We start from the raw sequence: 56,085 nt of genomic DNA on the forward strand, positions 1-56,085 counted from the left end.
TCACAGCGTTGGAGTCAACTAAACCGTCAGCAGTCCCTCTAGGCGTTTTGGCTTCCCTGGGCAGACGATCCTCACACCTGCCCTAAGCCTCATGCGCTAGTGCAGTGGTGCGTGTAAGTGCAGACCCGAGCCGCCTCACGCGCTCCAGCACCATGTGGGGTGCCCCGTCGAGACTCAAAGCATGGGCAACCACGGTCGTCCCGGTGGCAGTGATCCGATACCTTCGCGGTTCCACATCTCCCGACACGTAGAGCAAATGTGCCTCTGTTACGTTGGCCGTCACTGCATAAGCGAGCGCCTGATAAACATCTGCGTTGGGCGGTGACCCGTTGTTTTGACCCCACACCTTGTATTTTGTGTCGGCCACTGTGACCACGTGTCCTCCGCGCGAGATCACAATGTCCGGTCTCAGATGTACCTCCCCATCGGCGTCCAGGAGCCAGTCGGAAACTTGCAGATCGACGTCGAACCCGGCTGGTCGCAGTGTCGTACGGAGCACCCGTCCGACGAAATCCTCGTACACCTTTGCGACATTTAGCAGGAAAGTCGACCCCGCGCTAGCTCCTTCGCTGTGCGCCCAGGAGGTTGCTTCGAGAATCCAACTCGAGATTCGCAAGGCAGGTTGGTAGTGCGCATTGAGTCGCGATACGGAAGGCAGCGTCAATCGGCGATTCGGTCGCAGATCCGATACCTCCGAGAACAGCCCGAGGAGCGGACCCAGTTTCTCGGTGATCTCGGGTGCGAGCTGTTCATGCCGAATGAGCGCGCGCAGCGCCGCCTTCAAAATTCGGTTCTCGGCGACATCCTCGCTGTAATCGTCAAACGTGAGCTCCACTGGCACGGGGATGCCAGGGCGCGTCTTCAGTTGCCTGGCGATGTCCCAGCGCCCTCGGATGACGGTCCCCGTCTCCTCGAGGGAAACATAACTCTTGAGGAGGCCGCGACTCGTCGCCGCTGTGACTGCGCGCACCAGAGCCCTCGCCAGCGTCGATGGCAGATCCTGATCGGCGTCGAATGAGAAGGCGTCGTTGCTTACATCGGTCTGTAGCCCCGAGTACGACGCCATGAAGATCAAGCTGCGCAACGCTGTCTTTGGTCGCACAAGCAGACGAATATCGTCGATCGCCACGACGCCCACACGGGTCACGTCGGTGATGCGCCACATGCCCGGATCCGATGTCGGAGAAACCCGACAGAACCTCAGCTCCTGCACGCGAGCGGCCTGAGACGCGCTGAGCCGAACGAGAGATTCACCCTTCTCAGTGATGTCCTCGACCCGAGGCTCGAGTACCTCCGCCTTCATATCCCTGGTTGTGTATCGTTATCGTCGCGTACGCTCGCGAGCAGAACATCCAGCCCGTAGTTCAGGTGCACATTCACTCCAGTGCCGATGTGCCGTTCCTCAAGCAACGGCAGGATGCTCTCCTCCCACACCGCACGCAGGTCGGTCTCATTGAGGTCCGTTGCTCGCAGAAGGTGACTCGGACCAATGCGATCCTCCCGATCGCGGATGCTCGCGTTCAATTGTTCGAATAGCGCCGCGACCGGCAGCGTTTGCGGGTACTCGGCCGACCAGCGATCCAAGATTCCGTTGACCGGCTCCACGTCAGGGTGTAGCTCGAAGAACGCGAATCGGCGCCGCATCGCCGAGTCGAGCAGCGCGATTGACCGATCGGCAGTGTTCATCGTTCCGATGATCAGAACGTTGGCAGGTAGCGAGAATGACTTCCCGCCATCATCGCCAGAGCCAGCGTAGAGAACGTCGATTGCGTCGTCGCGATACTCCAGCAGGTAGTAGAGCTCCCCAAAGACCTTGCTTAGGTTCGCCCGATTGATCTCATCGATCATGAGTACGTGCGGCACATCAGGGTTCTTGCGTGCTTCGTCTGCGATCTCGCGAAGAGGTCCGCGCGTGAGAGAGAACGACAGCTGTCCAACGGCGTCCGTCACTGGCCTGTACCCGGCGAAGAAATCCTCGTAGGTATAGGACGGATGGAACTGGATCCGTTTCACGACGCTGCCTGGCTTACCGAGCCTCTCGGCCAGAGCGCGCGCGACGTAAGTCTTGCCTGTTCCCGGCGGGCCATAGAGGATCACCTGACCCCGCCGATGAAGGGCGCTCGTGACTTTGCCGAGCCACGTCGCGTCTAGGTGTGTTGCGTCAGCGAGCTCGGCGAGGTCGACATCGGACAGAACGAAGCCACGCGGATCGAGAGTCGCATCCTCTTCATCGCTCGGCTCGACCAGCAAATCGTCCGTCGGCGCGACTGTGTTATTGCGCCACCGTGACTCGAGCGGGTCGCTGTAGAGGTCAACTGGCTCGCCCGATTTGACCTGAAGCGCAATTAGGATCCTCTGCAGATCGGCATCGGCGTCATCGGAAAACTCGCCTCCGACCTCTCCAATGAAAGTATCGCGGATGCGTTTCCGGTGGTCGAGGGAAACGATGGGACCGAAGAAGCCGGGATGCACGAGATACAGCAGGGCGTACCGCTGAGTGGGGAAGCCACTGTCCTTCCCCATAACAAGCTCCCGCCATTGGCGGGGATCCTCGAGCGCGCTTTGCTGCTCTTCTTCAGTAAGTTCGGTCCATCTGACGAGCACGTCGAGAATGACCGTGATGGCATGGTTGACGTGCGACTGCATTCCCTGACCCGGGTTGAACGCACCTCCGCTGAACGCCCGATCGAACACCTGAGGAATCTCGACTGGGTGCTTCATCGTCTCGAGAACAGACTCCACGCGTTCTCGCTTCTTCGCGTGTCCGATGATCTTCGCGATCGGCAGTAGCTGGAGCGCGATGACCTCGGCCATCAACAGTTTCTGATCATCAGTTGCTTCAGCGAACTGCAGCGACAGGTTTGAACTGAATCCTTTGCCATCGACCTTCTCGGCGGTTGCCCAGAGATTGTGTAGTCCGCGGATGTTCGCGCTTGTCCAGACCTCACGACCGGGCGCGAACGCCGAGAGCCCCTTCCGCAGTCCTTCCTCGACGATCACCTCGGCGGCGGCCAACAGCCGACGCTGCGCAGAACCGTTGCTGACCCATCGCTCGGGCAATGCTCGCTCGATCTCGTTCCGTCGATGCTCACGCTCAACGGCTTTCAGTCGTTGCGCTTCGACGAGTAGGTCGTTGCCGGGGTAGGCATCAACGGCTGCGATACCGCTCGGGGTGATGGCCCATTCGCCCACGAGGGAGGGATTCTTCCGAAGCCATCCCGCTGCAACGAGTTCAGAGCTAGCGAATCGCCAGTTCGTAGAACCGCGAGGCAGGTTCCGTGTATTGATTTCCGACTCGTACGGAGTCAGAGGGACGCGGGCCAGCGATTCCTCCCAGATGTCGGCGATCGGAACGTAGCCGCCATCGGGTGCTCGCTCGGCCAAGATCTCGAGTGCGGTACGAACGCGTTCCGCAGTCCGAAGTTCTTTCTCCATCGTGCTCCTCTGCATCAAGTTCGTTTGTGAGTCTAGGTCGAGATAAACCGGCGTTCCGATTGATCCGCTCCATGCTTGGCCATGAGCAGCGGTCAGCGCGGCCGTCTCGAGGTGCGTCTACTCGGGGGGCTCTGCATCGTCCGACGCGGGCTTCTGCTTCGCCTTGAACAATGACGTGACCCTTCCACGCGCCTTGTCGGCCGCGGCTATGACCGCAGTGCCGGCATCCTTCGCAGCAGTGAGAGCTTGAGCTTCATCGGGGATGCCGTCGCCGTCGAGATCAACCGCTCTGAACTTGTCCGCTGCCTTGCTCGCCGTTCCGGCGAACGCGCCTCCGGCACGCTTCACCGCTGTGAGTGCTCGTGCCTCGTCGGGGATACCGTCGCCGTCCAGATCGACGGCCCGGAACGCTTCAGTAGCGGCGCTCACCTTGCTCCAGACGCCCTCGCCGAAGTCCTTCACGTTGCCGGCAGCCGCCTCCAGCGCTACCGCCGCACGGGACGGTTCGGCGTTGCGCTCCGGCTTCGCGTACTCCTGTAGCCAGTCAGGAAAGGCATCGGGCGTTGTGGGGAATGCGAGACGTGACGCTTTGACGACGTCTCGGCCGAAGGTGAAGCTGCCGACGCCACCGATGACGGCACCGACGCCGAAAGGGATCGCTTTGCCGAGCGTTCCAGCCCCGAACTTTCCACCGATCTTGAGCGCCTCACGCCCGATGACAATCGTCAATGGGGCCAGCGCCGAATCCGGAAGCTGTTCGGTGAGCACTTCCCCCCAGCCCTTCGGCAGTGATTTGCTGACCGCACCGGTTGCGAAACTGCGCGCCTGGCTGACGCCCCCGGCGCCGAATGACGTCAACACCCACTTGCTCACCTCGCTCTGCGACTTCTGCCCGAGTAGCATGCCGAGCACGAGTGGCCGCGCGCGGTCAGGATCGGTCACGGAGATGCCGTGCAGCTCGGCCACGGCGAGCACATACAACGCACTCGTCTCGTAGAAGAACAGAAGGTCGGCGACGCCCAGGCCAAGTGCGATGGGAATTCCGACCCCCGGTATCGCGGCCGATGCTCCGACACCACTGCTCGTGATCGTGACGGTTGCGACGTAGCGGCTGTCGAGTTCCTTGAGCAGATCGGCGGGTGAAGCGTTCGGCTTATCTCGACGTACCGAGCGCAGATACTCGAGCACTACTGGGCGCTGAACTGCGATCGCCTTGAAGATCTGTGCTTGGAACCCTTCGCCTTTAGCCATTTCCTTCGCCTTCTCGGCGACGAGTTCGGGCGGAATCCCCAGCGCTTTCGCGACCTCTGTCTCGGATGCTGCGGGGGTCGACGGTGTCTTCTCGCTCATGGCGTCTCCACTATTCGGTGAACTTGAATATCACGACGGCATCCGGATCGATGCTCGTGGCCATCTTGCTGAAATAGAACTCGGCCTGATCCCGAAGCGCCTCCTGATTGCCTTCGAGATGCTTCTTCTTCAGCTCGGCATTGATGATGGCGTTGAACTGCTCCGACTCGGTCTTCTGCTCGGTGAAGGCACTGAGAATGCCATCGTCGCCGATGACGCGCTCGATGGTCAGCCCGTCTTCGCCGATCCAGATGAACGGCGGCACAATAATGAGAAACTCATGATCTGCAGTCGACTCCACCTTGACGGCGTCCACCCCGAGTTTCACAGTCATGCCGTATTGCATGTACCGCGCTTTCTCAAGGAGGGGAACCTCGCGGAGGAGAGCAGGGGAATGCCCTTGGCTTCGGAAATACCTTGAACGCCGAGTTCGAGCAATACCGTCTGCTCCTTCTTCTTGATCGAGGTATCTACCTGCTCGTTCTTCACAACGCTGTGAGAGCCGACTGCTGAGACCAGCCACGCCGGAGTGAGAATCCCCACAGCGACTCCAGCGATAAGGGCGCCGAGCACCAGGACGATAAGTCCGAAGACCGCAAAATGCGACCACAGTGGGACGGGCTTGCTGAGAAACTTCATCTACTTCTCATCTCGGGCTGAAGTGTGGTCATTTTTGCGTCCATGCGCCTGCATGCGACGCGAAGGCTTCAGTTTTGCGTATGTGGCGCATGGTGGGCGGCAACTGTGGCGACAGCATCACGCGTGTCGCGGCGAGCGACGGACAAGGAGTGGATGGGCCCCACAGCCCCACCCCGTGGGCGAGGCTCCCCAGCACCTCGCCCACGACGGGCGACCTCCCCTTGGTCACCCGCCGGTCCTCATCTCGCTACGGCTGAACGAAGACTTCGTCGGCCAACATCCCGGGACGAACACGGATCAGCGCCGTCTCCCCGTCAGGGACGAGGAACGCCTGTGAACCGGTGGCGGATGCGCCGTTGTAGAGCTCATCCATCCCGAAGCCGTCCGCGAGCGAAACGAAGTTGTCGAAACTGTTGACGACGTTGCGGGCGCTGGTGACAACGTCGACGCTGACCTCGACCGCGAGACCGGATTCATCACCCGTGTACGTGACCGTGTAGTTCACGATCTCGTGGTGCGATCCCGCCGGTGCCGGGTCGTTGAACATGTTGCCCTCGGCCACCGCAGCAGAGCCGTTGGCGGTGTGACTGTTGACGACGACGGTCCAGTCGTCGCTGCTTATCTGCGAGGCGGGCGGGTACGGGTTCTCACGCGTGCCCTGCTCGGCAGCGTCCACCGGCTCTTCCTCCTCTGCCACTGCGACCTCCTCATTCTCGGGCTGGGTGACGGTGGTATCGGAGTCGCCGAACTCGTCAGCGATGGCCTCGTTCGTCACACCGGCCATCACCGCGAAGAAGACGACGAAGCGGACGATTCGCGATCGGGGCGGGGATCTGGAATTGAGGCTCGAGCGGCAGTTAACGGAATCGACGGTGAGCACACCGCTTCGGAGGAGCGTGCACGTCGGCCGTCGGCGTTGCTCACCAGTTCCCGCAGGTAGGGCATCGGCATTCGCGGTGCCACCAACCGCTTTCTGGTTGCTGCACGAATGGCCATTCGCACGCGTCGTGTCTGTTGGTGAGTAGATCACGTTGAATGCAATCGACGACGTGTGCGGTGTAGGGCGGGGCGGAACGGGCGTACACGTCGAGCTTGTCGCGCTCGACGTGGACGTAGGCGCCAGTTACAGCATCTTCGAGGACCAAAGATCCGTCCTCAAAGACCGTGACGTATTCCTCGGCGAAGACGTCGATCTGTATTCGGTACGTCCGGCCCCTGTGCACAGCCACGGAATTCTCCTTCATGGAGTGCCGCGAGCGGCACTTGGACTTGCCCGATTGCCTTTGCCTCGGACCATCTCTCTCCCCCCCCGGCACCCCACTCGATGGAGGAGGGCTGCCGTGCGGCCGGCCAGGTATCTACCACTGCAACTCCTGAACTTGAAAGAACCGTATCGGGAAGCTCCGACACTGGGAGAGCTCTGCCAGAATGCAGACATGAGCGAAGGCCCAGGGGTTTCAGCGCGTCACAAGATCGCCGCGTATTGGTGGTTGGCCAGCGAACTTGTGCGTCGCCACCCTGAGCTCAACGTCGCCGAGACCTATCCAATGGATGGCTTCTACGACTGCGTTTCGGTTGGAGGAAAGTCAGGCGATCGGGACATCCTCATCGAGATGAATCGTGAAGGCTCGATTCACGTGCACCCTGCGCATAGCGGATTTATGGCTGTCGAACAGGTCATCTCCCACGATGACCCGCTCCGGGCCGTGCGAAGCCTTGAGCAGGTCGCTGGACTCGCGAAAGGGGCGAGTGTCTCGAGCGGCTCTCGGATCATCACGCATCGCCTAATTGCTCGCGTGCTCACTCTTGTCGTGAACGATGTCGCCGAATGGGATGTGCGAATGCTCACCCGGAATGGCTTCGGGCATTCGCTATCGCTCTTCGATCGTCATTCGTCGCCGCTCTTCGACGTTGAGACCAACGCAAATGAAAAGGGGCACTTCTCGTCGATCTTCCCAACAGAGGCGCTGTTCCACTCGTTCTTGATCAGTTCAAAAGCCGAAGAAGACGTTGACGGGCGCCTATGGGCGCTCAAGAAGGACGGAATGGTCGTTGCCATCTTCGACACTCGTGGTTACGTCTATACGCGAGAGCAACGAGCATCGGTGAAACCTCTCTATGCCAGGTTAGGGCGTAGCTTGACGCTGACCGCAGTACACGCCTTGGGTGGCATCTTGCCTTAACGCCACCCCCACACCCGCCCATCGCGGAGCAAACTATCCCTATGAGCACCACGCTCAACACGGATTGCGCGATCGTCGGCGGTGGGCCTGCCGGACTCGTGCTGGCGCTCGCGCTTGTGCGCCGAGGCATCCGGGTCGTCGTTCTCGAGAAGCACGCCGACTTCCTGCGTGATTTTCGGGGCGACACCATCCACCCCTCCACACAAGACCTGCTCGTGCAGTTCGGGCTGCTCGACGAGTTCCTCACGAGGCCACACGATGACATGGCTCGCGCCACGTTCAGCTGGTACGGCACCGAACTGACGCTTGCGGACTTCACCCGCCTGCCCACCCGCCGCAAGGTCATGACCTTCATGCCACAGTGGGACTTTCTCGATCTGATCGCAGACGCTGCGTCGCGGCATCCGGGATTCACACTCCTCCGGGAGACCCGCGTCGACGGGCCGATCCGCGACGGCGACCGCATCGTCGGGGTCACCGGGACCGCGCCGGACGGCGAGGTCTCGGTGTACGCACGCCTCGTCGTCGATGCCTCCGGGCGCGACTCCGACATCCGAGCCGCAGCAGGACTCGCCCCCAAGGGTGTCGCCTCGGCGATGGATGTGCTCTGGTTCCGCATCGCCCAAACCGCAGGCGAGCGGTACCCGTTCATCCAGGCCGGCTCCGGACTCATCATCACGATTGACCGGGGCGACTTCTTTCAGATCGCCCACGTGATCCCCGCTGGCACCTGGCGCGGCACGGATGCTGACCTCGCCGCGATGAAAGATCGCATCGCGCGTATCTCGCCGAGCATGGCCTCCTCCGTCAGCAGGGTCGTCACATCTGATGTGCGCCTGCTTCGGGTGCGCCTCGAGCGGCTGCGCCGCTGGTTCACCGACGGGATGCTCTGCATGGGCGACTCCGCACACGCGATGTCGCCGGCGGGCGGGGTCGGTATCAACCTCGCGATTCAGGATGCCGTGGCCACAGCCCGCATCCTCGGACCCGTACTGCGTGAGGGCATCCCGACACCCGCCGACCTACGACGTGTGCAGCGACGCCGCAACTGGCCGACCAGGATCACCCAGTTCGTGCAGCGTCGGATGCAGGGGCCTCTGCTCGCGGAACGCGAGTCAGACGCGCCGCTACCGTTCGTGCTGCGGATGCTGCGCGACCACCCCCGACTCACCCACGTCACCGGCCGTTTTATCGGCCTCGGCGCGCGGCCGGAGAGGCTCTGACCTACTCGCCCCGACAGGGGCCGACTCCCTGAGTCCGTCGGCCCCTACTGTGGTGGCTGCGCCTTACGGCTGAACGAACACCTCGTCAGCCAGCATCCCGGGGCGAACCCGGATCAGCGCGGTCTCGCCGTCAGGCACGAGGAATGCCGCAGATCCGGTGGCGGATGCGCCGGTGTACAGCTCGTCCAATCCGATGGGGTCGGTGAGCAGCACCAGCGCGTCGTAGCTGTTGACGACGTTTCCAGCGCTGGTGACCAAAGCGATTCCGACCTCGGCGGACAGGCCAGACTCATCGCCCGTGTAGGTGACCGTGTAGTTGATGACTTCGTAGTGCGAACCTGCCGGAGCGGCTTCGTTGAACTCGTTCGCACCGCTCACAACGGGGTTGCCATCGGTCGTGTAGCTGTTCACCACGACAGTCCAGTCGTCGGAGCTGATCTGAGACGCCAGCGGGTAGGGGTTCTCGCGCGTGCCCTGATCGGCGGATGCCGCAGATCCTTCTTCGGTCGCGGTCTCAGCGTCTTCATCGGTCGTCTGCGTGACCGTGGTCTCGCCGCTGCTGATCTCATCCAGTGCTTCGCCCGCTGCCGTGAGCACGACGGCGAAGAACACGATGAATCCGACGATCGTTCCGATGATCGACACGATCAGACCGACGATGCCCATCCACTTGCGGTCGCCCTTGAGGAACAGCGACACGATGCTGAGCACGAAGGCGATCGGCAGCAGAATCCAACCGACGACCAGCGCGCCGGGGATGCACGCGAAGATGAAGCCCACAGCGGCGACGATGAGCGCGACCAGCGCGACGACGTTGTTCTTCTTCGGCTCGGCACCCTGCACGCCCGCGGGCGGCATGGGCGGAGGCATCTGCTGCGGCGAAGGCGCTGCGGGAGGGGTGGGAACGGACATGTGATTCTCCTCTTGGAGTGGGCATGGAGCGCCGGCCTGCCCCACGACGGATGCCGCGGAGCGCCAGAATCACAACGATATCGGTGGCAGCAGACATAGCGCGCGAGGCCGCTTTCCACCCTTCGACCTGCCAGTTCGCAGGCTGGCGGGAGGGCTGCACGCTCGCAGCATCAGGCATTTGCGATGATGGGTCTGCCCGGCGGCGATTCGCCGGGCAGAGCGGAGCCTGAAATTGAGCGGTGCACCTGAGCGCGTCTCGCGCGCAGAGCAGAAGAGGCGCACGCGCGACGCCCTGATCTTCGCGGCCCGCGGCCTGTTCGTCGCGCAGGGCTACTCAGCGACGACGGCAGACGCGATCGCGAAAGCCGCGAACGTCTCGCGAGCGACCTTCTATCTCTATTTCCGCTCGAAGGCCGAGATCATCATCGAGCAGATGCGCGCGGTCGAGCCCGAGATCCTCGCCGACTTCCGCAAGCTCGCCGAGATCCCCGCAGAGCAGGATGCGCTGGAAGCCTGGCTCCGCGAGCACGCGGCGACTTGGCGCCGCCACCAGATGGAGTTCAGCGCGATCGTGCAGGCCATGGCCGCCGAACCCGCGGTCGCTGACGAGTGGTTCGAGGAGTACGGACGCATCGTCGCCGAACTGCCAGAGCTCGTCACCCGCCTCATCGAATCGGGGCTCGACGAAGAACGCGCTCAGGCTCGACTGATCGCCGTCGCGATGACGATCGACCGCGCCTTCTACTTCGGCATCATCGGGGATCGGCCGGACTTCCTCGACGCGATCATCGCTGAGATCGCCTCGACACTCGCGTTCGGATTGACGGTGCGCGCATAGCTTTGGGTAGACACGTGTCTATCAAGTGAGCTACTCTCTCGGAGATGCACGGCGCCGACGCCGTGCCCGACAGAGAGTTGAGACGATGACGTCCTCCGACATCGCTCCACCGGCAGTGGCCGGCGGAAAGACCCGCGACACCACCCCCACCGCATTCCTCCCCTGGCGCCGTGCCGGCCTGGCAATGGCCCTCACCTTCTCGTTGCTGCAGCTGCTCAACGAGGTCGGCGCCATGATGGCCATCCCGCTCTACGGCTCGATGAGCAACGATCTCGCTCTGAGTCCAGGCCAGGCCACCTGGGCGCTGATGAGCACGACCATCTTCGGCGCAGCGACGATCGCCCTGCTGTCGAAGGCGGGCGACATCTACGGCCACCGCCGTCTGATGGTGATCTCGGTGCTCGGCATCGCGTTGGGCTTCGTGATCTCGGCCCTCGCGCCGAACTTCATCGTGCTCGTGATCGGCCGCGCCCTCACTGGCACGATGGCCGGTCAAGCGCTGTGCATCGGCATCCTCAACGCCCGACTGTCGGTGGGCGACCGCACCCGTGCGGTCGCGATCATCGCTGGCGGCCAGGCCATCGGCATCTTCGTCGCCTTTGCCTTCGGCGGCATGATCGTCGAGTTCGGCGGCACCTGGCGCGGTGCCTTCTGGATCGGCGGTCTGCTGACCGCCCTGAGCCTGGTCGCCTTCCTCATCTGGGGCAAGGACTCGGATGCTCGTGTGCGCAGCGCCGGCACTCGCCAGCGCATTGAGGTCGGCGGCGTGCTGCTGCTGGGCGTCGGGCTCACCCTGCTCTGCATCGGCATCGCTCAGTCCACGACGTGGGGTTTGGCCTCTCCCGCGACGCTGCTCACCGTGCTCGGTGGCGCTGCGGTGCTGGCCGGATCGTTCTTCGTCGAGTCGAAGGCGAAGAACCCGCTGCTCGACGTGCGCTCGCTGCTCGGACGCAACCTGACCCCCGCCTACCTCGTCTTCCTGACGCTCGGGGTGTGCGGGATGCTGCTCTACAACCTCACCCTCACGCTCCTTCAGGTGCCGGGCGACCCGGTGAGTGTCGGTTTTGGGCTCAGCCCGCTACAGGCCGCCTTCGTCTTCCTGCCGATGACGCTCGCAGGGCTCGTCGCGGCCAAGACTGTGCCGATCATCGTGCGCCGCACCTCTGCAGGCGTCACCCTCGTGATCGGCGGGCTGCTGCTCATGGCTGCCTTCACCGCACTGCGCTTCGGGCACGCCTCGCTCGCAGTGATCGTCGTCGCGATCCTGGTCTTCGGATACGGCTACACCGCGCTGCTGACGACGGCGCTGTCTGTCATCACGGCCGAGGCGCCGAAGGAGACCGCCGCAGGCACAGCGTCGCTGTACGTGTCGATGGCGCTCGCGGCATCCTCGTTGGGTGGGGCGATCTTCGCAGCCCTGCAGGCGACGAACTCGGTGCCGATCGAGGGTGGCGCGCTGCCCACGGCAGGGCTGTTCGACACCGGCTATCTCATTGCTGCTGGCGCGACGCTCGTCGCAATCGTCTGTGGTCTCGTGATCCGTCCGACCACGCTCGCAGACACCGTCGTCACGCACTGAGAATCTCGCCGGTCTGCCACATTCACTAGACACATGTCTAGTGAATGTGGCAGACTCATCTCACGGTCAGGTAGACCGTCACTATCGCTCGAGGAGGAGCACATGACATTCGAGGGCACCGTCGCACTTGTCACCGGGGCTGGCTCCGGGATGGGACTTGCCACTGTTCGCGCGCTGCACGCCGCGGGCGCCACCGTCTACGGACTGGACATCTCGCCGAGCGTCGCCGACGCTCTTGCCGACCTGGACCGTGCCACCGGCCTTGCCGTCGACATCTCTGACAGCGCCGCCGTGCAGGCTGCCTTCGAACGCGTAGAGTCCGAGCAGGGCCGCCTCGACGTCCTCGTCAACGCCGCAGGGGTCAACGCTCCGAACCGTGCAGCGCTCGATGCGCTCAACGACGAGAACCGCAAGATCTTCGATGCGATGAAGGCCGGCCGCAAGCACGACTCCGAGTTCTTCGAGTTCGTCACCGACGAGGACTTCGACCGCGTCATGCGCATCAACCTCTACGGCACCTTCTACACGATGCGTGCAGCGGTGCCGCTCATGAAGCGGGGCGGCGCAGGCTCCATCATCAACTTCTCCTCTGCCGCAGCCCTCATGGGGGTCACGATGCCCGCCTACTACCCGGCCTCCAAGGCCGCAGTGCTCGGTCTCACCCGCGAGGCCGCCGCAGAGCTCGCTCCCTTCGGCATCCGCGTCAACGCGCTGGCTCCCGGCGCGATCGACACCCCGCTTTTCCGCCAGAGCGACGAAGAGTTCGCCGATTTCCTCATCGGCATGCAGCCGATCCGCCGCGCCGCCCAGCCCGAGGAGATCGCCGAGATGGTGCTCTTCCTCGCCGGACCCTCGGCCTCATACCTGACCGGTCAGACGATCTCGCCCTCGGGCGGGCTCGTGATGGTCTGAGCGGAGCATCCGATGACCATTCCCGTCTCGCACACCAGTACCGCTGACGTCGTCACCCGCGACGACATCGACCCGCGCGCAATCGAACGCTTCACCGCCGAGATCACCTCCGACATCGAACACGGCGCCTACGACGGCGTGCACGTGATCCTCGCCCGCGGCGGCGAGAAGGTGCTCGACACCACGATCGGCTGGTCCGAGCGCGCGGCCGGACGTGAGATGCGCTCGGACGACGTGTTCCGCGTGCTCTCGCTGACGAAGGCGTTCACGAACCTCATGGCGCTGCGCGCCATCGGCGAGGGCAAGCTCTCGCTCTCGACCAGGGTCGTCGACCTGATCCCCGAGTTCCTCGGTACCGATCCATTTCGGATGCTGCGCAAAGACCGCATCAACCTCATCCACCTGCTCACGCACCGCTCCGGCCTCACCCCGACGCCGAACCCCGGCCTTGGCCCCGACGGCTTCGGCGTGCTCGCCGACGTCATTCAGGCGCTCGGCGGCGTGGACGTGCTGTTCGAGCCGGGGGAGAATCTCAACTACGCACCGGCCATCAACCACGCCCTGATGGGCGAGATGGTCCGCCGTGCCTATGGTGCGGAGTCGTTCGGCGCACTCGCGCAGGAGCTGATCTTCCGCCCGCTCGGCATGAGCGACACCTCGTTCGGGCTGCCTGAGGCACTCGCTGATCGCGCCGTGCCCCTGAAGGCCTATCTCCCCGAGGGCGGCTTCCTGCAGCCGAGCGACATCGAAGTCCTCAACGACGTGATCACCGCGGATGCCGAGATGCCCTGGGTGGGCTCGGTCTCCACCGCCGATGACGTGCACGCGTTCGCCGAGTGGCTGCGCCGCCGAGGAGAGCACAACGGCGAACACCTCGTCGCGCCCGCGATCCTCGATCAGGCCACCACGCTGCAGACCGGTGAGATGCCCAACGACCTCTACGCCGAGATGGCGAAGGCGCGCGGCTGGGAGATCCCGAAGGGCAACTTCGGCCTCGGATTCTCGCTCTCGGGCACCGGCACCGCGCCGAGCTTCTTCGGGCCCTTCACCTCTCCGCGCACGCACGGCAACTACGGTGCCGGCTCATCGCTGTTCTGGGTCGATCCAGAGCGCGACTTCACCTTCACCTTCCTCTCTGCCGGAGTCATGGAAGAGAGCGAGAACGTCGCCCGCTTCCAGAAGCTGTCGACGATGGCGATCGCCGCCGCCCTCTGACCGGCACCCGAAATCACCCGAGAACGACGGAGTTCGACATGACCGACATCCTCACCGCACCCGTAGCCACGGAACGCCCCGTGGCCGCCACCTTCGACGCCATGAGCGACGACTACTACCGCGACCCCGCCGCGCACTTCGCCGCTGTGCGCGACGAGAATCCGGTGTTCTGGTACGACTGGCTGAACGCCTGGATCGTCACGCGTCGCGACGACGTACTGACCGTCCTCGGCGACTGGACCGAGTTCTCGTCCGCCGGAAACACCGCGACGATCGATGTGCCGGAGCGCTTCCAGCACATCGTGCCGCCGGGCCTTATGGCACAGCTCATCGTCGGCATGGACCCCGACGAGCACACCCTGCACCGCAACATCGCCCTGCGCGGGTTCACGAAGGCGCGCATGGAAGAGCTGCGTCCGCAGATCGAGGAGCGCGCGCACCGCATCCTCGACAAGATCCAGCAGCAGGGCTCGGCGAACATCATGGCCGAGTACTGCCTCGACCTGACGACACAGACGCTGCTCGCGCACCTCGGCCTGGGCTGGGAGTACGACGACCTCATGCGCCGTCTTCGCGGCGACATGGGCCGGGTGCTCTCCTCTGCGCAGGAGGAGATGCCCGCCGACGTCATCGACGAGGTGTGGGAGGGCTTCTCGGGCGCGTTCGCCGAGATGAGCGCCGTGGTCGCCGAGCGCCGTGAGAACCCTGGCACCGACTTCATCAGCGAGATGGCTGTGCAGCGCGGCGCGGATGGCGACTACGCACTGACCGTGCCGCAGATCGCCATCAAGATCTGCGAGTTCGCGATGGCCGGCACCGACAGCACCGCCCAGGCGATGACCAACGCCATTCTCTTCCTCAGCCAGAAGCCGCAGTACATCGACGAGGCCATTGCCGAGCCGTCGCTGTGGGCCAATGTCTTCGAAGAGACCGTGCGCCGTCGCCCCTCGGCGCCGTTCGCCTCCCGCCAGGCCATGCGTGACATGGAGCTCTCGGGTGTGCAGATCGCCAAGGGCGACATGATCTGGGTCGCGCTCGCCAGCGCCAACACCGAGGCGGCGCACCACGACGCGCCCTTCGACTTCGACATCCACCGCGAGAATCCCACCGATCACCTCGCCTTCACGATGGGCCGCCACACCTGTCTCGGTCAGGAGCTCGCCCGCGTGCAGGGTGCGACAGGCCTCAAGGTGCTCTTCGAGCGCCTGCCGTCGTTGCGCCCCGAGCAGGACTTCCCGCTCGAGTTCATCAAGATGGCGCTCCTCCCAGTGCGCACGAGCCTGCCGGTCGTGTGGGATGTCGCCGACATCGAAAAGGCCAAGAAGAATGTCAAGCGCGACATGAGTCTCACGATCGCGAGCAAGACGGATGCCGCCGACAGTGTCGCAGCGCTCACGCTGCGGCATCCGGACGGCGACGTCCTTCCCGAGTGGCTGCCCGGCGCGCACGTCGACGTGGCTGTTCCCGTCGCGGGCGGTGGCGTGGTCGTGCGGCAGTACTCGCTGTCGTCGTCTCCGAACGAGCGCAACCAGTGGCGCCTCGGCATCCTGCGTGAGGTGAACGGCCGCGGAGGATCGCTGGCTGTGCACGACGCACTGGCTGCGGGTGACAGCATCCGGGTCGGATGGCCGCGCAACAACTTCCACTTCCTTCCTTCGAAGCGCTACGTGTTCGTCGCCGGCGGCATCGGCATCACGCCCATGCTGCCGATGATCGCGGCGGCAGAGGCCGCCGGCGCCGAGTGGGAGCTGCACTACGGCGGCCGCTCGCGCAGGTCGATGGCCTTCGTCGACGAGCTCGAATCCTACGGCGACCGGGCGCGCCTGGTTCCGCAGGATGAGTTCGGGCACCTCGATCTGGCGGGGATCTTCGCCGAGGTCGCCGCCGACACGCTGGTCTACGCGTGCGGACCCGAACCGCTGCTCAAGGCACTCGATGGAGCCCTCGCGCACTGGCCCGAGGACACCCTGCACACCGAGCGCTTCGCGCCCAAGAAGATCGAGCGCACCAGCCCCGACACCGAGTTCGAGGTCGAGTTCGCGACGTCGGGTCGAGTTGTGACCGTTCCGGTGGGGGTATCGATTCTGGATGCTGCCGAAAAGGCCGGCCTCACCACGATGTCGTCGTGCCGGGAGGGCACCTGCGGTACGTGCGAGACCCCGATCCTCAGCGGTGAGGCCGATCACCGCGACTCGATCCTCACTCCGAAGGAGCAGCAGCGCGGCGAGTCCATGATGATCTGCGTGTCGCGTGCCATGGGCAACTGCCCGCGGCTCGTGCTCGATGCCTGAGCGGCAGTCATGTACCTCGAGTGGAGCATCAAGCTCAGCCTTCTGCTGTACGTCACGTCATCGCCGGGCGGTGCTGTGCGCGCCGATGGCGTGACGTCGCAGAACGGGCAGTTCCGGTTTCCGCTGGACTCTTGCGCTGAGGGCGAGTACGTGACGACCGGATCGGTCGCGCTGTTCGCCCACCACGGGATGCCGATCACGTCACTCGAATCGCTGCGCGCGTATCGCTCGGCAGATGGCTCCTGGCTGCTCGCGACCTCGCCGGGTGGGCAGGCTGTGGATGCTTTCGCGCTCAGCGCCCCGCGGGAAGAGGGCGGAGACATTGTGTTCGATCAGGTGGCACTGACTCCAGCGGGCGCCGAGCTGTTCGGCGGCTATTACGCGGTGGGGGAAGTGTTCGACCCGATCACGGTGCACCGCTCGGCGTGAGCGGGGTGAGCGCCGGGGAACGCTGACACCGATACGGTCGTACACGTGTCTGGTTCCCCCACCCTCGACCCGGCCCTGCGCCGGGCCCGCGTCGGCGTCGCGCTGCTGTTCCTCACGAACGGGGCACTGTTCGCCAACATCCTGCCGCGCTACCCCGAGATCAAAGCATCCCTCGGTCTGGATGCCGCAGCCTACGGCCTCGCGATCGCAGCGTTTCCCGCTGGTGCGATCATCGCGGGTCTTGCGGCGGCGATGTTCATCCGCCGATTCGGCTCCGCGAAGGTCGCGGTCGCCGGAACCATCATCACCAGCCTCGGCATCCTCGCCGCAGGGCTCTCGCCGCACGTGCTGCTGTTCGCGCTCGGCCTGCTGATCGGGGGCGCAGCGGATGCCATCACTGACGTCGCGCAGAACGCCCACGGTCTGCGCGTGCAGCGCGGCTACGGCCGTTCGATCATCAACTCCTTCCACGCCACCTGGTCGATCGGTGCGGTGCTCGGCGGATCGATGGCGGCCGTCGCGATCGCGACGGGTCTGCCCATCGGCATCCATCTGATCATCTCCGCTGTGATCTTCTGCGTCGTCTCGCTCATCGCCCTGCGACTGTGCCTGCCGGGCCGCGATCGCGAGACCGACGAGGAAGCGATCGCCGGCGGCGAAGAGGTCGGAGGTGCGCTGCAGCGCATCACCGCGAAGACCGTCATCGTCATCACAGCGCTCGTGCTGATCTCGATCGCGGGCGCTCTCGTCGAAGATGCCGGGATGTCGTGGGCGACGCTCTATCTCGGCTCGTCGCTCGGCGCCCCCGCAGCCCTCGCCGCGACCGGATACATCGCCCTTGTCGGCGCGCAGTTCATCGGACGCATCGTCGGCGACTCGCTCACCGACCGCTTCGGTCAGCGTGCGGTCGCGATCTTCGGGGGGCTCATCGCCTCCGTCGGCATGGGGCTCGCTCTCGCGTTCCCCTCGATTCCGGGAACCATCATCGGATTCGCGGCCGCCGGATACGGGGTCGCCACCCTCATTCCGGCCGCCATGCAGGTCGCCGATGACCTGCCCGGTCTCAAACACGGCGCGGGCCTCACGATCGTGTCGTGGTTGCTGCGCCTCGGCTTCCTCTTCTCACCGCCCATCGTCGGACTCGTCGCCGACAACGCTGGATTGCGCGCGGGGCTGCTCGTCGTGCCGATCGCCGGAGTCGTCGCAGTGCTGTTCGCGTGGGCGCTGCAGGGGCGGGTGAAGCCGACCCGGTAACGCGATCGGCGGCCCCGTGCTGGGTAGGCTGACCGCATGCCCACCTCCGCACCACGCGTCATCCATACCGGGCAGGCCCTGGTCGATCTGACCATCGAGATTCCCGACCTGCCCGCGCGCGGACAGAACGTGATGGCCTCCTCCGTTGCACAGTACGCGGGCGGAGCGGTCACCGTGCTGCTCGCCGCCGCTCGTCTCGGCGCAGAGTGCGTGCATGCCGGTTCGCTCGGCGCGGGTCCGCACGGAGATGCGATCCGTGCCGCGCTCGCCGCGGACGGCATCGAGGCATCGGCGCCGGTCGTCACCACTCAAGACACCGGGGTGTGCGTGGTGCTGGTCGAACCGAGTGCGGAGCGCACCTTCGTCACCACGCTCGGTGCCGAGCGTGAGATCACCGTCGATTCCCTCTCGACCGCTGATGTTCGCGCCGGAGATCTGGTGTGCGTCACCGGGTACTCGCTCGCTGTCGAGCAGACCCGAGCCCCGCTGCTGGAGTGGCTGACCTCCCTCCCGGAGGAGGCAGTCGTCGTGCTCGACCCCGGAGCCGCATTCGTCGCTCTCCCCGCCGAGGTGCGCGATGCGATGCTCGCCTGCACGCATATCTGGACGAGCAATGCCGAAGAAGCCACCGATCTTCTGGCCGTGCGTGGTGTGGCTGTCGAAGCATCCGACCGCGAGATCGTCGCGCAGGCGCGCGCCCTCGCGCCGGTGATGCGATCGGATGCTGTCGTGATCGTCCGCGACGGAGCCGAAGGCTGCGCGGTGTACGTTGCCGGCGAGACGACGTATGTGCCGGGCTTTCCGCAGACTCCGATCGACACCAACGGCGCCGGCGATACGCATACCGGTGCGCTGCTCGCCGGCATCGCAGAGGGGGCCGCGTGGGTCGAAGCGTGTCGCAGAGCCAACGCCACGGCGGCGATAAAGGTGACCAGGCGTGGGCCGACGACCGCCCCGACCGCTGCTGAGGTCGAGGAGTTCCTGCGGACGCAGTGACGAGCGCGGGAAACCCGGACTTCCTTAACGACACATAGCGATATATCGTTAACTCCAGGATTTCAGGAGGTCAACATGAACGGTTCATTCCCTGCCGGCGGTTTCGGATCCGGCTCGCCCTTCGGCGGATCGGGCTCGCCCTTCGGCGGCGCAGGCGGCCCGGGGGCCGCGATCTTCGATGCGCTCGATCAGCTCCGCAAATCCTTCGAGCCGCGTCCGGCCGGCTCCACGCGCATGGCGCGCGGCGACGTCCGCGCGGCGGTGCTCTCGCTGCTCGCCGAAGAGCCCATGCACGGCTACCAGATCATCCGCGAGATCGAGGATCGCTCTGGCGGATCGTGGAAGCCGAGCGCGGGCTCGGTCTACCCGACCCTGCAGCTGCTTGCCGACGAGGGGCTCGTCTCTGCGGATGAGCAGAACGGACGCAAGACGTACTCGCTGACCGAAGCGGGTCGCGCCGTGGCTGATGACGAGGCGGATGCTCCGGCACCGTGGAAGTCCAGCGGCCGCACAGGCGAGAGCGTGCACCGGCACACGGCGCTGGCGAAGGCCGGCGTTGATCTGGCCGGCGCGGCTGCGCAGCTCGGCCGAACGGGCAGCTCCGAGCAGCTCGATGCTGCTGTCGAGGTCCTCGACGACGCCCGTCGTAAGCTGTACGCGATCCTTGCCCAGGACTGATCAGCAGAGGGGCGCCATGGCCGTCGAGCAATCCGTGCGGCCCCATCGTGCTCGCTATCGACGCATCCTGAGGTTCGCGTCCGTCCAGCTGGTGCAGCTGTGGTGGTTCGAGCTCGTCCTGCCCCGTGTGGGGTTCGCCGGCATCAGTGAGCGCACCCGCACTGACCGGATGCGCCGACTCGCCGAGCGTTTCCATGTGCTCGCTGTCGACCTCGGCGGACTGATGATCAAGGTCGGCCAGTTTCTCTCCTCACGCATGGATGTGCTGCCTCCGGAGATCACCGAAGAGCTCGCCGGTCTGCAGGACGAGGTACCGCCGGTGCCGTTCGCCGACATCAAGGAGCGCGTCGAATCCGAGCTCGGTGTTCCTCTCGAGCGCGCATACGCGTGGTTCGACGAGGTGCCGCTGGCCGCGGCATCCCTCGGCCAGGCGCATCGCGCACGCCTCTCCGATCGCGACGCCGACGACGCAGGATTCGCCGACGTCGTCGTCAAGGTGCAGCGGCCCGGCATCGACGACATCATCGCCGTCGACCTCGCGGCCCTTCGCAAGGTGGGCGGGTGGTTGCGCCGGATCCGGATGGTGTCAGACCGAGTGGATGCTCCGGCCCTCGTCGAAGAATTCGCGCAGACCAGTCTCGAGGAGATCGACTACCTCCACGAGGCCGCCAATGCGGAGCGGTTCGCGGAGAACTTCGCCGACGACGATCGGGTTGCGGCGCCCGCCGTGGCATGGGAGCGCACCACGAGGCGGCTGCTCACGCTCTCGGATGTCACCGCGATCAAGATCAATGACATCGAGGCGCTGCGCGGCGCCGGCATCGACCCGGTCGAGGTGGCGCAGGCATTCGCTGCGGCCATGTTCGAGCAGGTGTTCACGCACAGCTTCTTCCACGCCGATCCGCACCCGGGCAACATCTTCGTCACACCCATGCCGGGCGGCGACTGGCGCCTCACGTTCATCGATTTCGGGATGATGGGTGAGGTGCCGGAGGGCTTGCGAAGCGGGCTGCGCGGACTCGTCATCGCGGTTGCGTCCCGCGACGGCACGCGTCTCGTCGAGGCAGTGCAGGAGGTCGGTGTGCTGCTGCCGTCCGCCGACACCAAGAGCTTCGAGCGCGCGGTGACTCAGCTGTTCGCGCGTTTCGGCGGGATGGGCTTCGCCGAGCTGAGCACGGTTGACCCGCGGGAGTTCCGGGACTTCGCGCATGAGTTCGGTGACACGATCCGCTCACTGCCGTTCCAGCTCCCAGAGGGCATGCTGCTGCTGTTTCGTGCAGTGTCGCTGACCTCGGGAATGTGCAGTGGCCTCGATCCGAGATTCAATGTCTGGGATGCGGTGGAGCCGTTCGCCGGCCAACTGCTGCGCGATGAGTCAGGCAACACGTTGAAGGGCTTCGCCCAGAGCGCCTGGGACTCGGTCGGTACGGCGGCTCGGCTGCCCGGGCGCATCGACGCCGTCATCACCGACATCGAAGCGGGCAGCGTCTCGTTCGACACCTCGCGGCTCGAGCACCGCATGGACGCGCTCATCCGGATCGGTCTGCGCGTGGTCTCAGGGGTGCTGTTCGCGGGGCTCGCGATCGGTGGAGCGCTACTGCTCGGTCCTGCGCCTCCGCTGGGAATCGTGCTGCTCTCGGTATCGATCGTCCCTCTTGCGCATGCTGTCCTCGCAGGGCTTTTCGGGGGTTCTCCGCGCAACTGAGCGCGGCATCACCGAGAGTCGTAGTCTGGCCCTATGGACCTGCAAGACCTTCTGGATGCCATGAACGCTGGTCAGACGATCACCGGAGATTCGCCCCTGCACGAGGTCATGCATCTCGCCAGTCAGCGGGCGCAGCGCATCACCGGTGAGCTCAACGGCGGCTATCACGAGCCCGCCCGAGTGCGCGAGCTGCTGTCGGAGCTGATCGGCGATCCTGTCGACGAGACAGTGACGCTCTTCCCGCCGTTCACTTCGGACTTCGGGCAGAACATCACACTCGGCAAGCGGATCTTCCTCAATTCTGGTTGCAGGTTCCAGGATCAGGGGGGCATCACTATCGGCGACGACTGCCTCGTCGGCCATAACGTCGTCATCGCCACGCTCAACCACGACCTCGCGCCGAGCCGTCGTGCCGATATGCATCCGGCACCGGTCGTCATCGGTCGAAACGTCTGGATCGGCGCGAATGCGACGATCCTCCCCGGTGTGACGATCGGCGAGGATGCGGTGGTCGGGGCAGCATCCGTCGTCACGAAGGATATGCCTGCCGGCGCGATCGTCGTCGGATCGCCGGCGCGGTTCGTGCGGTCGGTTCTGCACTGATAGTTGGTGGTTCTGCACTGACGATCTGCGGTTCTGCACTCACGACTTGTGGTTTTGCACTGACGATGTGTGGGAGCGCTCCCGTTGGGTTAGTTTCGTTCGTTGGGCGTTCCAGAGAAGTAACCTCCACGACATCAATTCTGGGTTTCTGGGAGGAACAGCCAATGCGGACGACGCTGCAATCGCGCACGTGGAAAAAGGGGATCTCGGGAGTCGGCGCCATCGCGCTCGTGACCGGTGCGCTGGCGGTGAGTGGTGCGACGGCCGCCACCGCAGCAGCGCCCACGTTCAACCCGTTCGAGATCAATCGCGGTTTCACGATCGTGTCGCAGGGCGACGTCGTTCTGGGTAACGGTGAGGTGGAGGGAGCCGTCGCAGCGTTCGGAAGCGTCTCCACCCCGAACCTCAACGGATTCCCGGTCATCCATACGGCGGCAGGCCTGCCGGACTACACGGTTCCTCTTATCGACGGCTCACCCGTGCGCATTCTTGCCGACCGATTCGTCGGCACAGGAGCTCTCGACGTTTCGAATCGCGACGACTCAGGCTCCATTGATTCGGGCTCCGCTGAAGCGAACGCGACGGTCAAGGTCGTCGATACGACGGGGCTCACGGGATCGCACCGCGGAGGCGGTTCGGGCAATGCGGCCGGTGTCGACTTCCTGCGCATCACGAATGCCGAGGGTGGCCTGATCGATCTGAAGTCCGTGCCCTTCGCCGGCTCCGATGTCGCCGACTACGAGACCGACGAGGCGTCGGTGGGAGCGTACTTCTCGGATGTCGCTGCACAGATCGCTCAGGCGGACCAGTGCTTCGCGTCGATGTACGACACCGACCTCGCACTGACGAACCGGGTCGTGGTGGAAGATCAGGGCGGACTCGTCTTCGCAGAAGGCTTCGCCACTGACAAGCCCAATGTCATCGACTACGCCGATGTCGCGGGGAAGACCGTGAAGCTCGATCGAGCTGACGGATACCGGCCGACTGCCGAGGCGCCCCTGGTGATCCGGGTCGCCGGCGATGTCACCACGCTCGGCCAGCTCCGGTTCGAAGGATGGTCGGCGGGCGCGGCCCAGCAGCAGTCGCTCGCCCGGCACATCGTGCTGGATCTCTCTGCAATCACCGGTCCGATCGCGATCGATGGTCTGGAACTAGGCGCGATCTGGGCGCCGCACGCGGACCTGCGCTTCAACTCGGGTGTCACGACGAACGGACAGTGGTTCGCCGCGAACGCATCGACCGCCGGTGGCGGCGAGATCCACCACCACGCCTTCTCCGGAAGCCTGCCCTGTGCGGAAACGCCGACGGAGCCGACCACTCCGACTGAGCCGACCACGCCGACCGAGCCGACCACGCCGACAACGCCGACCACGCCGACAACGCCGACCGAGCCGATAACGCCGATTGAGCCGACAATGCCGACGGAGCCGACGGAGCCGACAACGCCGATTGAGCCGACAACGCCGAGTGCAGGTGCCGGCGCGTCAGCATCCGACAGTTTGGCCACGACGGGTGCGGACGTCTCCGTGCCGCTGATCTCTGGTGCTGTGCTCGCTATGCTTTCCGGCATCGCGCTGCTGTTCGTGCGCCGAGCGCGTCGCGTCTGACGAAGCGTCCGCACAGCGACCGGCGGCCGGAGCGCCGCCGGTCGTGACGACACGCTTTTCTGAAGTCGTTTTCGCATCCGTGCCAGGATGACTGACATGGGTACCCCTGGTGATCAGTCCACATCCTCCGAGGCTCACCGCGACGGGCAGCCGAAGACCGGAAGCGTTCCGCAACGCGCGGTGGCGAAATCCACGGATGCTGCGCGAAAGATCGTGCACGACCTGTCGGTGGCGCCGCCTCGCGGTCTTCACCCGGCGCTGATCCCTGGTGTCTCGGTTGAGTCGACGGGGCGCACCTACCGGACTGATCCGCTCGTCTTCGGCATCGCGATCACGCTGATGCTCGCCTTCATCGCGTGGGGCGTGTTCGCCGGCGACAACCTCGCGGGCACCAGCGCCACCGTGCTCGACTGGGTCCTCGACTACTTCGGTGTCTTCTTCACCGTCATCGCCACCATCGTGCTCTTCTTCATGTTGTTCATCGGGTTCAGCAAGTTCGGGCGCATCCCACTCGGTCGCGATGACGAAGTTCCCGAGTACTCGATGTTCTCGTGGATCTCGATGCTCTTCGCTGCAGGCATGGGCATCGGTCTGGTGTTCTGGGGCGCTGCCGAGCCGCTCACGATGTTCGAGTCGCCGCCTCCGGGAACGGTCGAGGCGAGCACTCTCGACGCCATGCACACCGCGCAGGTGCAGGTGCTCTATCACTGGGGTCCGCAGGCATGGGCCTTCTACGCACTGGTCGGCGGCGCGATCGCATACGGCGCATACCGCCGCGGCCGCACCCCGCTCATCTCATCGATCTTCGCCCCGCTGCTGGGCGAGAACCGCACCACCGGTCCCATCGGTCGAACCATCGATATCTTCGCGATCATCGTGACGCTGTTCGGCACTGCGGCGTCTCTCGGCCTCGGTGCTCTGCAGATCGGTCACGGGATCGAGATCGTCACGGGCATCGGCGAAGTGGGCAACGGCATCCTCGTCGCCGTCATCGCGGTGCTCACCGCGTGCTTCATCGCATCCGCCGTGTCGGGTGTCTCCAAGGGCATTCGCGCGCTTTCGAACATCAACGGGATCGCCGCTCTCGTGCTGGCGATCTTCGTCTTCTTCGTCGGCCCGACGATGCTGATCCTCAACGTGCTGCCGGCAGTGGCGGTGCAGTTCATCGGCGATCTTCCGACGCTGATCGGACGCTCTGCATCGCAGGGCGTCGAGGCCGAGGACTTCCTCGCGGGCTGGACGATCTTCTACTGGGCGTGGTGGATTTCGTGGTCGCCCTTCGTCGGCATGTTCATCGCCAAGATCTCTCGCGGCCGCACGCTTCGCCAGTTCGTATCGGTCGTCATCCTGGTGCCGTCGGTCATCTCGCTGTTCTGGTTCGCGATCTTCGGCACGACGGCGATCGATCAGCAGATGAATGGGGCGGGTCTGGTCACTGATCCACCCGAGCAGGTGCTGTTCGACGTGCTCGGAAACCTACCCTTCCCGATGGTCACCAGCATCGGTCTCATCCTGCTCATCGCCATCTTCTTCATCACCGGCGCCGACTCCTCGTCGCTCGTGATGGGAACCCTCTCGCAGCAGGGTCGACCGGAACCGGCGCGGTGGGTCTCGGCTACCTGGGGAACCCTCGTCGGCGTCATCGCGGCTGTGCTGCTCGTCTCGGGCGCAGAGGGGAGCGGGTTGAAGTCTCTTCAGAACGTCACGATCGTGGCGGCGCTGCCGTTCGCGATCATCATGGCCTTCATGATGATCGCGCTCATGAAGGACCTGCGTCGAGATCCGCTCATTCTCCGCGACCGATACGCGCGCCTGGCGGTGCGGCACAGCGTGCGCACGGGGCTCGAGGAGTACGGCGATGACTTCGCGCTCGTGCCTGTGGAGTACGACCACTCCGAGGACGACATCGCGTGGGTTGCCGAGGACGACGTCGACGAGAGCCTTGCCGAGGTGTACGAGGCGGCGACGGAGGCGGTGGATATCATCCACGACGTCGATGGCGAGGCGGTCGCCGAGGTCGCGGAGATCGCGGAGACCGGTAAGGCCGACGATGAGTCCGAGGGCGGTACGAAAACCTCCTGACGCAGTATCCGCTCAGCCGCACAGAGCCGGACGAACTGAAACTCACCGATGTCACCGAGCGGACCTCGTCCCCAGCGGCCGGGCCGGTATGCACCCCGTGCCGGTCGCTATCGGCCGCAACGTCTGGGGCGGCGCGAACGTGACGATCCTGCCCGGGGTATCGATCAGCGACGATGCTGTGGTCGGTGCTGCATCCGTCGTCACCAGGCATGTGCCCGCAGGCGTGATCGAAATCCGCAAGGCGGGTTGCCGGTGATCCGACGCCCCACCTTGCGCAGTTCGCTCAACCTTGCAGATTCTCCCGCGAGGTCTCCTTGATCGTCAGCAACGTGATTGTGCTGACGATGCCCGCAAAGACGAGCAGCACGCCTGGCGAGACTGGGTTGCCAGTCCACGAGACGAGCGCCGTCGCGAGGTAGGGCATCACGCCGCCGCCGAGAATCGCGGCAATGTTGAAGGCAAGCGACATGCCCGTGTAGCGGACCTTCGTCGGGAACAGCTCCGCGTAGGCGGCGTAGGACGCGCCCTGCACGAACACGAACGGCAACGCGAGGATCGCGAGGGCGAGCCAGGCGATTGGGATGCTCTTGGTGCCCATCATCGTCATCGCAGGGATCACCAGGACCGCGTACCCGACGAAGCCGATGAGGAGCGTGCGCTTGCGCCCGATCTTGTCGGAGAGGCGTCCGCCGAACGGCGTCAGGATCGCGAGCATGACGTTAACGGCGGCGACCATCCAGAACACGATCTGCGGCTCGAAGCCCTGCACCTGCGTGAGGTAGATGTTCATGTAGACCAGGCCCACCCAGAAGCCGACGTTCAGCCCGAACGAGATTCCGAGCATGCGCAGGAGCGACGGCCAGTGGTAACGGAGGACCTCGCGCAGTGGCGACTTCGTCGTCGTGCCGTCCTCCTCGGCCGCCTCGAATGCGGGGGTCTCCTCCATCTTGCCGCGCAGCCACACGGACACGACGATGAGCGGGATCGCGGCGAGGAACGGCACGCGCCAGCCCCACTCCGCCATGGCTGCCGGACCCACAGTGAGCGTCGTGAGGCCTGCGACGGTGGCGGCGAGCGCGCCACCAAGGGCAGCCCCAGCGGGAACGAAGGCGGCAGCCAGGCCGCGCTTCTCGTTGGGCGCGGATTCGGTCACGAACGCTGCGGCACCGGTGATCTCGCCGCCTGCGAAGAAGCCCTGCGCGAGGCGTGCGGCCACGAGCAGGATCGGCGCGAGCGCACCGACGGCGCCGTAGCCGGGGAGGAGCCCGACTGCGGCGGTGGAGACACCCATGCCGATCACGGTGAGCATTAGGATCTTGCGGCGGCCGAGCTTGTCGCCCCAGCGTCCGAGGATAATGCCGCCGACAGGCCGCATGAGGAACGACGTCGCGAAGACAGCGAGGGTCGCGAGGAGCGACGCGATCGGGTCGTCGCCCGGGAAGAAGATCGGGCTGATAAGGACGGCCATGTAGGCGTAGACGCCGAACTCAAAGTACTCGATGACGGTGCCGGTGAAGCCGGCGGCGACCGCGCGAATGTTCATTTTCCGGGGCGCTGAGGAGAGGGTCGCGCGGTCATCGTCGACCACGCCGCGTGTAGTTGTCATTTCTGTTCCATTCACTCATGAAAAGGGGCCGAACAGGTGATTCCGGAGGAGCCGGCGCACCGGCTCCTCCGACGGGTGTGTCAGCGAACGAGCTGGCTCTGTGAACCGAGGTTGTCGATCGTCAGTTCCATGCGGTCACCGGGCTTGAGGTAGCGATCGGTGACGAGGCCGACGCCTTCGGGGGTGCCGGTGGAGATGATGTCGCCTGCATGCAGGCGCATACGGTGCGAAACGTGCTCGACTAAGCGCGCGACGTCGAAGATCATCTGGTCGGTATTGCTCTGCTGCATGACCTCACCGTTGACGGCGAGGCTGATCTCGAGCCCCGACGCGTCGCCGACCTCGTCGGTCGTCACGAGCCAGGGCCCGAGCGGACCGAACGTTGGGGCGCTCTTGCCGATCGTCCACTGGCCGGGTCCGTCGAACTGCCAGCCGCGGTCGCTCACGTCGTTGCAGATCGTGTAACCGGCGACGACGGACAGCGCGTCTGCCTGGCTCACCTGCCACGCGTCGGCTCCGATCACGATCGCGAGTTCGACCTCGTGGTCAAGCTTCGTCGACCCGGCGGGGGTGACGACATCGTCGAATGGGCCCGATATCGACGTCGTCGCCTTGTGGAAGACGAGTGGCGCGGTCGGTGCCGCCAGGTTCGTCTCCTCCGCGTGTGCGTGGTAGTTCAGTCCGACGCCGACGAAGACGCCCGTACCACTCACGGGCGGCAGTACCTGGTCCACGTTCGCGACCGGGAGCGCGGCGACGTTCACATCCCGCAGTGACACGAGCGCCGCCGGTGCGAGCGCATCGCCAGCGAGATCGTCCACGACGCCTTCCAGGCTACGGGCCACGGCGTCGTCGTCGACGACACCGACGCGGACCGCTCCGCCATCGAGATAGCGCATCAGACGCATTCGTGTGCCCCAATCTGTGCCGCGATGGCGCCGAGGTCGGCCGTCGCCGGGTCCACGCGCAGTTCGAGGCTGACATCGCGGCAGTCCATCTCGAACTCGAGCCCGACGACGGGCGGGTTGGCGTTGATCATGACCGAACCCGCCGCGATGCCGAGCTCGGGCTCGACGAGGTCGCGCACAATGTCGTGCACCTCGTGCACGGTGTAGACCTGCGCGGTCGCGACGGCGCGGTCGCCGACGCCGAGTGCGACCATGCGGCGCCGCATCTCGGCGACGACGAACTCCGCCTTCTGGCGGAGCGCCGCGGGCGACGTATCGCCTTGCGCGATGATATGGCCGTCGTAGCCGCCCTTGCCCTCGGGCGCTTCGGCGGATCCGGAGATCACGTAGTCGGGTGCACCGGCCGCCGCGTTCGGCACACTGAAGGTGAACGCGTGGATCGACGCTTCGCCGACCGTGACGCCCGCGGGACAGACGTTGCTGCGCGCGATTGGGTTGTCGGCGGTGTCGCCACGCATGTCGAGCTCGTTGAGCAGGGCGATGTAACGGGTGTTGAGATCAGTGAAGCCGCCGTCGCTGAAGGGTGCGGGCGAACGCATCTCGACGGCGCCGATCGCTGCGGCCGGGCGGCCCGCGGCGCGGACGATCGATGCAGCCAGGCGTAGACCCTCCTCGAACGGCGTGGGGCGGGTGAACTGCACGCGTGTGAGTCGGTGTTCGGGCGTGGCGACGATGCCGCCTGAGTACTGCACGACGCCCGGCATGAATGCGTAGCCTTCGGCCTGAATCATGGTGTCCATGTCGGTCCTTTCTCTGGATGCCGATAGTCTGGCACCTGATAAATCGACTGAAAAGCGCGAGGAATCGGGGTTTGGTATCGAAAAATTAGATGGCGCACACGCGCACGCACTGGAGACACGTGCGGTCGCGTACTTCCGCGAGATCGCGCGTGTCGGATCGATCGCCGGTGCCGCCGCGAATCTCTACGTCGCACCGTCGGCGATCAGCCGCCAGATCACATTGTTGGAGGCGGATCTCGGCGCGCGGGTGCTCGACCGTGGTAGGCACGGTGCGACCCTCACCGCCGCGGGGGAAGCGCTGCTCGAGCATGCGGATCAGACAGCGGTCGGGCTGGAACTCGTGCGCTCCCGCATGCTTGACGCGCGCAGTCAGGCACGCGGACTCGTGCGCATCGCGACTGTGGAGTCGGCGACCACGGTGGTCCTCCCGAACTTGATGCGACGTGTTCGCGAGGAGTACCCGCAGGCGGAGTTCCGCCTCGAGGTGCTCGGTTCGCACGCCGTCGCCGAGCAGGTCGCGGACGGGGAAGCGGACCTCGGTGTGACGTTCGGCCCACCGGCGCGAGCCGGGGTACAGGTGCTCGCGCACGCGCCGGCGCCGCTCGGCATCGTCTCGCGTGGGTCCAGTCGGTTCGCAGGCTCGAATCCGATCGCGCTTGAAGCTGTCGACGGCGCTTCGGTCGTCCTCCCGGTGAGCCGGTTCGGGATTCGTCAGGAGATCGATCGCGCGGCACACGAGGTTGGTGTCGCGTTCCACGTCGTGATGGAGGCGAATAGCCTCGCCGCGCTTTGCTCGCTCGTGGCACTGGACGACCTCGTCTCGTTCCTGCCGCGCATGGCGCTTGGCGTGACGCACGCGACCGACACGCTCTCCTTCCGACCTGTCAGTAACCGCCGCTTCGAGTCCACCGAGCTCACGGCGATCGCCCCGTCTTCGGTGCGAGGCGGTGTTATCGTGTCCGCGGCGCGGGAAGCGCTTGTCGCGCAGATCGGGCGGTTCGCCGACGAGGACTGATCTGCGCGGCTCCGGAGGTGCGCGATACTTCTCGGACCCGGTGGGCGCGGCAACTAGTGAATCTCGATATTGCGCGAGTAGCGGCGGCTCGTGATGCGCGCCTGCCTTCGCCGGCTGCGAGCATGCCAACGGGGCGTGACACCTCGACCGGGCGCTGCCATCGGCGTGTCACAGCGGTCGACCCGGAGAGAACCTGGACCGGTTCCGCAGCGAGGCCGCATTCGCGAAACTCACCGGCACCGCCCCCTGCCTGCATCCTCCGGCAAGAGCACACGGATGAGGCTGAACCGCGGAGGCGACCGACAAGCCAACCGCGCCCTCTACCTCATCGCCATCGGCAGACTCCAAAACGACCCCGAGGCACCTGCTCGAGCGCGCCGACGACACGTCAGCAGCACGCGCTGCGTACCGGCGGGCAGCGCGGCTCTGCGCGAATCTTGCAGAACAGCGCTACCTCGTCCAGCAAGCGGCTCGACTCGACTGACCGGCAAGCTTGGTCACAGCGGCATACTGCGGCGAGACTCCTCACGACGTCTTTCGAGCTATCACACGATCGCCTGAAGGCAGCCTCGCTGTCGAGCGCGGAAACCGACAAGAACTGGCCGAGATACGCGAGAAGTCATACGGCGTCGGCGAGTTCCGCCGCCGTTGGGCGGAGAAAGAGGAAGAAAAAACCCCTTGACGCAGCATCCGCTCAGGCGTAACGTGCAACCAAATGGTTGCACAACGAGAACTGAGCGGAGCGGAGATCGACCGTGTGTTCCATGCACTGGCGACGGCGACTCGGCGTGACATCCTGCGCCGCACGATCGGCGAAGAGCAATCCGTGTCGTCCCTCGCGGGCGACTACGACATGTCTTTCGCTGCCGTGCAGAAGCACGTCGCGGTGCTCGAGGTCGCCGGCCTCATCATCAAGCGCGCCGAGGGACGCGAGCGGCTCGTCCGCGCGAATCCCGAGATGATCGCACGCGCTCGGGCACTGCTCGCCCGCTATGAAGAATTGTGGCGGGACCGCGTCACTCGCCTCGATGATCTGCTCTCTGAAAACACCGAAGGAGACTGAAATGCCTGTCACCGATATCACCACGGATGCCGAGAATCTCACCGTGACCGTCGTCGCCGACTTCGCGGCTCCGATCGAACGGCTCTGGCACGCCTTTACCGACCCGGCCCAGCTCGAGCGGTTCTGGGGCCCTCCCGGGTGGCCCGCCACCTTCACCGAGTTCGATTTCGCGGTCGGTGGCAAGGCGCTCTATTACATGACGAGCCCGCAGGGTGAGCGCTCAGGTGGCTCGTGGGAATTCCTGAACATCCTCGAACCGCATGGCTTCGCGGTCATCGACGCCTTCGCGGACGCCGACGGCAACCCGCTCGAGGGTATGCCGGCGACGCGGATGACGTTCGGTTTCGAGTCGACGGATGCCGGCAGCCGCATGATCAACACCAGCCATTTCGACTCGGCCGAGGCTCTCGAGCAGGTCGTCGCGATGGGTACGATCGAGGGATCGCGCATGGCCATGGCGCAGCTGGATGCCGTGCTGCAGGATCTTCGCGAGTACGCGCAGGGCAAGGGCACGCGCGTCGAACTGCTCGACGACACGCACGTGCGGATCACGCGCTTCGTAAACGGTCCGCGTGAGCTGGTCTGGCGCGCGCATCACGACGCCGAGCTCGTGAAGAAGTGGATGCTGGGGCCGGACGGCTGGGAGATGACGGAGTCCGTTGTCGGCACCGTCGCCGGCGACACGTACCGCAACTCCTGGGCGCCGATTGGTGACACCGAGGGCGAGCCCTTCGGGTTCGAGGGTGAGGTGCTGCTCGTCGACGCGCCGCGTCGCGCCGTGACGACCGAGCGGATGCAGGGCACCGAAGGTCCGCAGATGCTCAACGATCTGAATCTCTACGAAGAGGACGGCGCCACCCTCGTCACGGTGCTCATCGAGTACCCAGACAAGGAGACGCGCGACATGATCCTCGCCACCGGCATGGCCGACGGCATGGAGGAGTCCTTCGCCCGACTCGAGCGCGAGGTGCTCGGGGCCTGACGCGCCTCAGATCAGACGGCGCAAGGCTTGCTCGAGAGAGATGCCCTGCGCCTGCGCACGGTCGCGCAGGCGCGCGTGCTCGTCGGGCGTGAGCGTCACGTGCAGATCGATTGCGGATGCCGCGGGCCCTTCGACAGGCTCAGGGACCTCGAAGACGTCGAGCAGTGAGGATGCTTCGGCCCACAGCGGCTGTGCAGGCCCTTCGACAGGCTCAGGGATCGGGATCGACTTCTGCGCGCTCGCTGAGCCTGTCGAAGCGTCGCTTCCGAGGGTGAAGCCGGGGCCGCGGCGCGGCTCCTGCTTCGCCTGGTACGCCTTTGCAGCCGCGTTCGCCCGCTCGTCAGCGGCTTCGTTCAGATCGTGCCCTGCGTGACCCTTCACCCAGGCGAACTTCACATCTCTTCCCTGCATGGCCTCATCCAGCGATTCCATGAGGTCGCGGTTCAGAACGGGGGCGCCGTCGGCTTTGCGCCAGCCGCGGCGCTTCCACCCCGGCATCCATTTGGTGATCGAGTCGATCACGTACTTGCTGTCGCACATGATCAGCAGCGATTCGCTGGAATCCGCCGTGGCCTGCAGCAGTTCGAGGACCGCCCGCAGCTCGCCCTGGTTGTTCGTTCCGTGCGGAGAACCGCCCGCCGCCCAGTTGTCATCGTCGATGTACCAGGCCCAGCCGTTCGGTCCTGGATTGCCGAGGGCGGAGCCGTCTGCGGCGGCGGTGATCGTCATCCTTCAACCGTAACCGGTTGGGTTAGGCGTGCTCTTCGGGCGCGTCGTGCTCTTCGGGTGCGGGAAGCGCGACCGGGACGCTGATCGACGAGACGCTCGTGCTGGCTTCGAGCCCCAGGCCGATCTCGAGCGGATCGACCGGTACCTCGGGAAGATCGTCGACCGAGCCGTTCCGATCGAGCGGTTCGCCGGGGAGGGCGGCCCAAGCATCCTTGTCTGCGGGGTTCTGCGAGAAAAGTCCCATGATCTCCTCGGATGATCTAGAAGTCGTCGATGATGAGCTTGCCCATCTCCATCATCCTCGCGTATGCACCCGGACGTTCCATGAGTTCGCCCATGTTCTCCGGAACGATCTGCCAGCTGAGTCCGTACTTGTCGGCGAGCCAGCCGCAGACTTCGGCTTCGGGGACGGCGGTCAGGGCATCCCAGTAGTGGTCGAGTTCTTCCTGATCGGCCACGCGCACCTCGAATGAGATGCCGCAGTCGAACGTGAAGTCGTGGACTGAGCCGCCATCCATCATCGAGAACCACTGATCCGCCAGGCGGAACTCGCCGAACATGATCGTCCCCGGCGAAGCATGCGCGGACGGCGCCTCTTGCGCCGTCTGCGGTGGATGCACGGCGATGTAGCCGACGCCCGCATCCGGGAACAGCGAGCAGTAGAACTGCGCCGCTTCACGCGCCTTGCCGTCGACGGACTCGGTGAACATCAGCTGCGGGATGAGGAACGGGCGCGACTCGCCATCGGGACTCGTGAGGATCAGCTGCCAGTTCACGCCGTAGCGGTCTTCCACCCACCCGTACCGCGGACTGAACGGGTACTCGCCGAGCTGCATGCGCACCTCTCCGCCCTCGACAAGACCAGCCCACACGGCGTCAAGACTGGCGCGCGCGGCATCCCCATCACCATCGAATCGCAGCGGGTCGAAGTTCAGCATGAACGACACCGAGGGGTTCGGGCGAAACTCCGCCCCCGCGTTGATCAGCGTCAGCTGATAGCCGTCCACATCGACGTCGACCGTGAGCGTCTTGCCGGCGAAGTCGGCCTGCCACTCTGCCACCTCATCGGGATAGCTCGCGCCGACCGTCGCTGTCGTGTCGGGCAGGATACCGGCGTAGAACTCGCCCGCCTCGTCGGCGTTCTGATCGAACCAGATGTTCGGAATGATCTTCTGAGACATCTCGACTCCTTTGTCGTGACGGCTATGACGCGGAATGCGACCACGCGATGATCGAGTGATCGTCGCGTGAATAAAGAGTGCATGCGCTTCGTGCGGGATGCAAGGGGTTGTGCGTCTTGTCGCCAATCTGTCTAGCCTGGACTGATGGCATCTGTCGCAGAGTTCGAGCTCGAATGGAACGCCTGGATCGGAACGCTCATCGCCGCGGTCGTGGCGATCGCGATCGTGGCGGCGATCGTGATCAGCGCGCGCTTCATCGCAGGCCGGGCACGTGGGCGCTCCGCGTGGATCGCCGATCTCGAACGTCGCATCCGCATACCGGGCATGGTGCTGGCGTTCGTGATCGCCGTATGGATCGTGTGCGCGGCGAATGCGCCTGCGACGCTGCCCTGGTGGCAGGTGCTGGAACGTGTGCTGCTCATCGCTGCGGTACTGGTGGGCGCTTGGCTGCTGTCGACGGTGGTGACTTTCGGCATGGAACGGCTCATGCAGTACGACAGCCGCAAAGACGCCACGAGTCCTGAGGCGCGCCGCCGCAAGACGCAGCTGACCATCATGAACCGACTCGTCGTCGTGCTGATCGCGGTCATCGCCGTCGGCGTGGTGCTGATCGCGGTCATCGCCGTCGGCGTGGTGCTGTTCTCGTTCCCCGAGGTGCGGGCGGTGGGCACGAGCATCCTGGCATCCGCCGGTGTCATCAGCGTCATCGCCGGTCTTGCCGCCCAGTCAACCCTGGGCAATCTCATCGCGGGAGTGCAGATTGCCTTCACGAACTCGATCCGCGTCGGCGACGTCGTCGTCATCGAGGGCGAGTGGGGCACGATCGGCGAGATCAACCTTTCGTACGTCGTCGTCTACATCTGGGACGAGAGGCGTCTGATCCTGCCCTGCACATACTTCACCACGACACCGGTCGAGACATGGACGAGGAGATCCGAGAAGATCATCGGCACCGTCTACATGGATCTGGACTGGCGAGTGCCGGTGGATGCCGTGCGTGAGAAGTTCATGGAGATCGTCACCGCCTCACCGCTCTGGGACCAGCGTTCGGCGAACGTGCTCGTCACCGGATCCGAAGGCGGCTATGTGACAGTGCGGTTCAAGATCTCGGCGGCGAACTCCGACGACCAGTGGGATCTGCGGTGCCTCGTGCGCGAGAAGATCGTGACCTGGCTGCAGCAGGAGCACCCCGAGGCGCTGCCGGTCACGCGCGTCGCGATGGAAGATCGCCCCGCCGGCTGAGCGCGCGACACGCGTCAGTGAATTTCACGGGCGTCGGCCCGGATCGGGCGCTCCGCGCTGACACGTGTGATCCGCACTGACAGGTGTGCGGTCAGGATGCCGCCGCGGCACGCACGGCCTCGACGAGCTGCCTCCAGGCGCCTTCGAGCGCTGACTCGGGTAGGGTCTGCTCGAGCCGAGCGCCGGGCGGGCGGGCCTGGATTCTCCAGACGTACCGGTCTGCTCCTGACTCCGTCGGCGCAGGATCCTGCCAGGGGCAGCGATAGATCAGCTCGATCCAATGCAGCTCTTCATCGCGGGGCGGCTCGACCTCCCACTGACGGCGGAGCCCCGCCAGGCCGCCGGTGCGCACGACCGTGACGATGAACCGGTCGTCATCATCCGGTGCGTCGGGTTCCTTCGGCATCCAGCACTCCCACGGTCATCCATGCGTCGCGTACGGCGGCGGTCACTTCTTCACCGTACTCGCGGCCGGCGGCCGACACTGTGGCATCCGCGAATTCACGGAACGTTGCGGTCGAAGAGAGTCCTCCTGTCAGCGCGCAATACCAGACGGTGCCCGCGCGCTCCCAGGCGTTCCGGCCGAGCGCACGGGCGGTGAGCGCGAAGGCGCGATTCGGGATGCCCGAGTTGATGTGCACGCCGCCGTTGTCTTCTGTGGTCTGCACGAATCCGCTCATGTGCGCTGGTTGCGGGTCCTTGCCGAGTTCATCGTCGTCGTATGCCGTGCCGGGTTCGAGCATCGATCGCAGCGCCTTCCCCTGCACCGCGTCGGTGAAGATGCCGGCGCCGATCAGCCAACTCGCATCCGCCGCCGTCTGCTCGAGTGCGTACTGCTCGGCGAGTGCCCCGAACACATCGGCGATCGACTCATTGAGCGCGCCGGGCTGCCCCTGGTATTCGAGGTTCGCGGTGTGCTGGATGACGCCGTGCGCCAGCTCATGACCGATCACGGTGAGCGAGCCGGTGAAGCCGCGGAACACCTCGCCGTCGCCGTCGCCGAACACCATGCGCTCGCCGTCCCAGAAGGCATTGTCGTAGTCGATGCCGTAGTGGACCGTGGCGTCGAGCGGCGCCCCTGCGCCATCGAATGAGTTGCGCCCGAAGGCGCCGAGCAGCATCTCGAATGTCGCCCCGAGCCCGTCGAACGCCTCATTCACCGCAGAGTCCGCAACCGGCCTTTCGTCTTCGGTGCGCACTACGATGCCGGGCAGCTTCTCGGTGCCGCCCGCATCGCTGATCGTGCGGTTCGGAGCATCCGTCAGCTCGGCGACGAGGTCGCCGTTCTCATCGATCGACAGGTTGATGCGCGCGCGGAACTGCGGACGACCCGCCAGCAGAGTCTGGCGCGCGGCATCTGCGGCCTTCGTGAAGCGACTCGACTGCGCGAGGCGGGCGAGCAGGTATGTCGGGATGATGCCGTGTACGCCGTCCATGCGCTCGACGATACGCCCGGCCGCTGACACTGTGGGGATGGCGTGCAGCACTTCGCTCAGCCTGAGATGGGCTGCAGCGTTCGTCCTGCGATAAAGCTCGCGGTGAACACTTCGCGCACGGGCTCGTTCGCGCGGGTGCCATCCAACTGGGCCGCCATCACCTCGACGCCGCGTGCGCTGACCGCCTCGACGGGGAGTCGCACCGAGCTCAGACCGAGCAGTGACAGGCCGGGGAGAACGCCGTCGATGCCGGTGACTGACAGATCCTCAGGGACGCGGATGCCAGTGCCGTCGATGGAGTCGAGGAAGGTGATCAATCGCTCATCTGAGGGGAACATCGCCGCGGTCACCCGCTTCTCCCTGACCATCGCCACAACGGCCGGCGTCACATCGCTTAGGCGTGCCCATGACCGCGTCTGTACGCGCACCGGACGGGCGCCCTTTTCCTGCAGTCGCGCGATCATTGCTTCGGAGCGGGCGTGCTCGACGAACGATGCGTCACGCGACGTCGCGATCACGGCGACGTCGCGGTGGCCACGGGCGAAGACCTCGTCGGCGGCGAGATGCCCGTTCGCATGCTCGTCGTACGCGATCGAGTGCACCCCGCCGAGGCTGGTAGGTCGACCGAGCACGACCATGGGAACGTACTCGGCGAAGGCCGCCGCACGCTCGAGCGGAATCGTCCCCGTCGCGATGAGAAGACCACGCACGCGCTGTTCGAGCAGATGATCGAGCCCGATGACCTCGTCGTGATAGTCCTGCGTGAAGGTCGGTGAGACGGTGAGCAGCCGAAGCCCGCGATCAGATATGCCGCGCTGCAGCTCCGAGTGCATGAGTCCGTAGTACGGGTTGCGGACATCGCGGATCAGCAGGCCGAGCACGTCCGAGCGGCTGCCGGCGAGCTGGCTGGCGGCGCCGTTGCGAATGTAGCCCGTCCTGCGCACAGCGTCCATCACCGCGGCCTTCGTCTCTTCGCTGACCGATGTGGATCCGTCCAGCACTCGCGAGACTGTGGCATCCGAGACCTTGGCCTCGTGCGCGACATCTTTCATCGTCACTCGGGGCCAGGCGCGCGGACGACGGGTCGCGTCGCTCATGTCTGCGCCGGGGTGCGCACGCCGCGCTGTACGAGATAGTCCTGCAACAGCGCAGGCCAGTCGGTCTGGATGACGTCGGCACCGATGTCGACCAGTGGCCCCCACCCGAGAGCTGGGCTCTGCAGGACGGCGACGGTATCGTCCCAGCCGCCCATCAGGGCATTCCCGTTCCCGAGGTCCAGGGCATTCATATACGAGAAGGTAGCGCGTGCGCGCAACCCGGCGGACCATTCCGGGGCACAGAACGGATGCTGCGGATCGGATGCGACAGCCTCGATGCCCACCACGTTCAGCTCGGGGTCATCGAGGGTGTGCTCAGCCTCGGCCACCGTCTTCGCGATGGGGAGAAGCGGGTACTTCACTTCGTGCCGTCGTGCCGCCTCGATCGCCCGCTCGTCGCGGGCGTCGACTTTCATGAGCAATCGATCGGCGATGCGGAAGTCATCCAGAAAGTGCAGCAGCCGTGGCCAGTAGCGCCACGATCGATCGATGTTCAGTGACACATCGGGCAGGCGCCGCAGGATCGTCTCAAGGCGTTCGACCCGCACGAGCGGTGTGGCGCGGCGCTGCGGGTAGGCGAGCTGCTCGATCTCGGCAGTCGACATCGTCTGCATGTTGCGGTCGATGCCGAAATACTGCTTCTCGTAGCCGTCGTGGAACGCGAAGAAGTCACCGTCGGTGGACTCGATGACGTCTATCTCGATGAGGTCGCCGCCGCAGCGCGCGGCCGCGGTCACCGCCGCTGCGGTGTTCTCGGCGATCATGCCGAGGCCGGTACCGCGGTGCACCGCGACGAGCGTGCCGCGCGTGCGGAATCGGCCGTTGAGGTAGGCGTTCACGGCAGCATGACGCCGCTGCCCGAAGGCAGGCTCGGCAAACCGGTCGGCGGATGCCGGGACGGCGGCCTGCGCGAGAGGAGAGGTGTTCACAGCGTGAGCTTTCGTTCGTAGGAGGGCGCCGTGGCGTCTGGTGTGGAGGATGCTGCGACGCCTGCGGCATCCGAAAGGGAAACGGCAGGGGCGACCCGACGACGACGGGGTCGGCGTCCGTACACAAGCCACAGCACGAGAGTGGAGATCACCATGATCAGCACCGTGTACACGTAGGTCAGCGCTGTGCCGTCACTCATCGTCTCTGAACTCGTCGCGTTCTTGATCACGACGCCCAGCGGCTGCAGCAGCGGGTGCGACAGGAAGATGGCGGAGTCGTAGTCATCGAGCAGGCTGGTGAAGTTCAGTGCAGTGATGGCTGCCGCTGTGGGCCCCACCAGCGGGAGCAGCACCCGTCGGAAGGTGTACAGCTGGCTGGCGCCGAGCATCGAGGCGGCCTCTTCGAGATTGTCGGGAATGCCCGAGAACGCGGCCTTGAGCAGGCGGAATGTGAAGGGGATCTTGCCGATGATGTACGCGATCGCAAGGATCCAGAATGTACCGGTCAGCACTGTGCCCAGCACAGACGGCTGCGGGACATTGAAGGTGACAAGCAGACCCAACGCGATCATGGTCGAGGGCAGGAACCACGGAATGTGCAGCAGATATTCCAGCGCGTTCGTGATCACGTTGCGGTTGCGCTGGACCATCCGTGCCGCGAACATCATCAGCACGATCACGGTGACCGACGCGACCAGTCCGTAGGCGACGCTGACGAGGAAGGGCTGCATGCCCTTCTGGGTCGTGAACACGGCGATGTAGTTGTCGAGGGTGAAGCTCGACAGCGTGAGCACACCCGAGTTGATCGCCCTGACATCGGTGAACGAGTAGAGCAGGACGAGGGCCGGCGGCAGCACATACACGACGAACAACGCGTAGGCGAGTACGTGCGTGAGGACGTTGACGACCGGATTGTGGATGCGCTGCTTCTCGAGCGGGGTCGGCACCTTCGACACCGAGAAGTACACGCCGCCGCGCTCCATGCGGTTCAGGACCGCCAGGAGCACGATCGTGACGAGCCCGAGCAGGATGGCCAGAGTTGCGGCGAGGTCGCGCGACGTCGACGTGGTCGCGAATGCGAGGATCATCGGGGAGATCGTCTGGAAGTCACGACCGCCGAGCACTTGAGGCGCGGCAAGAGCGCCGAGCCCGCCGAGGAACGTGAGGATCGTGATGGCGAAGATCATGGGCTTCAGCTGCGGAAGGATGATCCGGCGAAGGATTCGGAGGTCTCCGGCGCCCATCATTCGGGCCGCCTCGATCGTCTGCAGGTCGACTTTCGCGATGGATGCCGAGAGGAACAGCAGATGGTTGCCCGTCGATGCGAACGTCATCACCATGACGACGGCGAACATTCCAGAGAACCAGTTCGGATCAAGCTCGGGGAAGACATTCAGCAGCGTGCGGGTGACGGCGCCGTTCGGGCCGTAGACCTGCTTGTACCCGAAGACGAGCACGATTCCGCCGCAGACGAGCGTGCTGGCATAGCCCAGCCACAGGATGCGCGCACCTCGGATCGCGTACAGCCGGGTGACGAGCACGAGGAAGATGCCGATCACGTTCACCGTGACGGACAGGATCGCCGCGAGCAGCACACTGTTCCACAGCGACTTCACCGCGCGCTCAGACCCGAACAGCCGCTCCACGGCGCGCAGGGAGAAGCCGCCCTTACCGTCTGAGAACACTTGGCCTAGGAGGGTGACATTGGGCATGACGAGGAAGGTGCCGATGCCCCAGATGAGGATGACGGTGACGATCAGCCAGAGTGGGTTGCGCAGCATCCGGACCGTGGGGCTCATGCGGACACACTCTGCAGCGTGGCGGACGAAGCGTTCTGCGGCCTCCCGCTGCGGTACTGCAGCAGGTGTTCGGCGGGGATGGCGAGACGCACTGCGTGGCCGACCGGGTGCGCGGCGGCACCATCTTCGCGCACGATTGCGCGGACCTGGCCGAACCGGCCGCAATCGACCGTGTACGCGGAGTTCGTGCCGTGGTACACGCGGCTGGTCACGGTGCCATCGATGACGGGGTGAGCTGCCGTCTCACCGCCGTCGAGCAGAGTCGGTTTCTCGAGGCGGAGATACGTGGCGGCATCCGGATCGAGAAGATCGCGGGAGTTTCCGGCGCCGATGTCGCGCAAGTGGGCGACCAATGCGGGCTCGAGCCTGTTCGCCTCGCCGATGAACGTGCACACGAACTCGGTCATCGAGCGGGCGTAGACCTCTTCAGGAGTGCCGACCTGCTCGATGCGGCCGGCGTTCATGACGGCGATGCGGTCAGACATCGCCAGAGCTTCGTCCTGGTCGTGGGTCACGTAGACGGTGGTGATGCCGAAGTGCTGCTGCAGATCCTTCAGCTGGTGGCGCAATTGGTGGCGCAGCTTGGCGTCGAGGTTCGACAGCGGCTCATCCAGCAGCAGAATCTTCGGACGAAGGATCAGCGAACGGGCGATTGCCACGCGCTGCTGTTGGCCTCCGGACAGCTCCGAGACGTTCTTGGTGAGCTGCTCGGGACGCAGCTCGACTTCGGCGGCGATCTTGCGCACGCGCTCGGCAACCTCGTCAGCCTTGATGCGCTTCGTCTTGAGGCCGAAAGCGATGTTCTCTTCGACGCTCATGGAAGGAAACAGGGCGTAGTTCTGGAAGACCATGCCCAGGTCGCGCTGGTCGCTGCGCAACTGCGTGACGTTCTTGCCGGCGATGGTGATGGTGCCAGATGCAGGTCGGGTGAGTCCCGCGAGCGTGCGCAGTGCGGTGGTCTTTCCGCAGCCGGACGGGCCCAGGAGGGTGAAGAACTCACCCTCCTGAACCGTCAGGGAGAACTCCGGCAGGGCGGTGAAGTCCGCGAACGTCACAGTGACGTCAGAGAAGGTGATCATGAGTGTCTCTATCCAGCCGGAAGTCCGACTTGTCGTCTTGGTTGCTCAGCCGATGTGGTTGAGTTCGACTTCTTCGATCCACGAGGGGAGGTTCTCGGCGACGAACTCCCAGTCGATGTCCTGCGCCTCGAAGGAAGCGGTCATCTCGACGGCGTCCTGGGAAGCATCAGCCTGTGCGTCGGTGTTGGTCGGCGCGGTGAAGAACTCCTGTGACCAGGCGGCCTGCACTTCGGCGCTGCCGAACCAGTCGATGAACTCGCGTGCCTGCTCGCCGTTCTTGCTTTCCTTGACCAGGCCGATGGCCTGGTTGATGATCGGGACGCCCACCTTGGGGTAGATCGCCGCGGACTGGACCCCGTACTCGACCTCGCGGGCGGACTTGCCAGCCAGCCACATCTGTCCCAGGTCGACGTCGCCGCTCAGCATCCGGGCGTACAGGTCGGTGCCTTCAACAGCAGGGGAGCCGTTGGCGAAGAACTCGCCGATCGCGGTCCAGCCTTCATCGCTGATGCCGAGGTTGCCGCTGTCGTCGCGGTAGCGGCTGAGCAGGCTCGTCACGACGAGTTGAGTCGTGCCGCCGGTCAGAGTCGTCGGCGTCTCGTAACGCCCGTGGTACTGCTCGTCTTCGAAGAGGTCCGTCCAGTCCTCGGGTGCGCCCTCGCCGTCGGGGTAGGCAGCGGTGTTGTAGACGACCATGATGGGCTCTTCGATGATCGAGTGGTAGACGCCGTCCGGGTCGATCTCTTCGACCTTGTCAGCCCACTCCGGGGTGTACGCCTCGAGCACGTCGGCAGCCTTCATGCCCTCGAAATTGACGTTGTTCGGGCCGAACACGACGTCGGCGATCGGGTTGGCAGCTTCAGCGATGATGCGCTCAGTGATCGCTCCACCGCCGGCGTCGACGTACTCGACCTCGAACCCGGCCTCGGCGGCCTGCTCGACGAGCCATTCGCCACGACCGTCCGAGACGGAGTTCGAGTAGACCACCAGGGCCCCTCCTGCGTCTTCGGATGTGGGCTGTGCCGCGGGAGTTGCGCCGGTGCAGCCGGCCAGGAATACGCCCGTCACGGCGAGGCCCGCAGCGGCGGGGAGGAGACGACGAAGGTTCATCAGGGGTCCTATCTCGGTGGCAAATCGGAAGTGATGTATGCGCATACATGAGGTGTCTGTATGCGCATACATCACGGTGCACAAGTGCCGTGACGGGATCTTTGCCGCGACATGAACAGCGGGCGAACTCATCGTCAGGAGCTCTCAGCTCTCTCGCGTAAAATCGGCCTAATGACCGATGCACCCTTCGACAGGCTCAGGGACCGAGAAGGGAACGACCTCGGCGACGGCCTCGATCCTGATGACCTCGCCACCACTCTCCGGGTGCTCGGCTCGCTGGACTCGATGAGCGAGCAGCATCCGGACTACCTCGCCGTCCGCCGAGCGACCGCGCAGATGTTCAAGGCCGTCAAGCGCGCTCGCCGTCGGGAAATCCGCGATGCGATTGCTGAAGCGGACAGGGCCGTCGTCGCGAACACTGCGACGGGGGCGCCGGACCGCATCGACGATGAAACGCGCGGTATCGATCTCGCGACCAGCGTGGATGCTCCGATCGCCGGCGAGCTGCTCAAACCCCGCAACTGCTACATCTGCAAGCAGCCTTACACGCTCGTCGACGCGTTCTACCACCAGCTCTGCCCGGACTGCGCGCGCTTCAGTCACGGCAAGCGCAACGCCCGTACCGATCTCACCGGCCGGCGCGCACTGCTCACCGGCGGACGCGCGAAGATCGGCATGCACATCGCGCTGCGCCTGCTCCGCGACGGCGCGCACCTGACGATCACGACGCGCTTCCCCCGGGACGCCGTGCGCCGGTTCTCGTCCCTTCCGGATGCCGCGGACTGGATCGACCGCCTGCGGATCGTCGGCATCGATCTGCGTGATCCCGCTCAGGTGATCGCGCTCGCGGACTCGGTCGCCGCTCAAGGCCCGCTCGACATCCTTATCAACAACGCCGCCCAGACCGTGCGGCGCTCGCCGGGTGCGTACTCTTTGCTGGCGGATGCTGAGATGCAGCCGCTTCCGGACGGAAAGCTCCCCGAGATGGAGACGTTCGGGCACACGGCAGACCCGCATCCGCAGGCTCTGCAGGCCTCTGTCGCGGCGAACCCCCTGCTGTCTGTTGCCGCGCTGGGCGGAACCGTCGCCGAGCAGGGCGGGCAGGCGCTCACCGCCGAGGATCTCGCGCGGCTTGCAATGGCTCCGGGGTCGTCGTCGCTCGCCAAGCACGCCGACGGCTCAGCCATTGACGCAGGCGGGCTCGTGCCCGACATAGACCACGTCAACAGCTGGGTGCAGTCGGTCGAGCAGGTCGATCCGCTTGAGATGCTCGAGGTGCAGCTGGCGAACACGACAGCGCCGTTCCTGCTGATCAGCAGACTCCGCGCCTCGATGGCGTCGTCCACGGCGCATCGGAAGTACGTCGTGAACGTCTCGGCCATGGAGGGTCAGTTCTCGCGCCGCTACAAAGGCCCGGGGCATCCGCACACGAACATGGCCAAGGCTGCGCTCAATATGCTCACGCGCACCAGCGCGGGCGAGATGCTCGCCACCGACGGCATCCTCATGACCGCCGTCGACACCGGCTGGATCACCGATGAGCGCCCGCACCACACCAAGGTGCGCCTGGCGGAGGAGGGCTTCCATGCCCCGCTCGACCTTGTCGACGGTGCCGCGCGCGTGTACGACCCGATCGTGCAGGGTGAGGCCGGCATCGACATCAACGGCGTCTTCTTGAAGGACTACAAGCCGAACCCCTGGTGATTCTCGGCCGATGAATCGTTACGCCTATCGGAGGAAGTGACGCACGTCGGAGGCCTGTCCGAAGGTCCTCCGACAGGCGTAGCAGGCTCCGACGCCGGCACATCCGGGGCGTGAATGGTCTACTTGTGACATGCCCGATCTGCGGATCACCTGGCGACCGGTGACGAAGGACGATTTCGCGTTGCTCGCGGAGTGGCTATCGCGCCCGCACGTGCATCGCTACTGGCACCACGACTTCTCATCAGAGGGAGTGGCGCGCGACTTCGGCCCCGGCACACGCGGCGATGAAGCCGGCGAGGACCTGCTTGTGCATCTCGACGGGGTTCCTGTTGCGCTCGTACAGCGCTCCCGCATCCAGGATTACGCGGGAGACTTCGAAGAGCTCGCCGCGATCATCGCAGTGCCGGAGGGGGCGGTGACGATCGACTACCTGATTGCCGATGCCGAGCGCACCGGCGTGGGCTTGGGAACCGCGATCATTCGCGAGATCGTCGCCGACACGTGGTCGGCGTATCCCGAGGCGCCGGAGATCATCGTCGCCGTGGTCGCGGGGAATGTCGGTTCGTGGCGGGCGCTCGAGAAGGCCGGATTCCGGCAGGTCGCCGAGGGGGACATGCCCCCTGATAACCCGATCGATCCTCCGCTCCACCTGGTGCTGCGGCACGGCCGGCCGGACTGCTGTCGACATTCGTGATCGATCGTCAGCCGAACGATTCTGAACTTCCCGGTGGAGGACATCGACGCGGCGGTCGATGAGCTCATCGACCGCCGCGTGCAGGCGAAGATCTACAGCGACGAGGAGTTCCCCTCCGACTCGCCATCGGTCACGGATTCTCTGACCGATAGGACGACTGCCCGTCAGCCGACCGTCACCGTCGATGCGCTCACGGGGGTGATCGCTCAGATCAGCGTGATCACGAGTCGTATCGAGAGCAGCAGAACGGCGACCAGACCGATGATCCCGAACAGGTTCTGCCACCAGCGGTTGCGCATGTCTCCCATCAGTGTCACGCGGTTCGCCATGATGATGATGAGCGCGGCGAGCACCGGAGAGATGAGCACCGTCAGCGCCTGAGCGATGACGATCAGCTGTACCGGCGACGACTGGAACACGAGCGCGATGAGCAGTCCGAAGGCAAGGATGCCGCCGCTCACGAGCTTCGCCGTGCCCGAACTCGACGATGCGCCCTTGCTCAGGCCGTCCGCCAGCATGGTCCCGCCGGCCGTGGCATTCGCGATCATCGAGGAGAACGCGGCAGCGAAGAAGCCCAGCGCGAAGATCGTCGCGCCGAGCGGGCCCGCCAGGGGCTCGAAGATACCGGCGAGGGCGACGATCGTCGGCGCTGCTTCGCCGGTCTGGCCGAGCACTGCGGCAGCGACCACGATCACCAACGCCGTCATGATGCCGGGTGCCACGATTCCGGGGATCGTGTCCACCACGGTCACGTCGCGGTAGTCGGCCTCCGACCGGCCGCGCTCTTTCGTGCCGTATGACGTGTAGAAGGCCGCGTTCACCGAGAAGTTCGTTCCGACGAGTGCGACGATCAGTAGCCAGGCGCCTCCTGGAGCCGTGGGCAGAAGGCCGGCACCGGCCGCAGCCCAGTCCGGATTCGAGATGAAGGCGGACGCGATGAATGTGATGGCCATAAGCGCCACGGCGACAATCAGGATCTTCTCGATCACGCGGTAGACGTTGCGAAGCAGCAGGATGCCTGCGACGACGACGGTGCAGAGGATCGTCCACATGATCGGACTGCCGCCGAAGAGCATGGACAGGCCGAGCCCCGAACCAACTGCGTTGCCGACGGAGAAGCACAGTGTGATCAGGAAGACACCGATACCGGCGACGACGCCGACCCATCCTCCGAGATGATCCTTGATCGACGAGATGAGCGAGACAGGCGACTTGATGCCCAGGCGCACGCTCATGTCGGTGAGGAAGATCATCAGGATCGTCGAGACCACGATCACCCAGATCAGCGCATACTGATATCCGCTGCCTGCCTGGACAGCGGTGGTGAGGTTGCCCGGCCCGAACTGCCAGGCGCCGGCGACGAAAGCCGGTCCGATCAGTGTCAGCTGCTGCCAGAACGACCGTCGTGTCTTGTGAGTCTCGACGATGTTCCTCATCGTCTCAGTCGAGACCCTGCCATAGCCAGTGCCGGGGGTCGAGGTGCGCCGCGTGGTGGATTGGTCACTCATGGGTTCTCCTTCGTTGGAGGGCGACCCTGAGGTCGCGAAGTCGTCTTTGACTGGGTCAGCGCTGTGAAACGCTGTGGTGCTGATGGATGCTGCAGCAGAGGCGCCGCAGCATCCATCAGGGTCATGCAGGGACGGCTACTTTGCCGAGTCCGGCGAGTGTGAATGCCGCGGCGATCTCGGCGTCGGCGCCCTCAGGCAGCGGAAGGAGCGGAGTGCGGACAGTCGCATGATCCAGGATGCCGCGCTGCACGAGGCCCCACTTCAGAGCGACAGTACCCTCCATGTGTGATCCGCGGTGATACACGTTCTGGGTGACGGGGAGTAGCCGCTCGTGGATGGCGTGCGCCGCCTCATAGTCATGTGCTTTCCCGGCGGCGATGAGCTCGATGAGCGGCTCTGGCGCGATGTTCCCGTACCCCACGAGCAGTCCGTCGACATCGAACATCGTCGGCAGCAGATACTCGTCGTGGCAGGAGAGGATCTGCAGGTCGGGGTACGCGGCGCGGAGAGCGGGGATCTCGGTGTACCAGCGACGCATGTTGCGCACGCCGTTCTTCGTCGCGAACACTCCGTCGTGGCCAGCGATCTCCAGCTGAGTGTCGAGGTCGTAGGTCGCCTTGGTGTTATCCGGGTACTGGAACAGAATCAGGGGCAGTCCCGATTCCTCGTGGATCTCGCGGTATCGGGACTGCGGCGCGCCCTGCTGGTATCCGAACCGGAGCCAGCCGTGCGAGGGGTACACGAGCCCGGCTGCGGCGCCGGCGTCGACAGCGGCCTTCGCCTCAAGAGCCGCTGTCTTGTTTCCCTCCTTGGTGATTCCGGCGACAACGGGGATGCGCCCGTCGGTCGAGGACACGAACGCGCGGATCACATCGAGCTGTTCGCGCTCGGTGAGGAACGTGCCTTCTCCTGCGTGTCCCAGCACGACGAGGCTCTTGACGCCTTCGATCGAGCCGAGCCAGGATCCGAGTCGCTGGATCGCGTCGAAGTCGACGTCTCCGTCTTCGGTGAACGGGGTGACAGGTGCGGGGCTGAGGCCGCGGAGATCGAGAGTCATCATCGTTTCCTTCTCTGGTTGCTCTTCTTCGAGATCCTTGCGTGGGATCGTTGCCGGGAACGTTTGCAAGAACGATTGCAAGTATGCTGGGAGGTGCAGATCGTGTCAAGTGCCCGAAGCTAGACTCGCCAGGAGGGAGGGGCGCAATGGATGTTCACGCCGAACGACGTGTCGTGACGTTGAAGGACGTCGCAGCGGCATCCGGGGTCAGTGTGTCCACGGTGAGTCGCATCCTCGACGACCGAACCCCGTCCTCGCGCTCGGCGACAGCGCAGCGTGTGCGGAGCGTCGCCGACGAGCTGGGCTATCGCCGCAACGTCTTTGCATCCGGTCTTCGTCGGGGCGCGACGGGGACGATCGGAGTGCTCGTCCCGCGACTCACGGACAACGTGATGGCTCTGATGTTCGAGGCCATCGAGCGGGCTGCGCGTTCGAGGGGGGCTTTTGCCGTCGTCGCCACGTGCGGGGATGATCCGGACGACGAACGCCGCGCGACCGAGACGCTGCTCGGACGTAACGTCGACGGACTCATCCTCGCGACCGCACGACTGGATGACACGTTGCCCGCCTCTCTGCGTGAACGCGGAGTCCCGCACGCCCTTGTCCTGCGGACCGACGGCCAGAGTTCATCGGCACTCGGTGACGATGAGGCCGGCGGATACTTCGCGGTGCGCCACCTCATCGACCTGGGGCATCGGAACATCGCCGTGATCACGGGCCCGTGGTTCACATCGAGCGCGCGCGACAGGCTCGCCGGAGCGCGGCGAGCGTTGGACGAGGCCGGACTCGAGTTTCCAGAACAGCGCGTTGTGTCGACCGGCTACGGAATCGAATCCGGCAATGAAGCGGCAGCACGTCTTCTCGTCGATGAAGCCGAGCAGATCACGGCGATCTTCGCGGCCAACGACAACCTCGCCATCGGCGCGATGACGGCCGTGGGGGCGGCCGGCCTGGCCGTTGGCTCGGATGTGTCCATCGTCGGCTACAACGACATCCCGCTGGCGGGAATGCTGCCCGTTCCTCTGACCACTGTGCGCACGCCCTTCGACCAGATCGCCGCCAGCGCACTGGACCTGTTGGAGTCGGCGAACCCGGATGCCCAGACCACGCGCACCCTGCCGACTCTGATCCCGCGGTCGTCCACGGCGCCCCGAGGGGATCGATAGTTTCGGTGGTCAGTGAGTCTCGACTCCAGGTGACTGAGCTGCGCAGGATCGCACGTCATGTGCGCGGGCTGCTTCACGTGGGTCCGGACTCCGCGCACGGGCGGATGGTGCGGCAGGTGATCGGTCACGTCGACCGTTTACACGGATGAACCCGACGGTTCACTTGTCACGCTGGGCTGTCTGCGCCAGCACCCGTTGCAGCGGCTTGTAGTGATCGATCACCGCGTGGCGATAGGCCTCGACGTCGCCACTGCGCACCGCGTCGAGCATGTCGCCGTGCGCTTTGGCGGTCTGATGGATGTCTGCGGGAGGCGCGATCCCGAGCTGGGGCAGCACAGCGGTGTGCACATCCCAGAATGCGCCGACCAGCTGTCCGACCAGGCGATTGCCCGTGGAATCGAAGAGCCTGGTGTGAAAGGCTCGATCTGCCTCGAGGAAGTACTCGCCGCGGCCGGCCTTGTCGACCATCTCGTCGACGAGTTCATCGAGTTCGGGAAGCTCGTGCTCGGCGGCGCCCGCCGCCACGACGCGCTCGGCCATTGAAAGGTCGAGCGCGAGGCGCACCTCGACCACGTCGCGCAGCGCGTCGAGCGATTTCTCGGGCGAGAGCACCCCGCGGAAGACGAGCGTCTCGACCATGGGATCCAGTGACATGCCGCCGACGTAGGTGCCATGTCCATGCCGCACATCGACGATGTCGAGTGTCGACAGCGTACGGATCGCCTCGCGCACCGATGAGCGTGAGACATCGAGTGTCTCGCACAGCTCTGCCTCTGTGGGCATCGGGTCACCGGGCTTTAGGCCACGGGTCAGGATGAGCTGTTTGATCTGATCGGCGGTGGTCGAGCGGCGCATTCGCGACGCGCGGCTTGTGCTGGAGTTCATCTGGTCCCTCTCGTGCCTCGCGTCGATCGCGTCGATCATCTCACTCTTGTGTTCCGATGGAACATATGCTTACAGTACATCAGACATCAGATGTCCTCAAGATGTCTCCCACACCACACAGGAGTTCACACATGAACCGAAACATCACCCGCCGTCGCGGGGGTCGCTTGGCCATGGCGATTGCAGGCACGGCTGCCGCAGCGATCGCTCTGGCCGGTTGCGGTGCCGGTGCCGCAAACGATGCCAGCGGCACGGAAGCCGCCGGCGAGATCGACCCCGACGCCATCATTGAGGCCGGTATCTCGTACGCCCTGAGCGGGAGCTTCGATCCGATGATCGCCTCCGGAGCTGTCACGGTCGCCGCCAACTGGCACATCTTCGAGGGGCTCGTCGATCTAGACCCCGCCACTCGCGAGGCGTACCCGGCGCTCGCCGCGGATCTTCCGACCCAGGTCGACGACACCACCTACGAGATCGATATCCGCGAGGGCGCGACCTTCCAGAACGGCGACCCCGTCACCGTCGACGACGTCATCTACAGCTACGAGCGCGTGCTCGACCCTTCCAACAACTCGCTGTTCACCAGCTACGTCGACTTCATCGACACCGTCACCGCGGTCGACGACGACACGATCCAGATCACGACGGACTTCCCGTTCTCGCTGATCAACGACCGCCTCGGCATCGTCAAGATCGTGCCTAAGGCGCTCGTGGAAGCAGACCCCGAAGCATTCGGCGCGAACCCCGTCGGCACCGGCCCGTACTCGCTCGTCTCAGCGACCCCCGAAGACAAGGTCGTGTTCGAGCGCTACGACGACTACAACGGCCCGCGCCCCGCGCTCGCCGCAGGCATGAACTGGAACCTCCTGGCGGATGCATCCGCTCGAGTGACCGCCATGTCGACCGGCACCGTCCAGGCCATCGAAGACGTGCCCTACATCGACGTGGATACGCTCGCCGCAACCGCAGAGGTCGAGAGCGTGCAGTCCTTCGGTCTGCTGTTCGCGATGTTCAACACGTCGGCTGCGCCGTTCGATGACCCTCGGGTCCGTCAGGCGATGTTCTACGCGCTCGACATGGACAAGATCATCGAGACCGGAATGCTGGGCAACGCCGAGGCAGCGACGTCGTTCCTGCCGAAGGGCCACCCTGACTACCAGGAGGCCTCGACGGTCTACACCTACGACGCCGACAAGGCCAAGGAGCTCCTCGATGAGGCAGGCGTCAGCGACCTCTCGATCGATCTGCTGACCACCGACACCAGCTGGGTGAAGGAAGTCGCGCCGCTGATCAAGGAGTCGCTGGATGCTGTCGGCATCACGGTCAACCTCGAAATCCTGCAGTCCGCTGCAATGTACGAGCGCGTTGACTCCGGCGACTACACGATGGCCGTCGCCCCCGGTGACCCGTCGGTCTTCGGAAACGACGCCGACCTGCTCATGAACTGGTGGTTCGCGCCGGGTGTCTGGACCGAGAAGCGCACCCAGTGGGCCAGCACGCCGGAGTTCGCAGAGCTCGACGCACTCATCTCCGCCGGTGCGGAGCAGCAGGGCGACGAGCAGGCCGAGACGTGGGGCAAGGCATTCGACCTGATGTCTGAGCAGGTCAGCCTTTACCCGCTGTTCCACCGCCAGCTGCCCACCGCCTGGAACCCCGACGTCCTCGTCGACTTCAAGCCGGTACCCACCACCGGCCTGTCGTTCCTCGGCGTCGGTGTCGCAGCCAAGTAATCCGAATACCGCTGGTGGGTGGGGCGCGCCTGAGTGCGCCCCACCCACCAGCACCTCAACCCCCGGAAGGATCCGCTCGTGACTGGCACCCTCCGCCTCATCGGCATGCGGCTTCTACAGCTGCCGCTGATGATTCTCGGCATCACATTCCTGGTCTTCTTCGTGATGTCGTTCTCACCGGTAGACCCCGCGCGCAACGCCCTCGGTGAGACCGCCTCCGCAGCGCAGCTCGAGGACTACCGCGAGTCCAACGGACTGAATCTTCCGTTGCTCGTTCGGTACGTGAACTTCCTCTTCGGAATGGTGCAGGGAAACCTCGGCACCTACTCCGCCCGCAGCCTCCCTGTCGTCGATGAAGTCGCCCGCGCGTTCCCGATCACGCTGTCGCTGACCTTTCTCGGCCTCATCATCGCCGTCGTCTTCGCTTTCGCAATCGGCATCCTCGCCGCCGTTTACCGTGACCGGTGGCCTGATCAGGTCATCCGCCTCTTCGGCGTGGCAGCTCTGTCCACGCCCTCGTTCTGGCTCGCGATCCTGCTCATCCAAGCCTTCACGCTCGGACTCGGGGTGCTTCCGGCATCCGGTCCACTCCCCGACCCCTGGAGCGACCCGGGTGGATGGCTGGCCCGCATGCTGCTGCCAGCCCTCGCGCTCGCCGTCCCCGTGATCGGCCAGCTCTCGCGCGTCGTTCGTACCTCGATGGTCGAAGAACTCGACCGCGACTACGTTCGTACCGCTCTCGGCGCCGGCATTCCCCGCGGAGTCGTCGTCGGCCGCAACGTGCTGCGCAACGCTCTGATCACCCCCGTGACCGTGCTCGGCCTGCGCATCGGGTATCTCATCGGCGGTGCCGTCGTCATCGAGGTCATCTTCGCGATTCCCGGAATGGGAACCCTGATCCTCAACGGCGTGACCAACAACGAACCCAACCTCGTGCAGGGCGTGACGCTCGCCGTTGCGCTGGCGTTCGTGATCATCAACATCATCGTTGACCTGCTCTACGTCCTCATCAATCCGCGAATCCGGGCGGTGTGACCCTCATGCGACGCAAACTCACTCAGCGGCTCTCCGTACCCGGCCTCCGGTTCGGATCCCTCTCACTCGGCTCGATCATTTGCATGGTGATCCTCGCGATCATCGCTCTTGCCGCGATCTTCGCTCCGCTCGTCACCAGCTTCGACCCGCTCGCGTCCGGCCCGCCCGTGCAGGCGCCCGACGCTGAGCACTGGTTCGGCACCGACCGGCAGGGACGCGACATCTTCTCGCGTCTCGTCTACGGCGCACGCTACTCACTCGTGATCGGTCTCGGTGCAACGCTGGTCGCGCTCGCCGTCGCCTGCGTGCTGGGCACGATCGCTGCCACCGCGCCGAAGTGGATCTCAGAGACCCTGATGCGCATCATGGACGTCGTCATGTCGTTCCCCGGCATCGCGCTGGCCGCCGTCTTCGTGGCCGTGTTCGGCAAGTCGTTGCCGGTGCTCGTGCTGACGATCGCGTTCCTCTACGTGCCGCAGCTGACGCGCATCGTACGGGCGAACATCCTCGATCAGTACGGCGAGGACTACGTCTCCTCCGCCCGCGTCATGGGCGCGCGCACAGGACGCATCATCATCAAGCATGTCGCCCGCAACGCCATGGCACCCGTGCTGGTGTTCGCCACGATCCTCGTCGCAGACGCCATCGTGTTCGAAGCATCCCTGTCGTTCCTGCAGGCAGGTATCCCCGACCCAGAGCCCAGCTGGGGCAACGTGATCGCCGCCGGCCGCAACCTGCTCATGTCCGGAGCGTGGTGGGCGACGTTCTTCCCCGGCATCCTGATCATGATCACCGTGCTGTGCCTGAACATCCTCTCCGAGGGCATGACGGACGCGATGGTCTCGCCTCGCGCTCGCAAGCTGACGGCGGATGCCGCGAACACCGAAGAATCCACGTCGGATCTCGAGAACGCCGCTGTCACTCCGATGGATGACACCCACGTGATCAGGACGATCGATACGGCATCGAACCTCACCGTGCCAGGGCAGGTGGGGGATGCTGTGCCAGAGACGCTCGTGCCGCAGACCTCGGCCGTGCCGCTCGCCGAGCGCCTCGCGCAGCTGCGCGAAGTCGAGCTGGATCGCACCGACCGGCTGGTCTACACCGGCGATGCCGCGCCTCTGCTAGAAGTGCAGGACCTGTGCATCTCGTTCCCGCGTCACGGAGTTGTCGACGTGGTCGATCACGTCAGCTTCACCGTGCGCCCAGGCGAGACGATGTCGCTGGTCGGCGAGTCCGGCTGCGGCAAGTCGATCACGTCACTTGCGATCATGGGGCTGCTCGATGCCAAGGCCGACGTACGAGGAAAGATCATTTTCGACGGCGAAGATCTTCTGCAGATGGCGCCGAAGCAGCGTGCCGCGATGCGCGGCCACGACATCGCGATGATCTATCAGGATGCCCTGAGCTCGCTGAACCCGGCGATGCTCATCCGTTCGCAGATGAAGCAACTCACTTCCCGCGGCGGCACGCGCACCGCGGAAGACCTGCTCGAACTCGTCGGCCTCGACCCGCAGCGCACGCTCGCGTCGTACCCGCACGAGCTCTCTGGCGGACAGCGCCAGCGCGTGCTGATCGCCATGGCCCTCACCAGGGACCCGCGCCTGATCATCGCCGACGAGCCCACAACGGCGCTCGATGTGACCGTGCAGAAGCAGGTCGTCGATCTGCTCATGCGCCTGCAGAAGGAGCTCGGCTTCGCGATGGTGTTCGTCTCGCACGACCTCGCCCTTGTCGCAGAGCTCACCCACAGCATCACCGTGATGTACGCCGGGCAGGTCGTCGAGCAGGGCACGACCCGCGAGGTGCTCACTCAACCGGTGCATGAGTACACGCAGGGTCTTCTCGGTGCAGTGCTCTCGATCGAGGCGGGCTCTGACCGCCTGCACCAGGTCACCGGTGTCGTGCCGTCGCCGCGGGACTTCCCTGCAGGCGATCGCTTCGCACCGCGCTCCTCCGACCCAGCCCGCTACGTCGGTGTGGAACCGGAGCGGCGGAGCATCCCAGGGACGACGCACAGTTACTCCGCGCATCCGGACGATGCGCCTGTCGAAGCGATCGGAGCAGGACGATGAGCGACGCCGTCATTGAACTCGAAGACGTGCACGTGCGTTACAAGACGCGCACCTCGACGATCTTCCACCGCAACTACGTCGATGCCCTCGACGGCGTCTCGTTCACGGTCAAGCGCGGACAGACTCTCGGCATCGTCGGCGAGTCCGGCTCTGGCAAGTCGACCTCGGCCAAGGTGCTGATCGGGCTCGAGAAACCCACCAGCGGAGACGTGATCTTCGACGGTGAACGGGTGCGATCGTTCAACGCGGCGATGCGCATGCGCATCGGCCGCATCCTGTCGGTCGTCTTCCAGGACCCGGCCACGGCGCTGAACGCCAGGATGCAGGTGCGCGATGCGCTGCTGGATCCGCTGCAGGTGCACCGGATGGGCACCCCCGCGCAGCGCGAGCGCAAAGTCCGCGATCTCATCGGACTCGTCGGTCTCCCGGCATCCGCACTGGACGCTCTGCCTGGCCAGCTCTCCGGCGGCCAGCGGCAGCGCGTGGCGATCGCTCGTGCCCTCGTGCTCGACCCTCAGGTGATCGTGGCCGACGAGCCGACCAGCGCGCTGGACGTCTCGGTGCGCGCGCAGATCCTCAACCTGCTCACCGATCTGAAGGACCAACTGGGCCTCGGCATGGTGTTCATCTCGCACGACATCCAGACCGTGCGCTATCTGTCCGACGAGATCGCGGTGATGAACCAGGGGCGCATCGTGGAGTTCGGCGATGCGGCGCAGGTCTTCGACCACCCCACCAACGACTACACCCGCACTCTGCTCGGTGCGGCCCCCTCGCTGCTCGAGCTCAGTCGCTGACCTCTCTATTCACTGAAACGACCGGAATCCCATGTCTGCATCCGTCGCCTTCACAGGCGTTGTCCCCCCTGTTGCCACCCCGCTTCTGCCGGATCACTCCGTCGATCACGCATCGCTGGAGCGCCACGTCGATCACCTGATCTCCGAGGGCGTCTCAGGGCTCTTCGCCCTCGGGTCGACGGGCGAGACCGCGTACTTCACCGATGACGAGCGCGTCGAGATCCTGCGCACTGTCGCGAGCGCGACCGCCGGTCGCGTGCCGATCATCGCCGGGGCGATCGAGCTGACCGCGCCGCGCATTTCCGCGGTGGGCGCTCGCCTTGTGGATGCTGGCGCACAGGCGGTCGTCACCACCGCTCCGCTTTACACGCTGAACTCCGCGGGCGAGATCGCCGATCACTTCCGCCGGGTCGCGGCCGGAATCGACGCACCGCTGTGGGCCTACGACGTTCCGGTGCGGGTGCACTCGAAACTCGGCATCGATCTTCTGCTTCGATTGGGCGCCGAAGGCGTCGTGCACGGGGTGA

At 65.1% G+C, this 56,085-nt stretch carries 51 protein-coding genes, 1 pseudogene and 1 riboswitch (1 of these 53 only partly in view); of the genes and pseudogenes, 29 read left to right on the top strand and 23 right to left on the bottom strand.

Going from position 1 to position 56,085, the window contains the following annotated elements; all coding sequences use genetic code 11:
* Nucleotides 1-82 precede the first annotated feature (82 nt).
* The 6 genes from ACTU6V_RS04080 to ACTU6V_RS04105 all read right to left on the bottom strand — a co-directional run bounded on the left by ACTU6V_RS04080 (nt 83) and on the right by ACTU6V_RS04105 (nt 6,208).
* A complete protein-coding gene (locus ACTU6V_RS04080) occupies nt 83-1,165 on the bottom strand; it encodes an McrC family protein (RefSeq protein ID WP_443475004.1) in 1,083 nt (360 codons plus the stop codon).
* A 134-nt stretch (nt 1,166-1,299) separates the two neighbouring features.
* The gene (locus tag ACTU6V_RS04085) at nt 1,300-3,435 is read right to left on the bottom strand and encodes an McrB family protein (RefSeq protein WP_443475005.1); all 2,136 of its coding nucleotides are present in this window, start codon (nt 3,433-3,435) and stop codon (nt 1,300-1,302) included.
* A 117-nt stretch (nt 3,436-3,552) separates the two neighbouring features.
* The gene (locus ACTU6V_RS04090; RefSeq protein WP_443475006.1) at nt 3,553-4,785 is read right to left on the bottom strand and encodes an EF-hand domain-containing protein; all 1,233 of its coding nucleotides are present in this window, start codon (nt 4,783-4,785) and stop codon (nt 3,553-3,555) included.
* 10 nt (nt 4,786-4,795) lie between these two features.
* Nucleotides 4,796-5,119, bottom strand: a complete 324-nt coding sequence (locus tag ACTU6V_RS04095; protein WP_443475007.1) for a hypothetical protein — start codon at nt 5,117-5,119, stop codon at nt 4,796-4,798.
* Complete coding sequence (locus ACTU6V_RS04100) at nt 5,116-5,424, bottom strand: hypothetical protein (protein ID WP_443475008.1); 309 nt, start codon at nt 5,422-5,424, stop codon at nt 5,116-5,118. The genes ACTU6V_RS04095 and ACTU6V_RS04100 overlap by 4 nt, the downstream gene beginning before the upstream one ends.
* Nucleotides 5,425-5,671: 247 nt before the next feature.
* Nucleotides 5,672-6,208: a hypothetical protein gene (locus ACTU6V_RS04105; protein WP_443475009.1), complete on the bottom strand. Its 537-nt coding sequence runs from the start codon at nt 6,206-6,208 to the stop codon at nt 5,672-5,674.
* 476 nt (nt 6,209-6,684) lie between these two features.
* A riboswitch (SAM riboswitch) is annotated at nt 6,685-6,803 on the bottom strand.
* A gap of 57 nt (nt 6,804-6,860) precedes the next feature.
* On the opposite strand from ACTU6V_RS04105, the gene ACTU6V_RS04110 reads away from it, so the two are divergent.
* Entirely contained in the window at nt 6,861-7,607 is a 747-nt protein-coding gene (locus tag ACTU6V_RS04110; RefSeq protein ID WP_443475010.1) for a TY-Chap2 family putative peptide chaperone, read from the top strand.
* 41 nt (nt 7,608-7,648) lie between these two features.
* Nucleotides 7,649-8,830, top strand: a complete 1,182-nt coding sequence (locus ACTU6V_RS04115) for an FAD-dependent oxidoreductase (protein WP_443475011.1) — start codon at nt 7,649-7,651, stop codon at nt 8,828-8,830.
* 63 nt (nt 8,831-8,893) lie between these two features.
* Here ACTU6V_RS04115 and ACTU6V_RS04120 read toward each other — a convergent pair whose 3' ends face one another.
* Nucleotides 8,894-9,742, bottom strand: a complete 849-nt coding sequence (locus ACTU6V_RS04120; protein WP_443475012.1) for a hypothetical protein — start codon at nt 9,740-9,742, stop codon at nt 8,894-8,896.
* A gap of 232 nt (nt 9,743-9,974) precedes the next feature.
* On the opposite strand from ACTU6V_RS04120, the gene ACTU6V_RS04125 reads away from it, so the two are divergent.
* From ACTU6V_RS04125 to ACTU6V_RS04190, 14 genes are all read left to right on the top strand, one after another.
* Nucleotides 9,975-10,580 (top strand): TetR/AcrR family transcriptional regulator, encoded by a 606-nt coding sequence (locus ACTU6V_RS04125; RefSeq protein ID WP_443475013.1) that lies wholly within the window; start codon nt 9,975-9,977, stop codon nt 10,578-10,580.
* 85 nt (nt 10,581-10,665) lie between these two features.
* Nucleotides 10,666-12,159, top strand: coding sequence for an MFS transporter (locus tag ACTU6V_RS04130; RefSeq protein ID WP_443475014.1), 1,494 nt, complete (start codon nt 10,666-10,668; stop codon nt 12,157-12,159).
* Between the two features lie 102 nt (nt 12,160-12,261).
* Nucleotides 12,262-13,071: an SDR family NAD(P)-dependent oxidoreductase gene (locus ACTU6V_RS04135; RefSeq protein ID WP_443469524.1), complete on the top strand. Its 810-nt coding sequence runs from the start codon at nt 12,262-12,264 to the stop codon at nt 13,069-13,071.
* A gap of 12 nt (nt 13,072-13,083) precedes the next feature.
* A complete protein-coding gene (locus tag ACTU6V_RS04140; protein ID WP_443475015.1) occupies nt 13,084-14,286 on the top strand; it encodes a serine hydrolase domain-containing protein in 1,203 nt (400 codons plus the stop codon).
* 38 nt (nt 14,287-14,324) lie between these two features.
* Complete coding sequence (locus tag ACTU6V_RS04145) at nt 14,325-16,577, top strand: cytochrome P450 (protein WP_443469522.1); 2,253 nt, start codon at nt 14,325-14,327, stop codon at nt 16,575-16,577.
* Nucleotides 16,578-16,586: 9 nt separating this feature from the next.
* Nucleotides 16,587-17,006 (top strand): HtaA domain-containing protein, encoded by a 420-nt coding sequence (locus tag ACTU6V_RS04150; protein WP_443475016.1) that lies wholly within the window; start codon nt 16,587-16,589, stop codon nt 17,004-17,006.
* Between the two features lie 45 nt (nt 17,007-17,051).
* Nucleotides 17,052-18,260 carry an MFS transporter gene (locus ACTU6V_RS04155; protein WP_443475017.1) on the top strand — a complete coding sequence of 403 codons (1,209 nt, stop codon included), beginning with the start codon at nt 17,052-17,054 and terminating at the stop codon, nt 18,258-18,260.
* A gap of 36 nt (nt 18,261-18,296) precedes the next feature.
* Complete coding sequence (locus ACTU6V_RS04160) at nt 18,297-19,256, top strand: PfkB family carbohydrate kinase (protein ID WP_443475018.1); 960 nt, start codon at nt 18,297-18,299, stop codon at nt 19,254-19,256.
* 75 nt (nt 19,257-19,331) lie between these two features.
* Nucleotides 19,332-19,934 (top strand): PadR family transcriptional regulator, encoded by a 603-nt coding sequence (locus tag ACTU6V_RS04165; protein ID WP_443475019.1) that lies wholly within the window; start codon nt 19,332-19,334, stop codon nt 19,932-19,934.
* A 16-nt stretch (nt 19,935-19,950) separates the two neighbouring features.
* A complete protein-coding gene (locus ACTU6V_RS04170; protein ID WP_443475020.1) occupies nt 19,951-21,639 on the top strand; it encodes an ABC1 kinase family protein in 1,689 nt (562 codons plus the stop codon).
* Nucleotides 21,640-21,672: 33 nt separating this feature from the next.
* Entirely contained in the window at nt 21,673-22,242 is a 570-nt protein-coding gene (locus ACTU6V_RS04175; protein ID WP_443475021.1) for a sugar O-acetyltransferase, read from the top strand.
* Nucleotides 22,243-22,406: 164 nt separating this feature from the next.
* Nucleotides 22,407-23,849: a collagen-binding domain-containing protein gene (locus ACTU6V_RS04180; RefSeq protein ID WP_443475022.1), complete on the top strand. Its 1,443-nt coding sequence runs from the start codon at nt 22,407-22,409 to the stop codon at nt 23,847-23,849.
* Nucleotides 23,850-23,945: 96 nt separating this feature from the next.
* Nucleotides 23,946-25,931, top strand: a complete 1,986-nt coding sequence (locus tag ACTU6V_RS04185; RefSeq protein ID WP_443475023.1) for a BCCT family transporter — start codon at nt 23,946-23,948, stop codon at nt 25,929-25,931.
* 97 nt (nt 25,932-26,028) lie between these two features.
* The gene (locus ACTU6V_RS04190; RefSeq protein WP_443475339.1) at nt 26,029-26,187 is read left to right on the top strand and encodes a DapH/DapD/GlmU-related protein; all 159 of its coding nucleotides are present in this window, start codon (nt 26,029-26,031) and stop codon (nt 26,185-26,187) included.
* A 27-nt stretch (nt 26,188-26,214) separates the two neighbouring features.
* Here the strand turns inward: ACTU6V_RS04190 and ACTU6V_RS04195 are convergent, their stop codons facing one another.
* The 3 genes from ACTU6V_RS04195 to cnbZ form a co-directional block, all read right to left on the bottom strand.
* Nucleotides 26,215-27,537: an MFS transporter gene (locus ACTU6V_RS04195; RefSeq protein WP_443475024.1), complete on the bottom strand. Its 1,323-nt coding sequence runs from the start codon at nt 27,535-27,537 to the stop codon at nt 26,215-26,217.
* Nucleotides 27,538-27,617: 80 nt separating this feature from the next.
* On the bottom strand, nt 27,618-28,436 hold the full coding sequence (locus tag ACTU6V_RS04200; protein ID WP_443475025.1) for a fumarylacetoacetate hydrolase family protein: 819 nt from the start codon (nt 28,434-28,436) through the stop codon (nt 27,618-27,620).
* The gene (gene cnbZ / locus ACTU6V_RS04205) at nt 28,436-29,245 is read right to left on the bottom strand and encodes a 2-amino-5-chloromuconate deaminase CnbZ (RefSeq protein WP_443475026.1); all 810 of its coding nucleotides are present in this window, start codon (nt 29,243-29,245) and stop codon (nt 28,436-28,438) included. The genes ACTU6V_RS04200 and cnbZ overlap by 1 nt, the downstream gene beginning before the upstream one ends.
* Here cnbZ and ACTU6V_RS04210 point away from each other — a divergent pair.
* The 4 genes and pseudogenes from ACTU6V_RS04210 (at nt 29,244) to ACTU6V_RS04225 (ending at nt 32,305) form a co-directional block, all read left to right on the top strand.
* Nucleotides 29,244-30,260, top strand: a complete 1,017-nt coding sequence (locus ACTU6V_RS04210) for a LysR family transcriptional regulator (protein ID WP_443475027.1) — start codon at nt 29,244-29,246, stop codon at nt 30,258-30,260. The two genes, cnbZ and ACTU6V_RS04210, sit on opposite strands and share 2 nt — an antisense overlap.
* Nucleotides 30,261-30,444: 184 nt before the next feature.
* Nucleotides 30,445-30,644, top strand: a pseudogene (locus tag ACTU6V_RS04215) (transposase); the annotation flags it as partial.
* A 331-nt stretch (nt 30,645-30,975) separates the two neighbouring features.
* Nucleotides 30,976-31,323 carry an ArsR/SmtB family transcription factor gene (locus ACTU6V_RS04220; protein WP_443467878.1) on the top strand — a complete coding sequence of 116 codons (348 nt, stop codon included), beginning with the start codon at nt 30,976-30,978 and terminating at the stop codon, nt 31,321-31,323.
* Between the two features lies 1 nt (nt 31,324).
* Nucleotides 31,325-32,305: an SRPBCC family protein gene (locus ACTU6V_RS04225; RefSeq protein WP_443475028.1), complete on the top strand. Its 981-nt coding sequence runs from the start codon at nt 31,325-31,327 to the stop codon at nt 32,303-32,305.
* A 6-nt stretch (nt 32,306-32,311) separates the two neighbouring features.
* On the opposite strand, the gene ACTU6V_RS04230 is transcribed toward ACTU6V_RS04225, so the two are convergent.
* The 3 genes from ACTU6V_RS04230 to ACTU6V_RS04240 are packed head-to-tail and all read right to left on the bottom strand — an operon-like array spanning nt 32,312 to nt 34,215.
* Nucleotides 32,312-33,034, bottom strand: a complete 723-nt coding sequence (locus ACTU6V_RS04230; RefSeq protein WP_443475029.1) for a ribonuclease H family protein — start codon at nt 33,032-33,034, stop codon at nt 32,312-32,314.
* Nucleotides 33,035-33,056: 22 nt separating this feature from the next.
* The gene (locus ACTU6V_RS04235; RefSeq protein ID WP_443467868.1) at nt 33,057-33,278 is read right to left on the bottom strand and encodes a hypothetical protein; all 222 of its coding nucleotides are present in this window, start codon (nt 33,276-33,278) and stop codon (nt 33,057-33,059) included.
* Between the two features lie 16 nt (nt 33,279-33,294).
* Entirely contained in the window at nt 33,295-34,215 is a 921-nt protein-coding gene (locus ACTU6V_RS04240; RefSeq protein ID WP_443467867.1) for a VOC family protein, read from the bottom strand.
* A gap of 144 nt (nt 34,216-34,359) precedes the next feature.
* On the opposite strand from ACTU6V_RS04240, the gene ACTU6V_RS04245 reads away from it, so the two are divergent.
* Nucleotides 34,360-35,457 carry a mechanosensitive ion channel family protein gene (locus ACTU6V_RS04245; RefSeq protein WP_443475030.1) on the top strand — a complete coding sequence of 366 codons (1,098 nt, stop codon included), beginning with the start codon at nt 34,360-34,362 and terminating at the stop codon, nt 35,455-35,457.
* 91 nt (nt 35,458-35,548) lie between these two features.
* On the opposite strand, the gene ACTU6V_RS04250 is transcribed toward ACTU6V_RS04245, so the two are convergent.
* The 7 genes from ACTU6V_RS04250 to ACTU6V_RS04280 are packed head-to-tail and all read right to left on the bottom strand — an operon-like array spanning nt 35,549 to nt 42,907.
* A complete protein-coding gene (locus tag ACTU6V_RS04250; RefSeq protein ID WP_443467865.1) occupies nt 35,549-35,863 on the bottom strand; it encodes a protealysin inhibitor emfourin in 315 nt (104 codons plus the stop codon).
* Nucleotides 35,835-36,893: a M4 family metallopeptidase gene (locus ACTU6V_RS04255; RefSeq protein ID WP_443475325.1), complete on the bottom strand. Its 1,059-nt coding sequence runs from the start codon at nt 36,891-36,893 to the stop codon at nt 35,835-35,837. Before ACTU6V_RS04255 ends, ACTU6V_RS04250 begins: the two co-directional genes overlap by 29 nt.
* A gap of 56 nt (nt 36,894-36,949) precedes the next feature.
* Nucleotides 36,950-37,990, bottom strand: coding sequence for a LacI family DNA-binding transcriptional regulator (locus tag ACTU6V_RS04260; RefSeq protein WP_443467864.1), 1,041 nt, complete (start codon nt 37,988-37,990; stop codon nt 36,950-36,952).
* A complete protein-coding gene (locus ACTU6V_RS04265) occupies nt 37,987-38,919 on the bottom strand; it encodes a glycerophosphodiester phosphodiesterase family protein (RefSeq protein ID WP_443475031.1) in 933 nt (310 codons plus the stop codon). The genes ACTU6V_RS04260 and ACTU6V_RS04265 overlap by 4 nt, the downstream gene beginning before the upstream one ends.
* Nucleotides 38,916-40,718, bottom strand: a complete 1,803-nt coding sequence (locus ACTU6V_RS04270) for an ABC transporter permease (RefSeq protein ID WP_443467862.1) — start codon at nt 40,716-40,718, stop codon at nt 38,916-38,918. The genes ACTU6V_RS04265 and ACTU6V_RS04270 overlap by 4 nt, the downstream gene beginning before the upstream one ends.
* Complete coding sequence (locus ACTU6V_RS04275; RefSeq protein ID WP_443467861.1) at nt 40,715-41,797, bottom strand: ABC transporter ATP-binding protein; 1,083 nt, start codon at nt 41,795-41,797, stop codon at nt 40,715-40,717. The genes ACTU6V_RS04270 and ACTU6V_RS04275 overlap by 4 nt, the downstream gene beginning before the upstream one ends.
* Before the next feature lie 45 nt (nt 41,798-41,842).
* Nucleotides 41,843-42,907, bottom strand: coding sequence for an extracellular solute-binding protein (locus tag ACTU6V_RS04280; protein ID WP_443475032.1), 1,065 nt, complete (start codon nt 42,905-42,907; stop codon nt 41,843-41,845).
* A gap of 171 nt (nt 42,908-43,078) precedes the next feature.
* On the opposite strand from ACTU6V_RS04280, the gene ACTU6V_RS04285 reads away from it, so the two are divergent.
* Nucleotides 43,079-44,611: an SDR family NAD(P)-dependent oxidoreductase gene (locus ACTU6V_RS04285; protein ID WP_443475033.1), complete on the top strand. Its 1,533-nt coding sequence runs from the start codon at nt 43,079-43,081 to the stop codon at nt 44,609-44,611.
* Between the two features lie 130 nt (nt 44,612-44,741).
* The gene (locus ACTU6V_RS04290; RefSeq protein ID WP_443475034.1) at nt 44,742-45,305 is read left to right on the top strand and encodes a GNAT family N-acetyltransferase; all 564 of its coding nucleotides are present in this window, start codon (nt 44,742-44,744) and stop codon (nt 45,303-45,305) included.
* 206 nt (nt 45,306-45,511) lie between these two features.
* Here the strand turns inward: ACTU6V_RS04290 and ACTU6V_RS04295 are convergent, their stop codons facing one another.
* Nucleotides 45,512-46,813: an Nramp family divalent metal transporter gene (locus ACTU6V_RS04295; RefSeq protein WP_443475035.1), complete on the bottom strand. Its 1,302-nt coding sequence runs from the start codon at nt 46,811-46,813 to the stop codon at nt 45,512-45,514.
* A 121-nt stretch (nt 46,814-46,934) separates the two neighbouring features.
* Nucleotides 46,935-47,870, bottom strand: a complete 936-nt coding sequence (locus tag ACTU6V_RS04300) for a dihydrodipicolinate synthase family protein (protein ID WP_443475326.1) — start codon at nt 47,868-47,870, stop codon at nt 46,935-46,937.
* Between the two features lie 146 nt (nt 47,871-48,016).
* On the opposite strand from ACTU6V_RS04300, the gene ACTU6V_RS04305 reads away from it, so the two are divergent.
* Entirely contained in the window at nt 48,017-49,036 is a 1,020-nt protein-coding gene (locus ACTU6V_RS04305) for a LacI family DNA-binding transcriptional regulator (RefSeq protein ID WP_443475036.1), read from the top strand.
* A gap of 159 nt (nt 49,037-49,195) precedes the next feature.
* Here the strand turns inward: ACTU6V_RS04305 and ACTU6V_RS04310 are convergent, their stop codons facing one another.
* The gene (locus ACTU6V_RS04310; protein WP_443475037.1) at nt 49,196-49,921 is read right to left on the bottom strand and encodes a FadR/GntR family transcriptional regulator; all 726 of its coding nucleotides are present in this window, start codon (nt 49,919-49,921) and stop codon (nt 49,196-49,198) included.
* 131 nt (nt 49,922-50,052) lie between these two features.
* Between ACTU6V_RS04310 and ACTU6V_RS04315 the strand changes: the two genes are divergently transcribed.
* The 5 genes from ACTU6V_RS04315 to ACTU6V_RS04335 all read left to right on the top strand — a co-directional run.
* A complete protein-coding gene (locus ACTU6V_RS04315; RefSeq protein ID WP_443475038.1) occupies nt 50,053-51,651 on the top strand; it encodes an ABC transporter substrate-binding protein in 1,599 nt (532 codons plus the stop codon).
* Between the two features lie 78 nt (nt 51,652-51,729).
* Nucleotides 51,730-52,686: an ABC transporter permease gene (locus tag ACTU6V_RS04320; protein WP_443475039.1), complete on the top strand. Its 957-nt coding sequence runs from the start codon at nt 51,730-51,732 to the stop codon at nt 52,684-52,686.
* Nucleotides 52,687-52,691: 5 nt separating this feature from the next.
* Nucleotides 52,692-54,761 carry a dipeptide/oligopeptide/nickel ABC transporter permease/ATP-binding protein gene (locus ACTU6V_RS04325; protein WP_443475327.1) on the top strand — a complete coding sequence of 690 codons (2,070 nt, stop codon included), beginning with the start codon at nt 52,692-52,694 and terminating at the stop codon, nt 54,759-54,761.
* Complete coding sequence (locus tag ACTU6V_RS04330; RefSeq protein WP_443475040.1) at nt 54,758-55,558, top strand: ABC transporter ATP-binding protein; 801 nt, start codon at nt 54,758-54,760, stop codon at nt 55,556-55,558. The genes ACTU6V_RS04325 and ACTU6V_RS04330 overlap by 4 nt, the downstream gene beginning before the upstream one ends.
* A gap of 31 nt (nt 55,559-55,589) precedes the next feature.
* Nucleotides 55,590-56,085, top strand: partial view of a dihydrodipicolinate synthase family protein gene (locus tag ACTU6V_RS04335; protein WP_443475041.1) — the 5' portion only. The gene runs 443 nt beyond the window's last position; 496 of the gene's 939 nt are visible here — the first part of the coding sequence; it begins with the start codon at nt 55,590-55,592; its stop codon lies off the right edge, out of view.

The sequence above is a fragment of the Microbacterium zouquanmingi genome, from assembly GCF_052266675.1.
Taxonomy (GTDB): domain Bacteria; phylum Actinomycetota; class Actinomycetes; order Actinomycetales; family Microbacteriaceae; genus Microbacterium.

What these genes read in the sequence shown, in the direction of transcription:
- ACTU6V_RS04080 (WP_443475004.1), bottom strand. Translation starts at nt 1,165, where the DNA reads ATGTGGCGCATCACCGACGTGACCCGTGTGGGCGTCGTGGCGATCGAC.
- ACTU6V_RS04085 (WP_443475005.1), bottom strand. Translation starts at nt 3,435, where the DNA reads ATGGAGAAAGAACTTCGGACTGCGGAACGCGTTCGTACCGCACTCGAG.
- ACTU6V_RS04090 (WP_443475006.1), bottom strand. Translation starts at nt 4,785, where the DNA reads ATGAGCGAGAAGACACCGTCGACCCCCGCAGCATCCGAGACAGAGGTC.
- ACTU6V_RS04095 (WP_443475007.1), bottom strand. Translation starts at nt 5,119, where the DNA reads ATGACTGTGAAACTCGGGGTGGACGCCGTCAAGGTGGAGTCGACTGCA.
- ACTU6V_RS04100 (WP_443475008.1), bottom strand. Translation starts at nt 5,424, where the DNA reads ATGAAGTTTCTCAGCAAGCCCGTCCCACTGTGGTCGCATTTTGCGGTC.
- ACTU6V_RS04105 (WP_443475009.1), bottom strand. Translation starts at nt 6,208, where the DNA reads ATGGCCGGTGTGACGAACGAGGCCATCGCTGACGAGTTCGGCGACTCC.
- ACTU6V_RS04110 (WP_443475010.1), top strand. Translation starts at nt 6,861, where the DNA reads ATGAGCGAAGGCCCAGGGGTTTCAGCGCGTCACAAGATCGCCGCGTAT.
- ACTU6V_RS04115 (WP_443475011.1), top strand. Translation starts at nt 7,649, where the DNA reads ATGAGCACCACGCTCAACACGGATTGCGCGATCGTCGGCGGTGGGCCT.
- ACTU6V_RS04120 (WP_443475012.1), bottom strand. Translation starts at nt 9,742, where the DNA reads ATGTCCGTTCCCACCCCTCCCGCAGCGCCTTCGCCGCAGCAGATGCCT.
- ACTU6V_RS04130 (WP_443475014.1), top strand. Translation starts at nt 10,666, where the DNA reads ATGACGTCCTCCGACATCGCTCCACCGGCAGTGGCCGGCGGAAAGACC.
- ACTU6V_RS04135 (WP_443469524.1), top strand. Translation starts at nt 12,262, where the DNA reads ATGACATTCGAGGGCACCGTCGCACTTGTCACCGGGGCTGGCTCCGGG.
- ACTU6V_RS04140 (WP_443475015.1), top strand. Translation starts at nt 13,084, where the DNA reads ATGACCATTCCCGTCTCGCACACCAGTACCGCTGACGTCGTCACCCGC.
- ACTU6V_RS04145 (WP_443469522.1), top strand. Translation starts at nt 14,325, where the DNA reads ATGACCGACATCCTCACCGCACCCGTAGCCACGGAACGCCCCGTGGCC.
- ACTU6V_RS04150 (WP_443475016.1), top strand. Translation starts at nt 16,587, where the DNA reads ATGTACCTCGAGTGGAGCATCAAGCTCAGCCTTCTGCTGTACGTCACG.
- ACTU6V_RS04160 (WP_443475018.1), top strand. Translation starts at nt 18,297, where the DNA reads ATGCCCACCTCCGCACCACGCGTCATCCATACCGGGCAGGCCCTGGTC.
- ACTU6V_RS04165 (WP_443475019.1), top strand. Translation starts at nt 19,332, where the DNA reads ATGAACGGTTCATTCCCTGCCGGCGGTTTCGGATCCGGCTCGCCCTTC.
- ACTU6V_RS04170 (WP_443475020.1), top strand. Translation starts at nt 19,951, where the DNA reads ATGGCCGTCGAGCAATCCGTGCGGCCCCATCGTGCTCGCTATCGACGC.
- ACTU6V_RS04175 (WP_443475021.1), top strand. Translation starts at nt 21,673, where the DNA reads ATGGACCTGCAAGACCTTCTGGATGCCATGAACGCTGGTCAGACGATC.
- ACTU6V_RS04180 (WP_443475022.1), top strand. Translation starts at nt 22,407, where the DNA reads ATGCGGACGACGCTGCAATCGCGCACGTGGAAAAAGGGGATCTCGGGA.
- ACTU6V_RS04185 (WP_443475023.1), top strand. Translation starts at nt 23,946, where the DNA reads ATGGGTACCCCTGGTGATCAGTCCACATCCTCCGAGGCTCACCGCGAC.
- ACTU6V_RS04195 (WP_443475024.1), bottom strand. Translation starts at nt 27,537, where the DNA reads ATGACAACTACACGCGGCGTGGTCGACGATGACCGCGCGACCCTCTCC.
- ACTU6V_RS04200 (WP_443475025.1), bottom strand. Translation starts at nt 28,436, where the DNA reads ATGCGCTATCTCGATGGCGGAGCGGTCCGCGTCGGTGTCGTCGACGAC.
- ACTU6V_RS04210 (WP_443475027.1), top strand. Translation starts at nt 29,244, where the DNA reads ATGTCGGTCCTTTCTCTGGATGCCGATAGTCTGGCACCTGATAAATCG.
- cnbZ (WP_443475026.1), bottom strand. Translation starts at nt 29,245, where the DNA reads ATGGACACCATGATTCAGGCCGAAGGCTACGCATTCATGCCGGGCGTC.
- ACTU6V_RS04220 (WP_443467878.1), top strand. Translation starts at nt 30,976, where the DNA reads ATGGTTGCACAACGAGAACTGAGCGGAGCGGAGATCGACCGTGTGTTC.
- ACTU6V_RS04225 (WP_443475028.1), top strand. Translation starts at nt 31,325, where the DNA reads ATGCCTGTCACCGATATCACCACGGATGCCGAGAATCTCACCGTGACC.
- ACTU6V_RS04230 (WP_443475029.1), bottom strand. Translation starts at nt 33,034, where the DNA reads ATGACGATCACCGCCGCCGCAGACGGCTCCGCCCTCGGCAATCCAGGA.
- ACTU6V_RS04235 (WP_443467868.1), bottom strand. Translation starts at nt 33,278, where the DNA reads ATGGGACTTTTCTCGCAGAACCCCGCAGACAAGGATGCTTGGGCCGCC.
- ACTU6V_RS04240 (WP_443467867.1), bottom strand. Translation starts at nt 34,215, where the DNA reads ATGTCTCAGAAGATCATTCCGAACATCTGGTTCGATCAGAACGCCGAC.
- ACTU6V_RS04245 (WP_443475030.1), top strand. Translation starts at nt 34,360, where the DNA reads ATGGCATCTGTCGCAGAGTTCGAGCTCGAATGGAACGCCTGGATCGGA.
- ACTU6V_RS04250 (WP_443467865.1), bottom strand. Translation starts at nt 35,863, where the DNA reads ATGCCGAAGGAACCCGACGCACCGGATGATGACGACCGGTTCATCGTC.
- ACTU6V_RS04255 (WP_443475325.1), bottom strand. Translation starts at nt 36,893, where the DNA reads ATGGACGGCGTACACGGCATCATCCCGACATACCTGCTCGCCCGCCTC.
- ACTU6V_RS04260 (WP_443467864.1), bottom strand. Translation starts at nt 37,990, where the DNA reads ATGAGCGACGCGACCCGTCGTCCGCGCGCCTGGCCCCGAGTGACGATG.
- ACTU6V_RS04270 (WP_443467862.1), bottom strand. Translation starts at nt 40,718, where the DNA reads ATGAGCCCCACGGTCCGGATGCTGCGCAACCCACTCTGGCTGATCGTC.
- ACTU6V_RS04275 (WP_443467861.1), bottom strand. Translation starts at nt 41,797, where the DNA reads ATGATCACCTTCTCTGACGTCACTGTGACGTTCGCGGACTTCACCGCC.
- ACTU6V_RS04280 (WP_443475032.1), bottom strand. Translation starts at nt 42,907, where the DNA reads ATGAACCTTCGTCGTCTCCTCCCCGCCGCTGCGGGCCTCGCCGTGACG.
- ACTU6V_RS04285 (WP_443475033.1), top strand. Translation starts at nt 43,079, where the DNA reads ATGACCGATGCACCCTTCGACAGGCTCAGGGACCGAGAAGGGAACGAC.
- ACTU6V_RS04290 (WP_443475034.1), top strand. Translation starts at nt 44,742, where the DNA reads ATGCCCGATCTGCGGATCACCTGGCGACCGGTGACGAAGGACGATTTC.
- ACTU6V_RS04295 (WP_443475035.1), bottom strand. Translation starts at nt 46,813, where the DNA reads ATGAGTGACCAATCCACCACGCGGCGCACCTCGACCCCCGGCACTGGC.
- ACTU6V_RS04300 (WP_443475326.1), bottom strand. Translation starts at nt 47,870, where the DNA reads ATGACTCTCGATCTCCGCGGCCTCAGCCCCGCACCTGTCACCCCGTTC.
- ACTU6V_RS04305 (WP_443475036.1), top strand. Translation starts at nt 48,017, where the DNA reads ATGGATGTTCACGCCGAACGACGTGTCGTGACGTTGAAGGACGTCGCA.
- ACTU6V_RS04310 (WP_443475037.1), bottom strand. Translation starts at nt 49,921, where the DNA reads ATGAACTCCAGCACAAGCCGCGCGTCGCGAATGCGCCGCTCGACCACC.
- ACTU6V_RS04315 (WP_443475038.1), top strand. Translation starts at nt 50,053, where the DNA reads ATGAACCGAAACATCACCCGCCGTCGCGGGGGTCGCTTGGCCATGGCG.
- ACTU6V_RS04325 (WP_443475327.1), top strand. Translation starts at nt 52,692, where the DNA reads ATGCGACGCAAACTCACTCAGCGGCTCTCCGTACCCGGCCTCCGGTTC.
- ACTU6V_RS04330 (WP_443475040.1), top strand. Translation starts at nt 54,758, where the DNA reads ATGAGCGACGCCGTCATTGAACTCGAAGACGTGCACGTGCGTTACAAG.